This window comes from Dorea sp. AM10-31 (assembly GCF_003435815.1).
Lineage (GTDB): Bacteria > Bacillota > Clostridia > Lachnospirales > Lachnospiraceae > Dorea_D > Dorea_D hominis.
This window is the reverse complement of sequence record NZ_QTUV01000005.1, coordinates 2,501-60,171: the sequence shown is the minus strand read 5'-3', so window position 1 is coordinate 60,171 and position 57,671 is coordinate 2,501. Positions and strand designations below refer to the sequence as shown.

The following is a 57,671-nucleotide window of genomic DNA, read 5'->3' as shown; positions in this document are numbered from 1 at the left end:
CATTAATGCAGCTGATATCACAGGAAACCAGCACTGTCGTGCACAATTCTACTTACCTGGAACAGGATGGGTAGAAGCGGATCCTGCTGATGTATTAAAACAGGCTCTGACTGACGGAAAGAGTAATACAGACGCAGACTGGAACTCTTATGTCGAACCAGTAAAAGACAAATACTGGGGAGGAAATAACGAGAAATGGGTAATGCTTTCTATAGAAAGAGATATCACATTATCTCCGGCACAGAGTGCAAAAGCTGTCACCGGTGGAATCCTGAATGCTGATGGAACACTTAATAACTTCGGATATCCTTATGGAGAATTTGATGGTGAGTATGTATCTTGCTACAACGCAAAAGATTTCAGATATACTTACACATTTGCAGAAGATCACAACCGCGACTGCTGCTAATTATTATAAGCGATAAAAAAATAGCCTCACTGTGAATTTGAAGTTCACAGCGGGGCTTATTTAGTGCAAGATTTCTTCAATAGTAGCAGATTTAATTCTATAAGTTCATTATATGTTATTTCGACAGTCAATCATAAATCCGGAAGCATTTGCATCTTCATCAGGATTTTGTATAGAGGCAATATAATCCTGCATAAGGGAAATAAAAAGATTTGTTAATCCGGAGCTCTCATCCGGATTCTTGACAGCCAGTCCGATAGTCCGGTAACGTGGACAAGCAAATCTCTTGATAACAACGTTGGAATGGACAAAATCCATAATCAGTTTTGGAAGCACAGAGATACCAAGTCCACATTCGACAAGGGGGATTAATACAACATCTTCATTTACCCAGTGTGCAACTGTATAATGCAGTCCTTCCAGGATATGTCCGGCATCGTAATCTCCGGAGCCTTCATTCATCAATATCATTGTCTCGTTATTTAAAGCTTCCACAGGGATTCGTTCATATGCACAGAGCGGATGCTCCGGTGGCAGAATCACATAATATTCATCTTGTACCAATGGAATAAAATGGAAATTGCCTTTGTGGTATTCCGTTAGAAACGCAACATCTACTTTTTCTTTTTCTAGCCAGTATTCAATTTCTTTATAATTACCGTGATGCTGTATGACTTTTACGCCCGGATATTTATCTTTCATTTCCCGCAGAATATGAGGCATCCATTTCATAGAGACACTGGAAAATGCGCCGACATCTAAGATACCTTCTTCCAATCCACGGAGCATGGATGCTTTCTGTAAAAAAGAATTTTCATATTTGACAATTTTTTGGGCTTCTTCCAGTAAAGCAGCCCCTTCTTTTGTTAAATGAATACCGGCTTTGCTTCTGACAAGAAGCTTCATACCGACTTCTTCTTCCAGATTTTTAATGATATAACTGATTGCAGCATGTGTATAATTCAGCTCTTCAGCAGCCTTTGACAAATTCCTTGTTTCGGCAACTTTGACAAAGACCTGATATTTGTCCAGTACCATAAAATACCCCCTTATCAAGCATTTAATCTGCAAAACGATCGTTAAATTTTTTGCAACATCTTTAAAATTTTTAAAAATATGTTTCTTTTGTACAAATTTCCGCTTTATATAAAAAAATTTTACAATACTCTAAAAAAATTGCAGATTTTCATTAGCGATTTCTATAAATATAATGCAGTTATAGGATATCTGTATAAATTATCATACGTGAGCACCTATTGATTGTCAAGTAATTAACGGAGTGTGCAATGATAAATTTATACACAACTGCGCAGTTATTTTTCTAAATATTACATTGAAGCAAGGAGGATGGATATGTCAATTACATTAGAGTATGCAAAGGAGCATTTTGATGATCCGGCAGTACTTTGCTGTCGGGCTGAAGCGGGGACCGTATTAAGTGAACATAATTTGGAAGACCCTGCTATTTTTGATGATCTTGTTGATTCGGGATTACTGAATCTGAATGGAGCACTTACAATCGGACAGGTATTAGGAGCTACATTGCAGGAAACCTGTGATTCTTTGACACCTGTGAGCGAAAATATCATTGATAAAGTGCAGGAGACAACTGCAAATACAACGGAAACAGTAGCAGAAGCTGTCGCAGAGGTCCCGGATACAGAACAGGTGATGTCTGTGAAAAGGAACGTAAACTCTGTCGGCGGAACTTTGAAACTGCATATCGGAGAAGGAAAAGAAATTGATATCGAATTGCCGCTTAGCGCTGTAACTTCTCCTATATCTGAAAATACAGCAATGGAATGCGAACAGGCGATTGCTGTTACAGAAAAACAAAACGACTCAGAAGAGGAAAAAGATTATATAAGACGTTCATTAAAAAAATACGCCTTCCCGGTAACAGATGTAAAAATCGGCGAGGAAACAAGTTTTGAAAAAGGTGTATTAACGGTACGTGAAAGTCTGGTTCCGGAAGCTCTGGAGAGTAATGCTCTCGTTGTAGATGTACATATGGATGTGATCCGTCCGGAAAATCAGAAAGTATATGTAAATACAATGATGGATGTACAACCGATTGCTGTGAAAAAAGAAGGAGAACTTGGAACGGGTTCCACATTTGAAATGACGGGAGTGTATATGCTGCTGACCGGAACAGATGAAGATGGTCTTCAAACTGCTGAAGCAAATTTAAGCAATGGTATTTTTGAAGATAATGTATTCTGGGGACGTCCGGGAGCACCGGATAAAGATGCATTTATTATTCATGTAGATGTAACGATTAAAAGCGGAACAGGAATGGAACGTCCGGGACCACTTGCCAGTCATCAGGCAATGGATGTAATCACACAGGAAATCCGTGAAGTCCTGAAAACCAAAGAATATGAAGATGCGGCAGAGGAAAGAACTTATAACGAAATGGAACGTCCGGGGAAAGCAAAAGTAGTGCTTGTAAAAGAAATTATGGGACAGGGTGCGATGCATGATAACCTGATTCTTCCGGATGAACCAGTCGGCTTTCTTGGTGGCCGTCCGAATGTAGACCTTGGAAACGTACCGGTATTTTTAAGAGTGAATGAAGTCCGTGACGGTGGAATCCACGCATTAACCTGTATTACACCAGATACAAAAGAGTGTTCCTTACTTTACTGGAGAGAACCTATTGTTGAGCGCCTGGCAAATGATGAAGAGATTGATTTCCTCGGAGTTGTTTTTGTTGGAAGTCCACAGGCAAACACAGAAAAATTCTATGTATCAAAACGTCTGGGTGCATTGATTGATGTCATCCGACCGGACGGATGTATTGTGACAACAGAAGGATTTGGAAATAACCATATCGATTTCGCTTCTCATATTGAACAGATCGGTTCTCTTGGTGTACCGGTTGTCGGTGTATCTTATTGTGGTGTACAGGGCGCGCTTGTCGTTGGAAATAAATACATGGATGCAATGATCGATCTTTGTGTATCAGAGGATGGAAATGTTGAGGATATTCTGGCAAAGAATTCCCTGACTCCGGAAGCTGCATTCCGCGCAGTTGCAATGTTGAAGAACAAGATTGCCGGCGTGAAGGTTAATGCAGCACCGAAACATTACAACTATAATCTGATTGAGCAAAATGAGGAGTTTGCAAGGGAGGTTTATAAGTGCTGATTCACGGTATTAAAGTAAATAATGCAGCAGTACCTTATACAGGTACAATCAAAGAGATTAAAGACGGACAGTTTGTAGTACAGATTACATCGCGTATGGGAATTTTAAAACTTCCAAGTCGCTCGTTAATCTGTGAACACGAACCAAAAGTCGGAGATAAAGTTAAATTTTTAATGAGTTTTGTAGAATTAGCAGATGACACTTACGAAAAGGAGGTCACAGATCAATTATGAAGATAACAACAGTTCCAAATATGACTTCGGAAATATACACTCCAATTACACCTCCGCCGGTATGGACACCAATGACAAAAGCGTTGAAAGATTGCAAAGTTGGTATTGCCAGCGCTTGTGGAGTACATTTAAAAACACAGACACCATACAAACTTGCCGGGGACAGAACATGGCGAAAAGTTCCGTCTGATGTGCAGCCGGATGAATTGATGATTACACATGGCGGTTATGACCACACGGATGTAAACCGTGATATCAACAGTATGTGGCCATATCAGAGATTACAGGAACTTGTAAAAGAAGGCTATATCAAAGATTTTTGTGAATATAATGCCGGATTTATGGGTGGCGGCGGAGATATCGAAACCTTTAAAAATGAAATCGGTCCACAGGTTGCTGAACTGTTTAAAAAACAGGGGGCAGATCTTGTAATCATGACTGCCGGATGAGGAACCTGCCACCGCTCTGCAGTACTGGTGCAGAGAGCGATTGAAGAAGCAGGTATTCCGACTTGTATTATTGCGGCACTTCCTCCTGTTTGTAAACAGCAGGGAACTCCGCGTGCAGTTGCCCCTATCGTACCGATGGGCGCGAATGCAGGAGAGCCGCATAATGTGGAAATGCAAACTGCAATTGTAAAGGCAGCATTGGAGCAGATAGAAGAGGCAGACATGCCTGGTATTATCAAAAAATTGTCTTATACATACCATGCGAAGATCTAGCCGGAAAGGAGAACTATATGATTCTTAGATTTATTCAGATTTTTATAGGTGCATTTGCAGCTATTCAGGGACTTATACTGACCAAATTCTTTGTAACAGACCGTGAAAAAAATCTAACTGGAAAAGATTATGGAATCTTCTGGATATCCGGATTTGTAATAAATATATTTGACTATCTTGGTATTGGAAGTTTGGCACCAACTATGTCTTTATACAAGCTGACTAAAACGGTTCCGGATGAATTGATACCGGGAACACTCGTGACCGGATGTGCCGTCCCGGTTGCTGTAGAGGCATTGGTTTCTCTTTCCATTATAGATGTAGAATTACCGACACTGTTTGGAATGTATGGGGCCGGTATTCTCGGGGCATTTGTTGGTGGAAGTGTGGCAAGTAAATTGCCGACAAAAATATTACGCATTACTATGGGTTGTGGACTAGCCATATCAGCGATTTTGATGATGATGAGTAAATTTGGTATGATTCCGGTTGGCGGTGAAAACATTGGATTGCATGGCGTGAAGTTAGCGATTGCATGTGTTGGATCATTTATCCTTGGAAGTCTCTTAACTGTGGGTATCGGAAACTATGCACCGACGATGTGTCTTGTCTATCTGCTTGGAATGAATCCTGCCGTTTCGTTTCCGATTATGATGGGACTGGGATTCCTCGGCGTAGGTAGTGGATCTTTCCCGTATTTTAAATCCGGAAGATATCACAAACATGCTGCATTTGCGTTTGCGCTGGCAGGCATTCCAGGTGTTCTCGTGGCAGCATTTATAGTAAAATCCATGCCGCTTGAGTTATTACAGTGGCTGGTGATTGCAGTAGCAATTTATACAAGCGTTACGATGTTTATTTCAGCAGCAAAAGTTCCGGATGGACGGAAAGAGGAAGTGGTTTCATGAAATGTGAATTTAATATAAAAGAAGACATTTTCAAACATCAGATTACAGCAATTGATTCCCATACAAGTGGTGAATTCCTGCGGTTGATTGTTTCCGGTATACCGAAACTGACAGGTGCGACAATGATTGAACGGAGAAATGAATTTCGTGACAAATATGACTATATCCGGACAGCGCTGATGCTTGAGCCACGCGGACACAAAGATATGTTTGGTGCAGTTCTTACAGAGCCAGTGACGGAAGAAGCAGATTTTGGAATCTTTTATATTGAATCAGCAGGATATATCGATATGTGCGGACATGGAACCATTGCCGCTGTTACAGATCTGGTAGAAGCCGGTATGGTTCCAATGCAGGAACCTTTTACGACGATCACATTTGACACCCCTGCCGGAACTGTTCAGGCTAAGGCTCGAATTGAGAACGGACATGTGGCTGAAGTAAGTCTTGTAAACGTACCCTCCTTTGTTTACAGGGAAAATTTAGGCCTTGAACTGGATGGCAGAAAAATAAAATACGACATTGCATTCGGAGGCAGTTTCTTTACAATGGTTGATATTTCTCAGTTTGACACGACAATTAAACCGGAACATATATCTAAAATTGCGGACTGGGGAATTCGTATTCTGGAACTTGTAAATGAACAGGTTGAAATCCGGCATCCACTTTTAAATATCAGTGGTACAAATGTTTGCGAATTTTACTCAGAAACAGAGACACCGGAAGCTGACATGCGTAATGTCGTGATATTTGGTGAACATCAGGCTGATCGTTCTCCTTGCGGAACGGGAACAAGTGCGAAACTGGCACTGCTTGCCAGACATCATCGGATTAAAAGTGGCGAGATATTGAAAAATGAAAGTTTTATAGGAGGTCTGTTTAAAGGACAGATCATCGGGAAAACAAACGTTGGCGAATATCCTGCTGTAATACCGGAAATTACAGGAAGTGCCTATATGACAGGCATTTCAACCTATCTGATTGACAAAAGAGACCCTCTGAAATATGGATTTTTGGTAAAGTAATATAGCAGGATAAAATAAAAGGCTACAATTTCGTTTGACGGAAGAGTAGCCTTTTTAAATATGATAAATAAGAGTGCATTCGGAGACAGTGCTTAAGAAGGTTCATTTGAACCAAGCATTACTTTGACACCGGATTTTTCTAATTTTTTCTTACATTCATAGCTTAATGCATTATCTGATATGAGACAGGTGATCTCGTTGATATTCAGAACCTTTTCGATAAAAGGCATGACTGAAAACTTAGTTGAATCAGCTAAAATGTAACATTCTTTCGCACATTTTACGAGTGCTTGTTCTGTTCTGGGATCAATGTCTAGAGAAGTAACGCCTATATCGGGATTTACAGAATCACAACCTGCATAAACTTTTTCAACTTTTACAGTATCTAAAAAGGATTCAGCTGTCGGACCAAAACATGCTCCGTTTCGTTCTCGGATCTGTCCACCGCAGACATAGATTTTAATGTTAGGATGAAACAGTAATAAATTCGCAACCGGGATAGAGTCTGTAACAACTGTTAAATTTTTGCGATTTGTAATTTTAGAAGCTAAAAGAAGGGCAGTTGAACCACTGCTAATAGCTATAAAATCGCCATCATGAACTGTTTCGGCAGCAAGAGTAGCAATTTGAAGTTTCTTATCGAGATTAACGATTCCATCAAAAATATTTGTTTGATGATTGAAATTGTGAGGGTAATCTGCTTTTATTGCACCACCATGTGTACGTAAAAGAAGCCCCTTCTCGTGCATACTTTGAAATTGAAGACGAATTGTTGAGGCAGAAAGACCTGTAAGCTTGGCTGTTTCAGCAACAGTAATTCGTCCTTTTCTTTGTAATAAATCTAAAATGATTTGCTCGCGTTCTTCATAAAATGAATTGTGTTTATTGGTAGACATATATTCCCTCTTCATAACGGTTGAATAGTAACTCTGTTGATTATACCATTTAAAAAAATGGAAAACAAGTATTTATAAGCGAAACAATAATTAAGAAACATAAAAATAATTGTTTTAAGCGAAAAAATAAACAAAAACGATTAAAAACAATAGTGCAATGTGATGAAATAATGATTAACGATTAAAAACGATTGAAAACAATTGGCAACAATGATAATATACAATCATACTTAAGAGAAATAATGTAGTAGAAAGGATGAGGATGTATGGCGAAAAAAAACAGTAGGTTTTCAGAAGAATATCTTTCTGAAGCAGAAAAGCGTATTGAAGAGATGGAAAAGCAAGACTATGAATTTCCGGAACCATTCAGTAAAACCAATTGGATATTAGCAATTGCAACAATTTTAATAAGCGGTGCTTTTTTAATTGGTGGTTATTGGATGTAAGAAACGTAAATACTTCATGAGTATTATGAGGAGGTACAACATGGCAAAAAATCAAAATAATTCAGATGAACAGTATACTAAAGAAGCGACGTTTGGAACGCTGCCTGTTCGTAAATCAGAAAGACAGTACGGAATGTTGGATGCATTTCTTGTGCTTAGTGGATACGGAGTCGCTACATGGTGTTATACACAGGGAACTTTTCAGGCAGCCTATTGCGACTTTAAACAATTATTAACAACAACATTTGCTGCAAATATATTTATCCTGGCCTTGTATTTATTACCGGTGTTATTTGCAACAAAATATGGTGTGGATATGTGGCAGTGGCTGAAATCTACGTTTGGAACAAAAGGTGCAGGAATTGTAGCACTTGTTCTTACAGCGGTAAACTTTCCGTGGTTTGGGCAATGTGCAGAAATTTTTGCCAATACAATTGACAATTTGTTTAAAATGGCTGGGCACACACCACCTGCATTTTTACATAAACCAATGGGATTGCTTTGTATCCTTCTTGGTACAGTTGTAGCCATCGCAGGACCGTTAGTTATTAAATGGGCAAACAGGATCATTGTTCCATTACTTTTACTGGTTGGAGTTGCAGTTTGTGTAGTTGCATTTAATTCTGTGCCACTCAGTGAGATTTTTGCATATAAACCAGATTTGAGTTCCCTTGGAAAGAACAGTAATTCAGCTTATGCAATTGCATGTGAAGCAGGTCTTGCTTTTGGTATGTCCTGGTGTGCAAGTACAGCAGTTACTCCTCGATTATGCAAAAAAGAAAAGGACGGATATTGGGCAACTGTAGGTGCTTACGGAGTAGTAGCTCCATTTTTTGTAATGGCAGGTGGCGTTCTGGGTATTGCAACATTTGTTAAAACCGGTGTTATGGGAAATGATATTACGGAGATGTTGGTCACATTAAGCAGTCCGGGAATGGCACTTACAACATTAGCATTAGTCATTTTTGCTAACATTGCTACACAGGGTACAGGATCTTATATGTGGGCAGTTGTTCTGAAATCAACATTTCCAAAAGTAAAGTTTAATACAATTGCAATTGTACTTGGAATTTATGCAGGCGTTATGGTTATCTGGGGTCAGCTCCTTGATTATATCGGTGCGATGATCACAATTGCTGCGTTCTTCTATGGACCTGTTATGGGAATTATGTTTGTAGATTACTTCTTTGTCAGAAAGAAAAAAGTTTCTCTGCGTGCGGTTTATGAGTTAGAGGGACATGAGTGTTATGAATATACGAAAGGATTTAATATCGTTGCTTTTGGCTGTGCAATCATTGGAATCATTGCAGATTTGCTTATTTTTGATCCAATTGCATATGTTCCGAAAAATTCAATCTTTAACTATGCAACATGTACGTTCTTCGGATTTTTATTTACAGCAATTTTGTTCTTCGTTGTAAATCAAATCCCGGCTATTAGAAAATATATGGTAAAGGATCGTGAAGACATAACAGTATAGAATGTGATTTAATAAATAAAGAAAGAGGATGTATAATATGAAACCAGAACTTATAATTATGTTGACACATAATGATGTAACAGTGGAAAATGCGATAGAGGTTTTTGAATCGTGTAAAGATCTTCCTGCACAGAGATGGGGCTTTAAAGATGTCGGATTGAATAAAGAAGAAATGATTCAACTTAACAAAGCTATGAAAGCCGCTGGAAAAACTACATATTTAGAAGTAGTGACTTACACAGAAGAAGGCTGCATAGAGGGTGCGAAGTTAGCAGGAGAATGTGGGTTTGACTTTTTAACAGGAACTGTTTATTATCCGGGTGTGAAAAGTGTATTAGAACAATATGGATTAAAGTATTTCCCGTTCCCTGGAAAGGTAGGAGGCAGTCCGGTAACGCTCACAGGAACAATTGAAGAAATTGTTGCAGATTCTGAAAGACTGATCGCAGAAGGTGCAGATGGGGTTGATCTTACTGCATATCGCTATGCGGATGGCGATCCGCTGGAACTGGCTCGTGCGGTTGGAGAAAAGATTGGCATGGATAAATTAACAATTGCAGGCAGTGTTGGTAATAAAGAACGAATGGATGCAATGAAAGAATTGAATTGTCATGCATATACAATGGGAAGTGCATTGTTTAACTCAAATTTTGTGAAAGGTGGTACTTTTAGAGAAAATCTGGAGTATGTCCTTGACTATTGTAATAAATAAAAGGGTAAACAGATACTCGGAAAGGTTGAAGATGATGAGATATATTCTTGGAATTGATATAGGGACAACTGCAATCAAGGCAACAGTAGTGGGAGAAGACGGTGCTGTGCATGGCGAGGCAACATGTGAATATGAATTAACAACGTTGCCAACCGGAGAAGTTGAAGCAGAATTAAAGTTATACGAGGATGCGTTTGAGCATGCAATAAAAGAAGCGGTTCGGAGCTCAGAAGCAGATAAGAAAGATATAAAATGTGTCGGTTTTTCTTCAACAGCTGAGACTTGTGTCTTTTTGGATAAGGATTATAAGCCGCTTTGTAAGGTGATTGCCTGGATGGATATGAGAGGAACAAAAGAAGCTGAATATTTGACAAAACAGTTTTCTCAAAAAGAGATTATCAGTAAGGTTGGCTTTGATAGTATTTATGCAATTCATCCTGTTAGTAAGATACTCGCAGTAAAAAACAAATCACCGGAAGTGTTTGAAAAGACACGAATGTTTGCGCAAATTAAAGATTATTTTGTATATGTGCTTTCAGGCAAATTTATCACAGAACATTCGGTAGCAAGTGATCATGGATTTTTTGATATAACAAACAGGTGCTACTGGAAAGAAATGCTGGAATTGGTTGGAATAGATGAACAATATCTTCCGGAAATGACAGAACCGGGAAAAGAGATTGGAAAAATCACTCCGGAAGCAGCAGAAAAATATGGACTGGATACTGAGACAATGATTAACATTGGAGCATTTGATCAGGCGTGTGGCGCAATTGGAGCCGGAAATATAAAGGCTGGAATTGCTTCAGAAAGTACAGGATCGGCACTTGTAACAGTTGCTACGATTGATCAGCTGAGTCCGGATTCGGAAGGAACAGTTCCGACACTTTGTAGTGGAATTCCGGGGAAATATATATATCAGCCGTATTGCACAGGTTCGATAATTATGAAGTGGTATCGGGATACATTTTGTGAAATGGAAAAAAATATAGAGCTTGAGACAGGAGTAAATGCATATACACAAATGGATGCATTAGTAGATGAAACGAATCCGGGAGCAGATGGATTAATTATGTTGCCATATTTTCAAGGATCCGGAATACCAGAGCTGAATGAAAAGGCGAGTGGTGTGTATTATGGAATAAATGCAGGACATACACGCGGACATTTTATAAGGGCGATAATGGAAGGACTGGCAATTGCTCTGAAAAGAATGCTTGAATGCGAAAAAGAACTGGGTGCAACGATGACAGAGATTCGTTCGCTTGGCGGTGGAGCTAAATCGGAAGCGTGGTGTCAGATTAAGGCGGATATTCTTGAAATTCCGGTTAAAGTAATTAAAAACAGCGGAAGTACACCGGGAATGGGCTGTGCAATTCTGGCTGGAGTTGCCAACGGAATCTGGTCTTCTGTAGAGGAAGCAGCAGACAAATTTGTAGAAATAAAGAAAACGTATTATCCAAATCCGGAAAATAGAAAAGTGTATGAAGATGTATATAAGAAGTATATAGAAATAACAAAAGCGTTGAATCCTACATTTTCTTAGTGCCAATATGAAACAACAGTCAGGTATGCAATAAAAATCGCATACCTGACTGTTGTTTCATATTAGTTATTATATATGTAAAGTTTCGGATAATACAAGTGTCTTGTCACCTGTAAGACAGTATGGTATAATAATATGACTTTAAATAAATGAGGTGACGGAACAATGTCAGTAATTGAAGAGATAAAGAAATTAAAAAAAGAAAAGAACGCAGTGATCCTGGCTCACTATTATGTGCCGGCGGAAGTGCAGCAGATAGCAGATTATATCGGGGATTCCTTTTATCTGAGCAGAGTAGCGGTAGATCTGGACGCACAGCTGATCGTATTCTGCGGTGTTGGATTCATGGGAGAGAGTGCGAAGATCTTAAGCCCTCATAAGACCGTATTAATGCCGGCAGCAGATGCAGACTGCCCGATGGCACATATGGCAGATGTGGAGACAATCCAGAAGGTGCGTGCGGAATATGATGACCTGGCGATTGTCTGTTATATCAACTCTACAGCAGAGCTTAAGAAATATTCCGATGTCTGTGTTACATCTTCCAATGCAGTGAAGATTGTAAAAGCACTTCCACAGAAGAACATTTTCTTTATCCCGGATCGAAATCTGGCACACCACGTTGCAGAGCAGGTGCCGGAAAAACATTTTATATATAATGAAGGCTTCTGTCCGACACATGAGCGGATGGAAGAGGATGAAATTCTTGAACAGAAAGCTTTGCATCCGGAAGCAGAAGTGCTGGCACATCCGGAATGTAACCAGTGGGTATTGAAGCATGCGGATTACATAGGCAGTACAAAAGGAATTATCCAGTATGCGACAGCAAGTGAGAAGGAGGAATTTATCATCTGCACAGAAGAAGGTGTCGGATATGAGCTTAAGCGTCAGAATCCGGAGAAACAATTTTATTATCCAAAGAGTGTTCCGGTATGTCCGAATATGAAGAAGGTTACATTGGACAAGGTTCTGCATGTCCTTCAGACCGGAGAGAATGAAGTACACGTTGATGCAGAACTTCGCGAGAAGACGAAGCTTCCGCTGGAGCGTATGTTACAGCTTGCAAAATAAAAAATTGCTCTTGCTATATAATTAGGAGGGATAAGAGTGAAAGAGAGAAAAGTGGATGTGGTTATCGTCGGAACCGGAGTATCCGGTCTGTTCCATGCGTTGAATCTCCCGGAAGATAAGCGGATTCTGATGTTGACAAAGGCAGATTTAGAAAGTAGTGATTCATTTCTGGCACAGGGAGGAATCTGTGTAATGAGAGATGAGACAGACTATGATAGTTATTTTGAAGATACAATGAAAGCCGGACATTATGAAAACCGGAAAGAATCCGTAGACATTATGATCCGCAGTTCCAGAGAGATCATTGATGATCTGGTATCTTACGGAGTAGATTTTGAGAAGAAGAACGGCGAGTTCTGTTATACAAGAGAAGGTGCACATTCCAAACCGCGTATTCTCTTCCATGAAGATATTACCGGAAAAGAGATTACGAGCAAACTGCTTGCTCAGGTTAAGAAGAGAGTGAATGTTGAGATTCTGGAATATACAACAATGACAGATATTATAGAAGAAGCTGGTAAATGCTGTGGCATTTATGCGGCAGAGCAGGATGGAGATCAGTTAAAGATCGAAGCGGATTATACGATTTTTGCAAGCGGTGGTATCGGTGGTCTGTATGAACATTCTACGAATTTCCCGCATTTAACAGGAGATGCACTGGAAGTTGCGAAGAAACATGATATCCGTCTGGAGCATCTGGACTATGTGCAGATCCATCCGACAACATTATATTCCGAGAAGCCGGGCAGACGTTTCCTGATCTCCGAATCTGTACGTGGAGAGGGCGCTGTATTATATAATAAAGATAAAGAACGTTTTGTAAATGAATTGCTGCCGAGGGACGTTGTGACAAAGGCAATCCGGGAGCAGATGGCAAAGGATGGCACAAAATATGTATGGCTTTCTATGGAACACATTCCGGAAGAGACAATTTTAAAGCATTTTCCCAATATTTATGAGCATTGTCTGGAAGAAGGCTATGATGTGACAAAAGAATGTATTCCGGTAGTTCCGGCGCAGCATTATTTTATGGGCGGTATCTGGGTAGACCGGAACAGTCATACATCGATGGCGCATTTATTTGCAGTAGGAGAGACAAGTTGCAACGGTGTACATGGAGCGAACCGTCTTGCAAGCAATTCACTGCTGGAAAGTCTGGTATTTGCGAAGCGTGCGGCAAATTGCATTACGGAAGAATATGCACGGATGGAAAAAGAGACAGCGTAGGAGGAACAAAGATGAATAAGATTTCAATGACACTTCAGGCAGATCATCTGATACTGGAGGCGTTAAAAGAAGATATATCAAGCGAAGATGTCAGCACGAATGCGGTGATGCCGGAGGCGGTAGACGGAGAAGTGGAACTGATCTGCAAGCAGGATGGCGTGATCGCAGGACTGGATGTTTTCAAACGGGTATTTGAACTGCTGGATGCAGATACAGAAGTGACTTTTTCCTGCAAAGACGGAGATGAAGTGAAAAAAGGACAGCTGATGGGAAAAGTAAGAGGAGATATCCGCGTACTGTTATCCGGAGAGCGTGTGGCGCTTAATTATTTACAGAGAATGAGTGGAATCGCAACGTATACACATACGGTGGCGGGTTATCTGAAAGGAAGTAAGATCAAGCTTCTGGATACAAGAAAAACAACGCCGAATATGCGTATTTTTGAGAAATATGCAGTCCGCACAGGCGGTGGATATAATCACCGGTATAATCTGTCCGATGGTGTGCTTTTGAAAGATAACCATATCGGAGCAGCCGGAAGTGTGACAAAAGCGATACAGATGGCAAAAGCATATGCGCCGTTTGTACGCAAGATCGAGATAGAAGTTGAGACGCTTGACATGGTTAAAGAAGCGGTGGCAGCAGGGGCAGATATTATCATGCTGGACAATATGACACCGGAGCAGATGAAAGAAGCAGTTGCATATATTGACGGCAGAGCCGAGACAGAATGTTCCGGCAATGTAACACTGGAAAATATCCAGAGAATGACAGATGTCGGAGTGGATTATATTTCCAGCGGTGCACTGACACATTCCGCACCGATCCTGGACATTTCACTTAAGAATCTACACAGGATTTAATAGGTATGAGACTTTAAAAACGGGTCGCAATATGTTATAATACCAAGAGCATATTGCGGCTATTTTTGTCGCTGTACAGGAAAAGGAGTTAAATTAGCATGGAATTGATTTCAATCAGAGATTTATACAAGAACAAAGAAAACTATCTGGATAAGACAATCACGATTGGTGGATGGGTTCGCAGCATCCGTGATTCAAAGACATTTGGATTTATTGTAGTGAATGACGGAACATTTTTTGAACCACTGCAGATCGTATATCATGATAAAATGGAGAATTTCGCAGAGATCTCCAAACTGAATGTCGGTGCGGCAATTATCGTAACCGGTACACTGGTAGCAACACCACAGGCAAAACAGCCATTTGAGATTCAGGCAGATACGATCGAAGTTGAAGGTGCATCAGCACCGGATTATCCGCTTCAGAAGAAGCGCCACAGCTTTGAGTATCTCAGAACTATTTCGCATCTGAGACCGAGAACGAATACATTTCAGGCTGTATTCCGTGTGCGTTCACTGATAGCTTACGCAATTCACAAGTTCTTTCAGGAGAGAGGATTTGTATATGTGCATACACCACTGATCACAGGAAGTGACTGTGAAGGAGCAGGAGAGATGTTCCGTGTGACAACACTTGATATGGAGAATGTACCGAAGACAGAAGACGGGCAGGTAGATTATTCACAGGATTTCTTCGGCAAGGAGACAAGTCTTACTGTAAGCGGACAGCTCAACGGTGAGACATACGCACAGGCATTCCGCAATATTTACACATTCGGACCGACTTTCCGTGCAGAGAACTCCAATACAACAAGACATGCAGCAGAGTTCTGGATGATCGAGCCAGAGATGGCATTTGCAGATCTGGATGATAACATGATTCTTGCAGAGTCTATGTTAAAATATGTCATCAATTATGTACTGGAGAATGCCCCGGAAGAGATGAAGTTCTTCAATTCATTTGTTGACAAAGGACTTTTAGAGAGACTGCAGAATGTCGTATCTTCTGATTTCGCAAGAGTGACTTATACAGAAGCAATTGAGATCCTGGAGAAACACAATGATAAGTTTGAATATAAAGTATCCTGGGGCGCAGATCTTCAGACAGAGCATGAGCGTTATCTGACAGAAGAGATCTACAAACGTCCGGTATTCGTAACCGATTATCCGAAGGAAATCAAAGCATTCTACATGAAGATGAATGATGATAATAAGACGGTAGCCGCTGTAGACTGTCTGGTTCCGGGAATCGGTGAGATCATCGGAGGAAGCCAGAGAGAGGATGATTACGACAAGCTGCTTGCACGTATGAACGAGATGGGACTTAAGGAAGAAGACTACAAGTTTTATCTGGATCTTAGAAAATATGGCTCTACCAGACATGCAGGATTCGGTCTGGGGTTTGAGAGATGCGTGATGTATCTGACAGGTATGGGAAATATCCGTGACGTGATTCCATTCCCAAGAACAGTCAATAACTGCGAACTGTAAGATTTAATTACTAATTGGGGACGGGGCTTTTTGAGAAATGCCCCGTCCCCTGGTTTTCAGGAGGGATTGTATGAATATATTAGTAGTGGATGATGAGAAAGAGATTGCAGATGTAATTGAACTGTATTTACAGAATGATCAGTATCAGGTTTTGAAGTTTTATACAGGGCAGGAGGCACTGGACTGCATTAACAGCACGAAGATTGATCTTGCAATTCTGGATATTATGCTACCGGATGTGGATGGTTTCCAGATTTTAAAACAGATACGGGAGAAATACACATTTCCGGTAATTATGTTGACTGCAAAGACGGAATATATGGATAAGATCACAGGGCTTACACTGGGGGCAGATGATTATATTCCGAAGCCGTTCAATCCGCTGGAGCTTGTTGCAAGAGTCAAGGCACAGCTCAGACGTTATACGCAGTACAATGAAGGCAGTAAAGACACCGGAGATATCATTGATTTTGCCGGACTTTTATTAAACCGAAAGTCTCATGAATGTGTTTACAATGAAGTTCCGCTGACATTGACACCGATTGAGTTTGATATTCTCTGGCTGCTCTGTGAGAACAAAGGCAAAGTCATAAGCTCAGAAGAATTATTCGAGAAAGTATGGCACGAGACTTACTATAAGAACAGCAATAACACGGTGATGGTGCATATTCGTCATTTGCGGGAGAAGATGAACATACCGACCGGCAAATCTGATTTCATAAAGACCGTATGGGGAGTGGGATATAAAGTTGAAGAATAATTATCGGAAACTCAAATTCAGTATATTATTGCAGACGGTATTGGTAACGGCACTGACCGTGCTGGTAGGTGGATTTATTCTGCGCTATATTATCGATGGACCGTATAATGACAAATTCAGCAAGTTTTTCATTAAATATCTGAAAGACCTGAATATTGATGAATCGACAGCGATTCATTTATACTGGAAATTGATCGGAGACAATAAAACCTTTTTCATGGTTGTCGGTTTCCTGCTTTTATTTGCGCTCTTTTTCTATATTGCGCTCTCAAAGATGACAAAATATCTGGATCAGGTGGGAGACGGAATCGAAAATATTGTATCAGACTCCAACGAACCGGTGCATCTGATCACGGAGCTCAAGCCAATTGAGATCCGTCTCAATGAGATCAAGGCAACGATTAAGAGACAGGAACTGGAATCGGAAGAAGGCGAGAAACGGAAAAATGATCTGGTGCTTTTCCTTGCACATGATCTGAAGACACCGCTGACGTCCATCGTAGCTTATCTTACGATGCTGGACAGCCATCCGGACATGTCAGATGAAGAACGGGAAAAGTACATTCACATCGCATTAGAGAAATCTCTGCGGCTTGGCGATCTGATCAATGAATTTTTTGATATTACCCGCTATAATCTGCAGGACATAGAGTTGGAACCGGTTGAGATTAATTTATCTCTGATGCTGGAGCAGATTGCGGACGAACTGTACGGCGTACTGCAGGACAAGAACCTGTGTTGTGAAGTGGAAGTGGAAGAAAATCTGGAAGTGACCGGAGATCCGGATAAGCTTGCCAGAGTTTTTGATAATATTTTAAGAAATGCAATTGCATACTGCTATGCCGGAACGAAGATCCAGATCTGTGCACAGAAAAAAGAAGATGACGTAGAGATTGTATTCAGCAATGAAGGGGATAAGATTCCGGGAACAATGTTGCAGACAATTTTTGAGAAATTTTACCGTGTGGACGGTTCGAGATCCAGCGGTACCGGTGGAGCCGGACTGGGACTTGCGATCGCGAAGGAAATCGTAGAACTGCACGGTGGGCATGTACGTGCGAAGAGCAACGATCAGAAGACAGAATTTATTGTAACACTGCCTTCAAAGAAGGAGCAGGAGGAAGGAGAAGAAGATGAAGTTTCTGCACCTCGCGGACATACATTTAGGGGCAAGTCCAGACCTGCCAAACGGACTCGCAGAGAAAAGAAAAAAGGAGATCTGGAATAGCTTCCGCAATGTGATCGAGACATGTGAACGGGAGAAGATAGATCTTTTACTGATTGCGGGAGATCTGTTTCACAGACAACCGCTGCTTCGTGAATTAAAAGAGGTCAGTTACCTGTTTGGAAAATTGACAAAAACACAGGTGGTTCTGGTCGCAGGAAACCACGATTACATAAAAAAAGATTCTTATTACCGTACATTTCACTGGCAGAAACATGTGCATATGATATCGGCAGATGAGCCGCAGTGTATCGAACTTTCGGAGATCAGTACATCTGTCTGTGGGTTTAGTTACCATTCGCGGGAGATAAGAGAACGTCTGGATATCAGCCAGTTGAAAAAGGGAAGACAAAAATACGAAATTTTGCTGCTGCATGGAGGAGATGAGACACATGTTCCATTTAACAGAGAGGATCTGCGGCGCGTAGATTATGATTATGTGGCACTCGGACATGTTCATAAGCCACAGACTGTGATAGATGGGAAAGCGGCATACAGTGGTGCGCTGGAACCAATCGATAAGAATGATACCGGAAAGCATGGTTTTATCAGAGGTGAAATAACAGATGAAGGCTGCAGGATACGTTTTGTACCGGCAAGTGTCAGACGTTACATCCATGAGAAAATCACAGTGACACCGCAGTTTACCGATCAGGAGCTGCAGGAACGAATAGAAGCATGTATCCGCGAACAGGGAGAACAGCATTTTTATAAATTTATACTGACCGGCTTCAGGGATCCTGATATTATGTTTGAGACGGTTCGGAGATTTTCTCACGGTGACAGCTTATACGGTCATCCGGTGTTTGGAAATGAACATGGATGGAATATACTGGAAATCGCTGATCGGACAACGCCGGCATATGATTTTGGGCAGCTTATGAAACAGCATAAAGAAGATATCCTGGGGGCATTTATCGAAGAATTATCAGAATATCCACAGGAAAGCATACAGTATCGTGCGCTTTGTGAGGGAGTACAGGCGCTGATGGATACAAGAAGGGGTTAGTTATGCGTATACGAGAGATCTGGATGAAGAATTTCGGGCGTTTTGCAGATCGCAGAATTACTGTAAATGACGGCATACAACTGTTTTATGGAGAAAATGAAGCAGGTAAATCAACGATTCACACATTCCTGAAAGGGATGTTATTTGGGATGGAGCGAAAACGTGGACGTGCTTCAGCAACTGATGAAAGCCATCTGTATGAACCGTGGGAAAATCCTAATTACTATGCAGGTGTGTTGCGATTTGAAGCGGGAGGCAAGACATTCTGCCTACAGAGATCATTTGAAAAAACAGGGAGAAAGGCAGAATTGTTCTGTGAGGAAGACGGAGAAGAATTTTCGGTAGAAAATGGAGATCTGGAAATGCTACTCGATGGGCTGACTGCTTCAGGATACGAGAATACAATATCCTGTGGGCAATTGAAAGTAACACCGGATGCTTCACTTGGAACAGAACTTCGCAATTATGCAACCAATGCTTGTGCGCAGGATAAGGGAGATATCGATCTGGGGGCGGCATTTGCCCGCTTGAAGGAACGAAAAAAGGACATAGAACGCCGGATAAAAATAAGACTGGAAGAACGACAGAAAAAGCAGGAAATTACGGAGCAGGAAGCATCCTATGTATGGACAGATATCCATAAGTACATCGAAGAGAAGAACCGCATCAGTGAAGAACTGGCACTCCGGGAGATGGGAAAACAGAAAAATAAAAAAGACAGTCTGGCTTATACAGAAGAAGTTTCCAAATGGCGGATTCATCCGATGGAGCTGATCGTATTTGTTCTTTTGATTATTTCCCCATTATTTATTGTGTCAAAACCGTGGAATTATCTGATGGCGATCATCATTTTCCTGTGCTGCCTAATTTATATCTGGAATCGGATGAAAGTAAGTAAACGTAAGGAAAAAACAGAGTCGGAGATTCTACTTGAAAAGATCCGACCGGAAGAAGAAAAAGCATCCAGAGAGAAACTGCTCTGGGAACAGAACCGCATAGAAGCAGAATTGAAAGAGAAACAGACACAATATGAGAATCTGAAAGAACAGCTGGAAGAACTAGATTTGACAGATGATGTTATTGAGAGATTACAGCAGACGAGAGAAGCGGTTACGATGGCGTATGAACAACTGGAAGCTTTGTCGGGAAGACTGCGCGAGCAGACGGACAAGTTGTTAAATGGCAGAGTATCTGAGATTGTCTGTGCATTTACAGGTGGAAAATACGAGCGGCTTTTTGTAGACGAAGACACGCGAATTTATCTCATTACAGAGGACAGGAAAATCCGGATAGAACAGGTGAGCCGTGGAACAGCGGAACAGATCTATCTTGCACTTCGTATTGCAGCCGCAGAATTTCTCTATGAAGAAGAATTTCCACTGATTCTGGATGATACATTTGGATTTTATGATGAGAAACGTCTGGCAAATACATTACAGTGGCTTGCAGAAAATAAAAAACAGGTGTTGATCTTTACGTGTCAGAAACGGGAAGAAGAACTGCTTAAGAAAATGCATATTCCGTATAATAAGGAAAATGTATGATGCCATAAAAAAGAGCTTCCAAGCAGATATAAACAAATCGAAGAAGTATGTTATCTCGGGGTTAGAGAAGGATACTTAAAAACTGCGTGGAAGCTCTTTTTGGCTATATGATTCTAAATGTGAGAAGAGACGATTTAAATCTCTTCTCCTCTTTTATATTTCTCGACAACGTGCTGGATTCTTTCGTTCGGGGAAAGAATGCTGCTGACAGAACCGTCATGGTTCAGTGTGTCGATCAAGAGTGCGATATATTTACTCATATCACAGTTGATATAGTAAGGGCGCTCAAGAAGTTCAGGTGTCTGATAGATCAGATTTGTTGTCAGGATACCATCAATAGTACCTTCTTCGTATGCCTGGTCGAATTTGTCCAGTCCGTTTGTGAACAGTCCGAATGTTGCAGCGGCAAAGATACGTTTTGCTTTGCGGCGTTTTAACTGTCTGGCAACATCTAAGATACTGTCACCGGAAGAAATCATATCATCTAAGATGATTACATCTTTTCCTTCAACAGAAGAACCAAGGAACTCATGTGCAACGATCGGGTTGCGTCCATCTACGACTTTTGTATAATCACGTCTCTTGTAGAACATACCCATATCCAGATTCAATACGTTGGCAAGGTAAACAGCACGACCGGTAGCACCTTCATCCGGGCTGATCGCCATCATATGTTCGCTGTCGATCTGGAGATCTTTATATTTGCGTAAAAGTCCTTTTACAAATTGATAGGTAGGACGAACGGTTTCAAATCCACTGAGCGGGATTGCATTCTGTACACGCGGATCATGTGCATCAAAAGTAATGATGTTGTCTACACCCATGCGTACTAACTCCTGCAGAGCAAGTGCACAGTCCAGAGACTCGCGTCCGCTTCTCTTGTGCTGGCGGCTCTCATAAAGGAATGGCATGATCACGTTGATACGACGACCTTTTCCGCCAACGGCTGCGATGACACGTTTCAGATTCTGGAAATGATCATCCGGAGACATATGGTTTGTATGTCCACTCAGGGAATAAGTCAGGTTATAATTGCATACATCAACCATTAGATACAGGTCTTTACCGCGGACAGATTCACCAATAATACCTTTGGCTTCTCCGGAACCAAAACGCGGAACCTTTGCATCAATCAGGTAATTGTCTCTTTCATAACCCTTGAATACTACATCATTTTTAAATTCGTGGCTGTCTTCACGACGCCAGTTTACGATGTAGTCATTAACTCTTTTTCCCATCTCCTGACATCCGTCAAGGGCAATGATTCCAAGAGCTCCAACAGGTATATTATCCAGAACACGTTCGTTACGACGTAACATCTTTTGTACCTCCTAGGTTTAATAATTTTTTTTGGATGCGAATATCATCTCCGGTCAGACGAAGCATTGTATAACTGCTACTGAGCCGGGAGAAAATTCTTTCTGAATAGATGTTTTTGATATCATCTAATGCCAGATTCGTAGAAATAATCGTAGATTTCCGGCGTAAAATACGTTCGTTCAGACACGCAAACAACTGGGAAGATGTAAAACCATTTGCCATCTCTGTGCCGAGATCGTCAATGATCAGAAGATCACAGTTGTAAATGTAATTGGTGTCCGGGGATTCCTCATCGTAAGAATCTGAATCCTTTTTGCCAAACGTATTCTCAGCAAGTATATCAAAAAAATGCTTGGAAGAAAAGTAGATGACAGAATAAGCAGCATCTATCAGCTCTTTGGCAATACAGTTTGACAGAAATGTCTTGCCGACACCGGTGTCTCCATATAATAGTATGTTCCGAAAATCCGTGGAAAATGTATCTACAAATTCATGACATGCATGTAGAGCAGTCTTCATAGAATCCAGAGAGGATCGTCCTGTTACCGGATCTATGTGGTTGCGTGAGTAATAATCCAGAGAAAGTGTAGAAAAATTCTCGGATTTTAAAATCTCCTGCAAGTTTGACTGTGTATATAATAAATCCACAATTGCTTTTTTGAAGCAGTGGCATTTATTCGTTCCGATATAGCCCGTGTCTTTGCAGTCCGGGCAGAGATAATGCGGCTCCAGATAATGTGCCGGATATCCATGTGATTTGAGTAATTCTTTCTTGCGGGCAGATAAGGTATGTATCTCTTGTTTTAAATCTGCCAGAGCAGAAGTCTCGCCATTTAACAGAAGTCTCGCCTGCCGGATACTGGCAGAAGAGATGGCGTTATCTATTTCTGCAAACTCAGGGATCGCCTGTGTGACGCGTTCATAGCGCTCTTGTACCTGATGGACGGCGTCCAGCTGGCGCTGCTCATAGATGCGCATCAGTTCATTGTACTGTGAATTTGAAAGTGCCATAAAGAAAATCTCCCTTGTCTGCTTATTGCTGTATCAGTCTGCGCTCCAGATCGTTCATGTCATAAGAGCGGTTTTCAAAATTGTTAAACTTATTCCTTCCGGAAGGTTTGGAAGGCTGCGTTGTCTGCTGTCTGGCTTTGTCTGCTTTCGCACGTGTAAATGCGGCATCCAGAACAGAGACGTCTTCTAAAGTGTGGACGTTTTTCTTATACCAGTTCTTCAGAATAGAATCTGTATATTCAAAATTCGGCTGATGGATCATATTCATGGTTCGGTCACATGCTTCCAGAATGATTTCCAGAGAAAAAGCATATTCTTCGTGCCACTTGCGGATATATGCGATCTCAGATGCTGCAGGAGCACGTCCTTTGATTCCGTAAGCATTCAGAATAGAATAGCAGTTCTTGTTATAAAGAACAGAATTGGTCTTTGCCTGTTCTGCAGTGCGGATATCCTGACTGTGCCAGGATAAAGCAACTTTCTGGATGTAATGGATACTCTTATGTCCGTTTTCAACACAATATTCGATTAGATACTCGATCAAATCAGCTGACATCTGTAATGTCTCATAAAAATATGTAATCGCATTAATATCTGTAGCAGATAAAGTCTTGCCAAGATACTGTTCAGCTACAAAAAGTAATTCTTTAAATTCCTTGCGGTTATCATGCTTTCTGGTGTTCACAGACTTGTCCGTGTCCGAAACCGGAGCAACAGTCAGCGAAGCTTCTAATGGAGAAACTTCAGCTTGTAAAGAACGGTCCGGAGCTTCTTCTTTGTATTCGAGAAGTCCCTGACCTTCCCAGTATTTGAAAGCGCGTAAAATATCTTTCTCCGTACACTCTAAAAGATCAGCCAGTCTGGACGGAGCCGGCAAAGAGGCAGACTCGTCCAGGTGGCGAAGAAGCATAAGATAAACTTTTACATATTCTCCATTTGCTTTTGGCATATACCGGTCAATGAATTCGTTCTCCAGAACCGTAACTGTTTTTTTTGCCTGATTTGTTAAAGTCAGTGTTTTCATACCCGCCTGATGAGCCTCCTAATGTCTTTCAAATGTTGCAGGATCATTATAACATCAGTTGACCGGGCAAAAAAGAAATTTTTAAGCCAAAAATCAGGTTTTTTGTGGATAAAATCCTGTGGAAAATGTGGATAACTCTTACTTAACGAGCGTTTCCCCAATGTTTACAACGTCTCCGGCTCCCATAGTTATCAACACATCACCCTTTTGACAATGTTCGCGACAGAAGTTTTCGATCTCTTCAAAAGAAGGAAAATAATATACATCTGCACCTTTTTCAGCGATTGCGTCTGCAAGGTCTTTGGAAGAGATGCCGAGTGTGTCTGTCTCTCTTGCGGCATAAATATCTGCAAGGATCACATGATCCGTATGAGATAATGCTTCAGCAAATTCCGGGAAGAGAGCCTTGGTACGTGTATAAGTGTGAGGCTGGAAAATACACCAGATCTCACGGTGTGGATAATGTTTTGCAGCAGTCAGGGAAGCAGTGATCTCTGTCGGATGATGTGCATAATCATCAATGACAGTGACGCCGTCAAATTCACCTTTGTATTCAAATCTGCGGTTTGTACCGTGGAAATCTTTCAGTCCCTGTCCGGCCGTCTTCGGATCGATTTTCAGAATATCAGCCACAGCAAGTGCTGCCAGTGCGTTAGATACGTTGTGATCTCCGTTGACAGAGAGTGCGATTCTTGTTACAAACTCTCCATTTTTCACGAAATCGAAAGAAGCCTCTCCGATCTGGTCGTGAAGAATATTTGTTGCACTGTAGTCATAAGAACTGTCCGGACCATAAGTTACAACACGGCATGCAAGCCCGTCTGTGATCTCGTGAAGCTCCGGAATCTCACCATTAATAACAAGTGTGCCGTCTGCCGGCAATAGCTCAGCAAACTTGCGGAAAGAGTGACGGATATCCGCAAGGTCTTTGAAGAAATCCAGATGATCCTCATCAATGTTCAAAATAACTCCAATCTTCGGGAAGAAATGCAGGAAACTGTTCGTGTATTCGCATGCTTCTGTAAGGAAGATTTCGGAATTACCGACGCGGATATTACCACCGATGGCTTTTAAAATACCGCCGACAGAAATCGTTGGATCCATCTCGGCACTTAAAAGAATGTGGGAAAGCATGGAAGTTGTTGTTGTCTTGCCATGGGTTCCGGATACAGCGATCGGAGTATCATAATTAGTCATTAACTGTCCGAGGAGTTCGGCACGGCTCAGCATAGGAAGTCCTTTCTGGACTGCTGCCTGATATTCCTCGTTGTCTTCATGAATTGCTGCCGTGTAAACAACAACATCAATTCCTTCTATTATATTAGAAGCTTTCTGTCCGTAAAAAATAGTGACGCCGGCTTTCTCAAGCTGTTCTGTAAGCGGAGAACGTTTGTTATCTGATCCGGAGATTGTGAAATGTTCTTCCAAAAGAACTTCTGCCAGACCACTCATGCTGATTCCGCCAATTCCAATGAAGTGTACGTGTACCGGTTGTTCAAAATTGATTTTATACATAAGCTACCATCCTTAGTTTTAATGCTCCGGCGGGTTGCCGGAAAGTGTTCATAATTTACTTACTTCTATCATATTATTATAAACATATCTGGCAAAAAAACCAACCTAAAATTTCTTGGTATATTTTCATAAAAAGGTCACGAAACGTTTACTAAAATTGTGAAAAATGTTCACGAAAGGATAAATATATGCTATAATAAGATAATAAACGACTGTGAAGGGGTGATGACATGAGAAAGAAGGAAATGATAGCAATGCTTCTGGCAGGCGGACAAGGCAGCAGACTTGGAGTCCTAACTGCTAAAGTTGCAAAACCTGCAGTAGCTTTCGGAGGAAAGTACCGGATTATTGATTTTCCTCTGAGTAACTGCATTAATTCTGGAATTGACACCGTGGGAGTACTGACACAGTATCAACCGCTTCGATTGAATGCTCATATCGGAATCGGAATTCCGTGGGATCTGGACAGAAATTATGGTGGAGTAACGATTTTACCACCATATGAGAAGAGCACGAGCAGTGAATGGTATACCGGAACTGCGAATGCAATTTATCAGAATATTGATTACATAGAGACTTTTCATCCGGATTATGTACTGATCTTATCCGGAGATCATATCTATAAGATGGACTATGAAGTTATGCTGGATTATCACAAAGCGAATAATGCGGATGTGACGATCGCAGCGATGCCGGTGCCGATGGAAGAGGCAAGCCGATTTGGAATCGTGATCACAGATGATGATGGAAGGATCACAGAATTTCAGGAAAAACCAGAGAAGCCGAAGAGTAATCTCGCATCTATGGGAATTTACATATTCAGTTGGCCGGTGCTCAAAGAAGCATTGCATACGATGAGAGATGAGTCTGGATGTGATTTTGGTAAACATATTATTCCATATTGTCACAGAAAAGGTGAACGCTTATTTGCTTACGAGTACAATGGTTACTGGAAAGACGTAGGAACGCTTGGTTCTTACTGGGAAGCGAATATGGAACTGATCGATATCATTCCAGAGTTCAATCTTTATGAAGAGTTCTGGAAGATTTATACAAACAGTGGCATCCTGCCGCCGCAGTATATTTCCGAACAGGCAGTGATCGACAGATGCATTATCGGTAATGGATCAGAAATTTACGGTGAAGTTCACAATAGTGTTATCGGATCTGGTGTTGTGATAGGAGAAGGAACCGTTGTGAGAGATTCTATCATTATGAAGGATGCAGTAATCGGCAAAAACTGTGTTGTGGACAAGGCGATTATCGCAGAGAACTGTAAAATCGGTGATGAAGTTGTAATGGGAATCGGAAGAGATGTACCGAACCGCCTGAAACCGTCCGTATATTCTTTTGGACTGGTAACGATTGGAGAGAATTCGGTAATCCCGGAAAAAGTACAGATTGGAAAAAATACTGCGATCAGTGGTAAGACAACGGCAGAGGATTACCCGGATGGCGTACTGGACAGCGGAGAGACTTTGATAAAGGCAGGTGAACGGGTATGAGAGCAGTAGGAATTATTCTAGCGGGTGGCAACAGTTATAAGATGAAAGAACTTACACAGAAACGTGCAGTAGCAGCAATGCCGATCGCAGGAAGTTACCGGGCGATTGATTTTGCACTCAGTAATATGTCCAACTCACATATTCAGAAAGTGGCAGTTTTAACACAATATAATGCCCGTTCGTTGAATGAACATCTGAATTCCTCCAAGTGGTGGGATTTCGGAAGAAAACAGGGCGGACTTTATGTATTTACCCCGACAATCACAGCAGATAACGGATACTGGTACAGAGGAACCGCAGATGCGATTTACCAGAATCTTGATTTTTTGAAGAGATGCCACGAACCTTACGTTATCATTACATCCGGCGATGCGGTGTATAAGATGGACTATAACAAGGTTCTGGAATATCATATAGCAAAACGCGCAGACATTACGATCGTGTGTAAAGAACTTGCTCCAGGAGAGGATGCGAGCCGGTTTGGAACATTGAAGATGAATGATACGATGCGCGTGGAAGAATTTGAAGAGAAGCCGATGGTGGCTAAGTCCAACACTATTTCCACCGGGATTTATGTGATCAGGAGAAGACATCTGATCGATATGATCGAGCACTGTGCGGAAGAGGACAGACATGATTTTGTGACCGATATTCTCATCAGATACAAGAATCTGAAGAAAATATATGGTTATAAAATAAAAGACTACTGGAACAGTATTTCGACCGTGGATGCATATTATCGGACGAATATGGATTTCCTGAAACCGGAGGTAAGAAACTACTTCTTCAAGGAACAGCCAGATGTATATTCAAAGGTAAGCGACCTGCCGCCTGCAAAGTATAATCCGGGTGCGGTTGTAAAGAACAGTCTGATTGCAAGTGGAAGTATTATCAATGGTACCGTCGAAAATTCTATATTATTTAAGAAGACATTCGTCGGAAATAATTGTGTAATTAAAAATTCTATCATTCTGAATGATGTTTATCTTGGGGACAATACTTATATTGAAAACTGTATTGTAGAAAGTCGTAACACCATCAGAGCGAACACAAGGCATGTAGGGGAAGATGGTGTGAAAGTGGTCATCGAAAAGAACGAGAGGTATGTGCTGTAGAAAGATTACAGTACAACGGCTGAAAGAAAGGGGCTAGAACAAATGCAGATTACAGATGTACGAGTGAGAAAGGTAGCAAAGGAGGGCAAATTAAAGGCGGTTGTCTCGATCACAATGGATGAAGAATTTGTCATTCATGATATCAAAGTGATTGAAGGCGAGAAGGGACTTTTCATTGATATGCCAAGCAAGAAGTCATTGGACGGAGAGTACCGTGATATTGCGCATCCGATCAATTCCGGAACGAGAGAGCGTATCCAGAATATTATTCTTAGCAAGTATGAAGAAGCAATGAGTAAAGAAGTTATGGAAGCGTAGCCGCTATCATATAAACTGATTAAGAAATGAAATGTTTAAGGACGGAAGAAATGCATCTCTTCCGTCCTTAAAATTTTTCTTGTAAAAGAGAAAGAATCATCGCACTTTAGCGCGACTGCCCGTTTTGTTGCAGATGTCATAGTATTTAGAAGTATGCTCATATCGGGTTGGTCATCAAAATCAGGCTAGTAAAGAAAAATGCATTTTTTTATGTGTGACAGGATGTGTAAATTCAAGTTTATATGCACACAGACATAATGTCTGCCATCCTTTTTTTGCACGGCAGCCTGGATTGTATTTTGTGTCGCCGACGATCGGGCATCCGATAGCAGCGAGCTGGCAGCGGATCTGGTGAAAGCGTCCGGTGTCCAGATGGATTTTGAGAAGTGTCTTCGTGGACTGCCCGTTGTCCACAGAGGTGCTGCTTGAAAAAATATCCTGGATGTCTGAAGCATGCTCATCCCCGGTGTTTACGGGATTTTTACTGAAAAAAATATCTTCGGAATTTGTGTTGATAGTATCTGGAGTGGAACGGGAAGTATCTGTGAAAAAATCTCGTAACTCATTATGGATTTCGTAGAAGAGGCGAGCTTTTTTTGCGCCTTTCTTTTTTGCATCACAGACAGACGCAGTGTTAGTCTGCGGATTTTTATACAAATAATTTTCCAGTGTTCCAGAAGTGTCAGACGGAATTCCGTTTGTCAGGGCAAGATAATATTTTCCAAAATCACCATTCTGAAGCTGGCGGTTTAAATCTTTTGCGGCAGCAGGTGTTTTGGCAAAGACAAGAATACCGCGGACTGGCTGGTCCAGTCTGTGTATTACTGCGAGATATGGCTCGCTTTTATCAGAAGATGTTTCATAAATGTGGCGTTTGATCAGATTTACCATATCAGGCGAACTAATACGGCGGCTCTGCGTTGCTGTGCCGTGCGGTTTTTCACATACGATAATATCGGAATCCTCGAATAAAATATTTAAAGTAGAATTATTTTTTCTGTAATTTTTTTGAATATGATTCTGCATGAATGATTTCCTCCTGTCAGAAATCTGGATTTCTTTTTTATTTAAGCACAGAGCTATGGAATATGCAAATAAATTATAGCGGGCTTGCAGGGAAATACGAATGCAGGAGGCTAACTTGAAAAAGTAAATTCCAGTGCGGAACTAAATTCCACTCATACTTTAAAAGTTGTGACTTTTATTGAATTTCTACATTGTAATTTGTTGTGCATATGCAAAATATAGAGTAGAGCCTTGATAGAATGATTTATTTTGTGTTAAGTGTTTTACATATGTGAATTTAGAGCTTGCAAGGTTAAATTCTACTTATGCAGGAGTAAGATCCATCATGGAGATTAAGAGTGGAGTTTAAATTTTCAATTTAGGAGCGAAAAATAATCATGTTTGTTGCTTGACAAAAGAAAAACCATAGATTAAAATTATGAACAATTCCATAAATAATATGGCGATGAAGAGAATTAGTACATGGTAGCGGGCAGCAGAGAGGACATCGTAATGGTGAAAGATGTCTGGCAGGCGCACTGTGGAACCGGTCTTGGAGCCACTGTATGAAAATACAGCGTTTCCGTCAGCGTTAATGATGAATGAAGAGAACTGCAAAAGGGTTGCAGTTAACTAGGGTGGTACCGCCGAGCTTTTCGGTCCCTTTTTAGGGAGCTGAAAGGTCCGGCGTTTTTTATTATGTTATGGCGACGAGGAAAATGTACCATGCTTGCATGATCACATTTGACGACCGCTAATCAGCGGATAAAACTTGAAAAGCGTGTTTTATGCTATCGCTATCATTATTGTCCTGACCACCGGAGAAAATTGTCAGTGGCAGGTTCTGTAGATGTTTTATTAGGATGATGTTGAAATCGAAACCTTTCACCATGTTTTTCGCTTATAGGCTTACAACGTAGTGAGTACCAGGTGATTTTATTTATGAGCAGATTCGCAAACGATCTATGTTCCACATCAGGGCTTGCTAAATGAGTGTTATAGTCGTTCCGTAATGCGGCTGGTGCAAGACATGTGTCAAAGCATATTATATTTTTTTCTGGCACTGTAAAAATGTTGGATTTATATTTGTGGCTTTATAAAAGGAGCTCCCAGAATAAAGTAGAAAAGGAGAAAGAAAGATGGCAAAAGAAAAATTAGTAAAAAATATCACATCTCGTGACGAAGATTTCGCACAGTGGTACACAGACGTTGTACGTGAAGCAAATCTTTGTGATTATTCCAGCGTAAAAGGATGCATGAACTACTTACCGAATGGTTATGCGATCTGGGAACTGATCCAGTCAGATCTGGACAGACGTTTTAAAGAAACAGGTGTAGAGAATGTATACCTGCCGGTTCTGATTCCGGAAGAACTTCTTGAGAAAGAAGCAGATCACGTAGAAGGATTTGCACCGGAAGTTGCATGGGTAACACATGGTGGAATGGAGAGATTACAGGAAAGATTATGTATTCGTCCGACATCTGAGACATTATTCTGTGACCTGTGGGCAAAAACAGTAAAATCATACAGAGATCTTCCGAAGGTATGGAACCAGTGGAACTCCGTACTGCGCTGGGAGAAGACAACAAGACCGTTCTTACGTTCCAGAGAATTCTTGTGGCAGGAAGGCCATACACTTCATGCAACATATGAAGAAGCTGAAGAAAGAACAATTCAGATGTGGGAAGTTTATAAGGATTGCTATAAAGAGACAATGGCTATTCCATTTGTAGCAGGAAGAAAGGCAGAACACGAGAAATTCGCAGGAGCAGAAGACACATATACGATTGAAGCATTGATGCATGACGGAAAAGCACTTCAGTCTGCGACAAGTCATTTCTTCGGAAGTGGATTCCCGGATGCATTTGATATTAAATATGTAGATAAAAATAACGAATTACACAGTGCTTATGAGACATCATGGGGATGGTCTACAAGAAGTATCGGAGCACTTATTATGGTTCACGGTGATGACGACGGACTTGTATTACCACCGCATGTTGCACCGGTAGAATGTAGAGTTATTCCGATCGCACAGCACAAAGAAGGCGTTCTGGACAGATCATATGCACTGTTTGATGAGCTGAAAAAAGCAGGATACAGAGTGAAGATTGATGATTCCGACAAGAGCCCGGGATGGAAATTCTCTGAGCAGGAGATCCTCGGAATCCCGACACGTATCGAGATTGGACCAAAAGATATCGAGAAGAATCAGGTTGTGGTTGTACGTCGTGACAATCGTGAGAAGATCGTTGTATCTCTGGATGAGATTGCTGTAAAACTGCGTGAAATCCTTGAACAGGAACAGCAGGATATGTACAACCGCGCAGAAGAGTTCCTGAACAGCCACATCGACACAGCAACAACAATGGACGAAATGGTAGAGAAGTTCAAAGCAAATCGTGGATTTGTTAAAGCCTGCTGGTGCGGAGATCCAGAATGTGAAGGCGAAGTAAAATATCTGACAGGCGGAGCAGCAACCAGATGTCTGATTGAAGATGAAGAATTTATTTCCGATAAATGTATCTATTGTGGAAAACCTGCAAAACAGATGGCATATTGGGGAAAATCTTATTAAAATATAATTGGGGACGGGGATTTTCTAGAAAATCCCCGTCCCCAATTGAAAAAGACCTGTCCCTTTTTAGGAAAGGAGACAGGAATGCCTCGTAAACCAAGGAAGAAAAGTATATCAAATATTTATCATGTAACTAATCGAGGAGTCAATCATTTATCTATATTTGCACAAAACCGAGAAAAAGGACGAATGTTAAATTTGATTCGGGAGAATTGTGACAAATATCATGTGGGCATATATTCTTATTGCATCATGCCCAATCATTTTCACCTTTTAATAAAAGCAAGTTTATCAGATTTATCAGCATTTATGGCTGTTATATCATCAAAATATGCATCATATTATAATTATAAACATAAAAGATCAGGAGTTGTTTTTCAAAATCGTTTTCAAAGCCAGTGCATAGAAGATGCCAATTATTTTTGGAACTGTTTGCGCTATATTCATTTGAATCCCGTAAAGGCAAAATTATGTAAAGATCCAAGATCATATAAATATGGAAGCATGAATGAATTATGTAAAATAAGAAAAAAAGAGATTTTGGATGAAAATGTATATAAAAAAATCAAGGAATTTTTTGGAACAGCAGAGCAGTTCTGGGCGTTTCATAATTTGCCGGATAGTAGTAACAAGCTATTATTTATTGATATAAAGGAAGAAGAATTTGATCAAATGAAAGAGATTGCTGTAGAGATATTAAAAAGTATGTCACAGCAATATAAAGAATCTATGAAGGAAATATTAGAATACTCAGCAATGAGAAACGAATTTGATCGAAAAATAAAAACGGCTCTTAATATTTCACAATGTATGGTGGAAAACATAAGAAAACAAGTGTTAGAAGAAATATATTAGATAATTAGGGACAGGTCTTTTTGAATTGGGGACGGGGATTTTCTGGAAAAACCCCGTCCCCAATTCAAAAATGTGGTATGATAAAATGGAATGTGGATAAGTGGAGGTAAAAATGTGGAATATTTAGAATTACAATTACCAGAGAATGTGCAGAAGATTATCACTACATTGCAGATGTATGGTTATGAAGCGTATGCAGTTGGTGGGTGTGTAAGAGATTCACTTTTAAATAGAACGCCGGGTGACTGGGACATCACAACATCTGCGATGCCCGGAGAGACAAAATCTTTATTTGATAAAACATTTGACACAGGGATTGAACACGGTACAGTGACGGTTGTATTTGGCAGAGAGGGATATGAAGTTACAACGTACCGGATTGACGGGGAATATACCGACAGCAGACATCCGAGGGAAGTAACGTTTACAAGAAGCCTGAAAGAGGATTTGCTGCGCAGAGATTTTACAATCAATGCAATGGCATACAATGATAAAGACGGACTGATTGATATTTTCGGAGGAAAAGAGGATCTGCAAAGGAAATGTATCCGGTGCGTGGGAAATGCCAAAGAACGTTTCAGCGAAGATGCACTCAGAATCTTGCGAGGTGTGCGTTTTGCTGCACAGCTGGGATTTGATATTTCAGAAGATACAAAAGAAGGTATGCGTGAGCTGGCACCAACACTTAGAAATATCAGTGCGGAACGGATACAGGTGGAGCTTGTGAAGATGCTCACTTCCGATCGACCGGAGTTACTTAAAATGGCATGGGAATTGAAAATTACACAGATATTTCTGCCAGAATTTGATCGTATGATGGAAACGATACAGGAGACACCGCACCATATGTATAACGTGGGTGAACATACACTGCATGCGATGAAAAATGTACGTGCAGATAAGATACTGCGTTTGACTATGCTTTTACACGACACAGGAAAACCAGCTCTAAAAACGATGGATGCAAATGGAGTTGCACATTTTAAAAAACATGCGGCAGAGAGTGAGAAAATTGCCGGACGTGTATTAAAGCGCCTGAAATTCGACAATGATACATTGCGTAAAGTCACAAAACTTGTAAAATATCACGATTACCGCATGGAAGCAACGGAAAAAAATGTGCGGCGCGCGATGAATATTATAGGTGAAGAATTATTTCCATATTATATGGAAGTAAGGCGTGCGGATGTACTTGCGCAGAGCCTCTACAAAAGAGAAGAAAAAATACAGAATCTGGACGAAATAGAAGAGTTATACCGGAAAATTGTCGCACTTGGGCAGTGTGTATCTTTGAAAACACTGGCAGTAAACGGAAGTGATTTGATTGCAGCAGGAATGAAGCCGGGTAAAAAAATTGGAGAAAAATTAGAAGAATTGCTGGAACTTGTAATTGACGATCCGGATATGAATACAAAAGAAAAGTTATTCCAATATTTGGGATAACTAAGTGTATAAATGTGTGAATAAGTAAGTGGATAAAGTAACCAAAAGGGGACGGGGATTTTCTAGAAAATCCCCGTCCCCTTTTGGTATATTCACGCCTGCTTTTACATACATTTAGAAAGAATATGATATGTAAAGTGCAGGGGATAGATATGCAGGAGTTAGAACAAAATGTGTTAGAACAATATAATATGGAGATAAGCAGCACCCGCAAGATCAGGGGTGCTGTTTTATGCGATACAAATCGGGGATGGTTTCTGCTTAAAGAAGTGTCGCTGACCGCAAACCGGATTCCTGCACTCTGTGAATTATATGAATATCTGAGAACTGAAGGATACACTCATTTGGATCATATAGAAATGAACAGGGAAGGCGGGCATATTACAGAAATGGAAAATGGGGAGAAATATATATTGAAGCGCTGGTGTGATGGAAAAGAATGCGAAATACGCCGATCAGAAGAACTGGTGGAGGCGTCGGCAGAGCTTGCAAAGCTTCATCTCCTTCTTCAGCATCCCATGGAAAATAAATGCGGACAGGCGGAACATCTGGTGAAAATATATGAAAAGCATGACAGAGAACTGAAAAAAGTGCGCCGTTTTATCAGAAAGGTGCCTTTGAAAGGAGAGTTTGAATGTGCATTCCTGAAAGCTTTCGACAGTATGTATGAATGGGCGCAGGCGGCAACGGAAAGGCTTGGCAATTCAGACTATGAGAAACTTAGAAATGACTGCTTTCTCACGGGCAAGATGATTCATGGGGAATACAATTATCATAATATACTGATGTGCCGGGATATGCGCAGCAGCAAGGTCGCTGCGATCACTAATTTCGAAAAGTTTCATCAGGATGTGCAGGTGGAAGATCTGTATTATTTTCTCAGAAAAACAATGGAGAAAAATGGATGGAAAGAACGTTTCGCAGATGCAGTGTTAAATGCGTATTCAGCGATCCGTCCAATTAGTCCGGATGAAATGGATTATCTGCGCATCCGGCTTATGTATCCGGAAAAATTCTGGAAAGTTGCAAGTGTGTACTATCATTCAAATAAGGCGTGGATGTCTGTAAAAAATGTCGAGAAATTGCAGACGGCAGTGATGCAGATGAAACAGAAAAAGAAGTTTTTAAAAGCTGTTTTTAATGAACCAGTACAGGGGCTTTAAAAGAGACTTTCAGAAAACTGTAAAAAAGTGTGAAAATGCCGGAAAATGGGCATTTTCTGGATGAAATTCCTTGACAAACAATAAGAAAACAGGTATAACAGTAACTAAAGGCGGTTGGCGCGGGGACGTGAAAACCGATGACAGAATAGAATAAATAAGGGATTCTATAGTTAAACAAGAGGAGGAAAATTATCCATGAACAAAACAGAATTAGTAGCAGCAATCGCTGACGCAGCAGAATTATCTAAAAAAGATTCCGAGAAAGCTTTAAAAGCATTTGTTGATGTTGTTACAGAAGAGCTGAAAAAAGAGCATAAAATCCAGTTAGTTGGTTTTGGTACATTTGAAGTAAGCAAGAGAGCTGCAAGAGAGGGTAGAAATCCTCAGACAGGTAAGACAATGAAGATTGAGGCTTGCAAAGCTCCAAAATTCAAAGCTGGTAAGGCTTTAAAAGATGCTGTTAATGCATAATCAGTAATAGTAGTGGATTATAACGGAGTGTCTTGCGCTGTGGCGTCAGGCACTCCTTTTGTTATGGCGATGAGGAAATGCAGTCTGCCTATAAAACAACACCTTTCAGACTATCTACAGGTTGGGTGAAAGCACTTTAACATTATGAAGAAAACCTTCAATAATGTAATGAAATATTCGTCAATTGTATTATTAATTAAAAGAGATTGTACAAGAAGAACAATAATAATTTATCACATACAAAATGAAATTACAGATATCATATTTTTTTCAGCTAAATATAGAAAAAAGTGGTGTGCAGAAATCTTAAACAAAATAGATAAGTTGCAGGCAGCAGAGTGTGAAGGTATATAGAAAATTTATTTCCTGAGAAAAATTTCGAGGAGAAGAAAAACATGAGATTAGACAAATTTTTAAAAGTATCCCGCCTGATCAAGCGCAGAACCGTGGCGAATGAAGCATGTGATGCGGGACGTGTGCTTGTCAACGGGAATGTTGCGAAAGCATCCGTGAAAGTTAAAGTCGGAGATATTATCGAGATCCAGTTCGGTACGAAGACAGTTAAAGTCGAAGTCCTGGCAATTCAGGAGACAACGAAGAAAGAAGAAGCAAAAGAATTGTTTAAATATTTATAAAATGTCATATTTTATCCTGATCTTTCATAAAATTATTTTAGTCGGAGGAGACGCTTGCTTCTATGAATAAATGGCGGGCAATAAATATGGCCTGGAGGAAATGCCAATTTCGGTTAAGATAAATGCTCCGCAGGAATGTGCAGCAATTTTCTTAGGTGAATGTTAGCAGTGTTTATCAGAAGCGTATGCAACTCCTGCGTGTCCGGCTCGATTAAGAAAGGTTGGGATACAGATGGAAGAAAGAACAACGGTATCGAAAAATCATAAACTGGTTGTAAATAACCGGAAGACAAGTCTGGTGACAGGTGTGCTGGATGTGTTGTCTTTTGATCTGAATGAAGTGTTTCTGGAGACGGAACAGGGAATGCTTATGGTCAAGGGGAGCGATCTGCATGTGAACCGGCTGAATCTGGAAAAAGGCGAGGTGGATCTGTCCGGGACGATAGACAGCATCGCTTATTCGGATGTACAGTCGGCGGTCAGCAGAGGCGAGAATATTTTTGCAAAATTGTTCCGGTAACGCATGCCACAGATTCGGGAAGAAGTCGTGATTTTTCTTGCTGCACTGCTTACTGGGATGATCGTGCGGTTGGTTTATATCGGACTGAATGTGTTCCGTCAAATTGTCAGACATAATCTTCGCATTATGGAGAGTGAAGACCTAATTTTCTGGATTGGATCTGCATTTTATATCTTTGTGCAGAATTACCACACAAATAATGGTAGTATGAGATGGTATTGCATACTAGGTGTGGTAGGAGGCGCGATTCTTATATCAATCCTGTATACTCATCTAAAAAAAGTGCAAAAAAAAATCTACACACGCAAGAAAAATAAATGCCCTTAAAAACTTGCGAAATGTCCGAAAAACATTTATCATATATAAGTAATTAAGGGAAAAGCCTGGGTGGGACCGGGCAAAAGGGTGAGTATATAATTATGAATGCAAAGAGACAAAAGAGACGCGTGAGCTTTGGGCAGAGAAGGCGTGTCAGAACACACAAGAGAAGCATGATTGCAATTGGAACTGTGCTGGTGCTGATGATCATTACACTGACCGTAAGTGGAATGTCACTTAAGGCAAAGGAACAGCAGAGTATTGCAAGAGAAACAAAGTTAGAAGAACAGATCAAACAGGAGAAAGCACGGACTGCACAGATCGAAGATATGGAGAAGTATGCAGATACTGATGCATATGTAGAAGAGATTGCACGTGAGAAGTTACATCTCGTACATAAGAATGAGATCATATTTAAAGCAAAATAAAAGATACAGATGATAAGCTTTGGGAGAATTCCCAAAGCTTTTTCAGTTATGGCGACGAGGCAAATGCGCCATGCTTGCATGGTAGCATTTACCGACCGCTAATCAGCGAATAAAACTTGCAGCGCGTGTTTTATCGCTGATTTATTGCTGGCATTACAATTATAAAAGGGGAGATAAGGGTGGAAGAATTAAAAGAAAAAGGAGCATTTTCCAATCCGTATGTGATGCAGATGGACAAATTTGCAGATTCGCTGGTTCATTTATCCAGAACATTCTTTACACTGGAAGGGTATAAGGGAACATTTTCAAGAGAGGAACTGGAAACAATGTTTTCCAGAGTGACGGAGCAGGTATGCGAAAATTGTGAGAACCGGGAAGAATGTCTGGGCGAGAAAAAGATCCAGACATATCAGCGTATGTACGACATCCTGTGTGCAGTGGAGAAATACGGTGCGGAAATCAATATTGAATTAAAAAGAAAACTTCAGAAACAGTGCGTGATGGCACCTCGTTTTCTGCGGGAGACATTGGAAGCATTTGAAAATGCAAAACAGCAGCTCATATGGAACAATCGGATGGTGCAGAACCGGGAAGGCTATGCAGGACAGCTGCAGAGCTTTGCGAAAATGATCCAGTATACGACAAGAGAACTGGAGGCAAGTATTTTTGAGGATCGGCATCTGGAAAAGAAATTAAAAAATTACTTGAAAAAACAGAACATTAAAATGATGTCGGCAGTATTCTATATTACCCCGCAGGGAAAATATGAAGTACATTTAAGTGTAAAAGCGCCGAAGGGGCAGTGTATTGCGACAAAAGAGCTTGCACACGAAGTGGGGAAATGTCTGGGACACCCGATGATTCCGGGGCAGAATGAGCGCCCGATTCTCGGAAATGAATATGCGTCCATCGCCTGTGTGGAAGGGGCAAAATACCAGACGATACAGGGAGTTGCCAGAATCGGCAAAGAAGGCGAGAGTATTTCAGGAGATACATTTTTGATGACAGATCTTCCGGGTGGTAAGAAAGGTATTGCCCTGTCAGATGGCATGGGTTCCGGGGAAGAAGCATTCCGGGACAGTACAATGGTTGTGGAAATGTTGGAAGAACTTCTGGAGGCAGGATTCCCGGTCAATACAGCAATCCAGATGATGAACACGGCGCTTGTAATCGGAAGAGAAGAGGTGCGTTTTTCCACGGTGGATGTCAGTTTGTTTGATCTGTATGATGGAACATGCGAAATTGTAAAAGCAGGCGCGTCAACGACATTTATCAAGAGAAAGAACAAAGTGGAAATGATTCGCTCTACATCCCTGCCAATCGGAGTCCTTGCGGATATTGAAACAGATCAGGAAAAACTGGAACTGGAATCCGGCGATATGGTGATTATGGTGACGGATGGAGTACTGGATATGCTGACGGTAGGCGAGCAGGACACAATTATGTGTACGCTGATCGAACAGTCTTCGCTTGTAAATCCAAAAGAATTTGCCAATTATCTTCTTGGACAGGCGCTGGAATGGGGACAGTCACTTCCGGGGGACGATATGACGATCATTGTGACAGGCATCTGGAAACTGTAAGAGGGAAAAAACGGTGCAGCCCTTGTAAAACTTGCAATTTTCAGCAAAATTATATATATTAAAAATGATATCATAAAACAATTTTTAGATATCATGGATGGAGAATTTGCTCCGAATTTAAAATAGCAGGAAAACAAAGGATATAAGAAAATGTATCAGAAAGTAAAAGCATATGTGAAGAAATGGCATATGCTTCAAAAAGAAGACAGTGTTATTGCAGGTATATCGGGAGGCGCCGATTCGGTATGCCTTCTTTTCATGCTGCTAAAGCTGCAAAAGGAACTGGGATTTGCCCTAATGGCAGTGCACGTAAATCATGGCATCCGCGGTGCAGAAGCAGAACGCGATGAAGCTTATGTGAAGCGGCTGTGCAGACAATGGAATGTCCGGCTGAAAGTGTACCGGGAAAATGTGCCGGCATATGCGAAGGAACATGGTATGACCGAAGAAGAGGCTGGAAGAGATATACGGCGTACTTGTTTCTGTAAAGTATTAAAAGAGTGGGGTGGAACGAAGATCGCCCTGGCGCATCATGAAAATGACAATGTGGAGACACTGCTCTGGAATCTGTGCAGGGGTACCGGTATCCGGGGTTTGGGAGGGATCGCGCCGGTAAATGATGTGTGGATAAGACCACTGCTCTGCGTAAAAAGGCGGGAGATTGAATCATATCTGAAAAAGCGGGGAATATCTTATTGTACAGACACGACAAATGCAGACCGCAGGTACATGAGAAACCGTATCCGGATGGACGTTATCCCGTATTTGGAAGACTGCGTGAATACGGAGAGTGTTTCGCACATGGGAAAGACGATGGAGCGGATGTATGAACTGGAGCAATATATATTAGAAGAAGTCGGGAAGTATAAAGAGAGCTGTACAGGCTGGAAGAATGGTAGACGGATCATTCGCCAGACAGAATATACAAAGATCCCGAAGGCACTCCGGGATAATGTCTTACATGAGATTTTATGTGAGACAGCAGGCAGACGCAAAGACATTGAAGAAGTGCATATACAGATGCTGCGGGATTTATTTACAAAACAGGTCGGCAAAAGGATCGATCTGCCTTACGGGGTGACAGCAATCCGCACATATGAAGGTGTCCGGTTTGAAAAAAATATACCTGAAGCGTCTTATGCCGGAGACGAAAATGAATTATTTTCCATTCGTGTATTTGACAGAGAGCCTGGAAATGTAACATTTCCAGAAAAAATATACACGAAATGGTTTGACTATGATATAATTAAAAATACTGTAAAAATAAGACATCGAATAGCTGGCGACTCCATTGTGATCAACAGATACGGAGGCAGGAAAAAGCTGAAACAGTACTTCACAGACCAGAAGGTTCCGCAGGAAGACAGAGATAAGATCTGGATCGCAGCGGACGGAGATGAAGTGCTGTGGATCGTCGGTTACAGGCAGAGCCAGAAATACCAGATTACAGAGAAGACAACGAAGATATTAGAAATACAATATTACGGAGGAGAAGAAAATGGCAGAGACAATTAAAGTTATGATTTCTGAAGAAGATGTAGAGAAGAGAATCCAGGAACTGGGAAAACAGATCAGTGAAGCATATGCAGGAAAACAGGTGCATCTGATCTGCGTGCTGAAGGGCGGAGTGTTCTTCATGTGTGAACTTGCAAAGAGAATTACGGTTCCGGTTTCCATGGATTTTATGAGCGTAAGTAGTTACGGAGACGGAACATCCTCAAGTGGTGTTGTTAAGATCGCAAAAGACCTGGATGAGCCTCTGGAAGGAAAAGACGTTCTGGTTGTAGAAGATATCATTGATTCCGGACGTACCTTATATTATCTGCTTGAGATCTTAAAGAAGAGAAATCCAAACAGCATGAAGCTGTGTACGCTTCTGGATAAACCGGACAGACGTGTGCGCGATGTAAAAGTAGATTATGTCGGTTTTGAGATCCCGGATGAATTTGTGGTTGGATACGGTCTGGATTATGCACAGAAATACAGAAATCTTCCATATGTTGGTGTAGTAGAAGGCGTAGAATAAAAAAGGAGGATGAGCCGGTGACAGATAATAAAAAGAACAGAGGACTGAGTGGAATTACTCTGTTCCTGTTTGTACTTATTGTACTTGGCGCACTTTGGTTTACAAATACACTGGATAGCAAGGAGAGTCAGTTGAGCCGACAGAAATTTGAAAAACTGATTACCAGTGAAAAAGTAGACAGTGTGACGATAACACAGAATAAAAACGTTCCGACCGGAAGCGTGGAAGTGCAGTTAAAGAACAAGAAAAACGGAGAAAATGAGAAGAACTACTTATATGTATCTGATGTAAATGAGATCCAGAAATATCTGGACAAAGCAAAGATTGATTATGAGATGTCGGATGTTCCGAGAGATAACTGGTTTGCAACAACGATTTTCCCGGTATTGCTTACGATGGCTGGATTTTTCCTGATTTTTATGATGATGAACCGTCAGGGTGGCGGTGCAAATTCCAAAGCGATGAGTTTTGGAAAAAGCCGTGCAAGACTCAGCACAGAGCAGGATAAGAAAATTACGTTTGCACAGGTGGCAGGATTACAGGAGGAAAAAGAAGATCTGGAAGAGATTGTTGATTTCTTAAAATCCCCGAAGAAATATATCCAGGTTGGCGCAAGAATCCCGAAAGGTGTACTTCTTGTGGGACCTCCGGGAACCGGTAAGACTCTGCTTGCCAAGGCAGTCGCCGGAGAAGCAAAAGTACCATTTTTCACAATTTCCGGTTCAGATTTTGTGGAAATGTTTGTCGGCGTAGGAGCATCCCGTGTGCGTGATCTTTTTGAAGAAGCTAAGAAGAACGCACCGTGTATTATTTTCATTGATGAGATTGATGCCGTGGCAAGAAGCCGTGGAACCGGTATGGGCGGCGGACATGACGAGAGAGAACAGACATTGAACCAGTTACTGGTAGAGATGGATGGATTTGGCGTAAATGAAGGAATTATCGTAATGGCTGCGACAAACCGTGTAGATATTCTGGACCGTGCGATCTTACGTCCGGGACGATTTGACCGTAAAGTTATGGTTGGAAGACCGGATGTAAAGGGACGTGAGGAGATCCTGAAAGTCCATGCCAAAGGCAAACCGCTCAGTGAAGAGATTGATCTGAAACAGATTGCGCAGACAACAGCGGGATTTACAGGAGCAGACCTGGAGAATCTTCTGAACGAAGCGGCAATCCTTGCGGCGAAAGACGAGAGAATTTACCTGAAACAGGATGACATTAAGAGAGCATTTGTCAAAGTCGGAATTGGTGCGGAGAAGAAGAGCCATATCATTTCCGAAAAAGAGAAGAAGATTACAGCTTATCATGAGGCGGGACATGCGATCCTGTTCCATGTACTGCCGGATGTCGGACCGGTTTACAGCGTGTCTATCATCCCGACCGGAGGAGCCGGCGGTTATACAATGCCGCTTCCGGAACGTGATGAGATGTATAATACAAAGGGCAAGATGCTGCAGGATATTACGGTATCGCTTGGCGGACGTGTAGCAGAAGAAGAGGTGTTTGACGACATTACAACCGGAGCTTCGCAGGATATCAAACAGGCAACGGGTCTGGCAAAATCCATGGTTGTAAAGTTTGGTATGTCTGATGAGATCGGACTGGTAAGTTATGATAATGAAAACGATGAAGTATTTATCGGACGCGACCTGGCACACACATCCAGAGGTTATGGCGAGAGTGTTGCAACTGTGATTGATAAGGAAGTAAAGCGTATCATTGATGAATGCTATGCCAGAGCAAAACAGATCATTGAGGAGCATGAGGATGTACTTCATGCATGTGCAGAGCTTCTTCTGGAAAAGGAGAAAATCTCAAGGGAAGAGTTTGAAGCATTATTTCACGATGAACCAGTGGAAGCGTAGCAATCGGAACCGGCAGAAGGAAAGGACGACAGAACATGAATAAGCAGGCTTTATTTTGTGACGGAACAGCGAGGTATGTGTGCCCGTTGGAACCGGAAGTGGGGGAAACAGTTACACTTAAGTTCCGGGCGGCAAAAGAAGATAATATACAGATAAGGCTGGCGATCAATAACGAATTATATACGATGGAAAGTGAACGCACCTATGGTGCGTTCACTTATTACCGGGCAGAATGGAAACTGAAAGATGGGATGACTTCCTATTATTTTGAGATTCAGGATGGTGAGGAAGTCTGGTATTACAATCGAAGCGGGCTCACGGATGGGCGGATTCCATATTATGATTTTCGTCTGGCTCCGGGATTTTCCACGCCGGATTGGGCAAAAGGCGCAGTTATTTATCAGATTTATACGGATCGTTTTTATAACGGCGATCCGGAAAATGATGTGGAGACAAGAGAGTATTTCTATATTGGCGATTACAGCAGCAAAGTAACGGACTGGAACAAATATCCGGCGGCGATGGGAGTCCGGGAATTTTACGGTGGTGATCTGCAGGGAGTGATTGACAAACTGGACTATTTACAGGATCTGGGAGTGGAAGTACTGTATTTCAACCCACTTTTTGTCTCTCCTTCGAATCATAAATACGACATCCAGGATTATGATTATATTGATCCGCATTTTGGAAAAATCGTTGAAGATGGCGGCGAACTGCTTTCGCCCGGCGAGAAATCGAATAAAAAAGCAACGAAATATCAGAAACGTACGACTTCCTTTGCAAATCTGGAAGCAAGCAACGAATTATTTATAAAACTGGTAGAAGAGCTGCATCGCCGCGGTATGAAGATTATTCTGGACGGTGTCTTCAATCACTGTGGATCATTTAATAAATGGATGGATCGGGAGTGCATTTACGAGAGGCAGAAAGGCTATGCTCCGGGAGCATATATTTCCAGAGAAAGTCCGTATCATGATTATTTCCGGTTCTTCTCAGATGAGGAAAAAGACTGGCCATATAATGGAAAATACGATGGCTGGTGGGGGCATGATACTTTGCCAAAATTAAATTATGAGGAATCGGTGAAACTTGAGAATTATATTTTAAATACAGGACGCAAATGGGTGTCGCCGCCGTACAATGTGGATGGCTGGAGACTGGATGTAGCAGCGGATCTCGGACGAAGCAACGAGTACAATCATCAATTCTGGAAGAAATTCCGTGAAGTGGTAAAAAATGCGAATCCAGATGCGATTATTCTGGCAGAGCATTACGGAGATCCGAGAGAATGGCTAGGAGGCGATGAATGGGATACCGTTATGAATTATGATGCATTTATGGAGCCAATCACCTGGTTCCTGACCGGAATGGAAAAGCACAGTGATGAGATGCGTGAAGAGCTCCGCGGAAATGCAGATAACTTTACTAGAGCGATGACGTATCATATGGCAAATATGATGGTGCCATCCCTTCTGACATCCATGAATGAATTGTCCAATCACGATCATTCGAGATTTTTAACGCGTACGAATCATATGGTTGGCCGTGTTGCCGAACTGGGACCGGAAGCGGCGAATGAATTTGTTAATCCGGCTGTAATGCGCGAAGCGGTTGCCTTCCAGATGACGTGGATCGGGGCGCCAACGGTATACTATGGCGACGAGGTTGGTGTCTGTGGATTTACAGATCCGGATAATCGACGAACCTATCCGTGGGGACATGAAGATCAGCAGATGCTGGGATTCCATAAAGAAATGATCCGCATACACAAGGAGCATGAAGCGCTGCGGACAGGAGCTGTAGTTATGCTACACTGTGAGAAAAATATACTGGCTTACGGCAGATTTACAGAAGAAGAGCAGATTATTGTGATTCTGAATAACCGGAGCGAACTTGCAGAAGTAACGGTTCCGGTATGGCAGGCGGAAGTGCCGATGAAGACAAATATGAGACGGCTGATGTATTCTTACAAGGATGGATATACAACGGAATATGAGAAATATCTTATCAGGGACGGCGAACTGGTGGTGAATATGGGAGCGTATTCGGCGTTAGTTGTCGAAACGATAGACGAAATGGGGACGGGGATTTTCTAGAAAATCCCCGTCCCCATTTCAAGTAGTTATCCACAGGCTGATTTCAGCGTTTTCCCGATGAAAATGTGGATTACTTTGTCAATACTTCAGCCCCATCTTCTGTGATGAGCACCATATATTCAATTTGGGCAGATAGACCGTCGTCAATGGTAAAAACTGTCCAGCCATTATCTTCGTCTACGAAGAAATCCGGGCTACCTTCGTTGATCATCGGCTCGATTGTAAACATCATACCTGGGACGAGAACCATCTCGCTTCCCTTTGGTGCGACATAGCATACGAAAGGATCTTCGTGGAATTCCAGACCGATTCCGTGTCCACCGATTTCTTCTACGACAGAGTAACCATTCTTCTGTGCATGACGGTTGATCGCAAAAGCGATATCGCCCAAATGTCCCCATGGTTTTGCTTCTTTTAATCCGAGTTCTACACATTCTTTTGTGACACGGACGATCTTTTCTGCTTCCGGGGACACATTTCCAATCGTAAACATACGGGATGCATCAGAAAAATAACCATCTAATATAGTAGAAACATCTACATTGATAATATCGCCTTCTTCCAGAATCTCATTTTCATCCGGGATACCATGGCAGATGACATTGTTGATAGAAGTGCATACACTCTTCGGGAACCCTTCGTAATTTAACGGAGCCGGAATGCCGCCATGTTCGGTTGTAAAATCATAAACCAGCTTATCGATCTCAGCAGTGCTCATGCCTGCATGGATGTGCGCGGCAACGTGGTCTAACACGGCTGTATTAAGATCTGCACTTTTTCGGATCGCAGCAATCTGCTCCGGTGTTTTTAAAAGAGAACGATCCGGTACAATCTGTCCCTTTGCTGCGAGGGACCATAATTTCACATCTAATTTATCCACATTAAATACCTGCTTTCTGTAAAATATTTAGAACTGTATTTTATTATAGCACCTTTTTGGTAATTTGGTATCCTCCATTGCGTAGATGATAAAAATCATGTATAATTTTAAAATGATTGGTTATTTTGCAAATATATACTTTACAAAAGTGTAATTGTGAAAGGATGATGAATATGTTTAGATTAGGTATGCTTACCAGTGGCGGAGATTGTCAGGCGTTAAATGCAGCAATGCGCGGCGTTGTAAAGACACTCTGCGAGAAACGTGATGATGTAGAGATTTATGGATTTCAAGATGGATATAAAGGTTTGATCTATTCAAATTTTAAGATGCTGACAGCAAAGGACTTTTCCGGAATCCTGACAATGGGTGGAACGATCCTGGGAACATCCCGCCAGCCATTCAAATTAATGCGTGTTCCGGATGAGAATGGGCTAGACAAGGTGGAGGCTATGAAACACACGTATCATAAGCTGAACTTGGACTGTCTTGTGATCTTAGGTGGCAATGGCACACATAAGTCTGCAAATATGCTGAGAGAAGAAGGGCTGAATGTAGTCACACTCCCAAAGACGATCGACAATGATCTCTGGGGAACGGATATGACATTTGGTTTCCAGAGTGCGGTAGACATTGCGACGGATACGATCGACCGGATCCATACGACTGCAACATCCCACAGCCGTGTATTTATCGTGGAAGTTATGGGACACAAGGTCGGCTGGGTGACACTTCATGCGGGTATTGCAGGAGGAGCGGATATTATTCTGCTTCCGGAGATCCCTTATGATATTGATGTGATCGCAGAAGCGATCAATAAGAGAGGAAAAGCCGGAAAACATTTCACGATCATTGCGGTTGCAGAAGGTGCGATTTCCAAAGAAGATGCGAAACTTTCCAAGAAGGACCTGAAAGCAAAAAAAGCAAAAGAAAAGTATCCGTCTGTTGCGTACGAACTGGCAGAGAAAGTGCAGAAGAAGACGGATCAGGAAGTCCGTATTACAGTGCCAGGACATACACAGCGAGGAGGTTCTCCGTGTGCTTATGACCGTGTGCTTGCAACAAGACTCGGTGCGGCGGCAGCAGAGGCAATTCTGGACAGCGATTTCGGCAATATGCTCGGAGTTAAAAATAACAAGATTGTCCGTATCCCACTGGCAGAGGTGGCTGGTAAATTAAAATACGTGGATTCAGAATCTGAGATTGTGCATGAAGCAAAACTTGCCGGTATCAGTTTTGGTGATGAATAGATAAATGACAGATAAACAGGGAGTGTAAATAAATGTCTTATATGGCATTGTATCGTAAATTCCGGCCGGATGAATTTGAAGATGTTAAAGGTCAGGATGCGATTGTTAAGACTTTAAAAAATCAAATAAAAGCAGACCGTATCGGTCATGCATATCTGTTTTGTGGGACAAGAGGAACCGGTAAAACAACGGTTGCCAAAATATTTGCAAAAGCAGTAAACTGCGAACATCCGGTAGACGGAAGTCCATGCGGAGAATGTAGTATGTGCAAGGCAATCAGTGCCGGCAATTCCATGAATGTAATCGAGATTGATGCGGCATCGAACAACGGTGTGGATAATATCCGTGAGATCCGTGAGGAAGTTGCTTACAGACCAACTGAAGGACGCTACAAAGTTTATATTATCGATGAGGTGCATATGCTTTCGATCGGCGCTTTCAATGCACTTTTGAAAACGCTGGAAGAACCGCCGGAGTATGTTATTTTTATTTTAGCGACAACAGAAGCGCATAAGATACCGATTACGATTTTAAGCCGCTGCCAGCGGTATGATTTTAAGCGGATTTCCATAGATACGATTGCCGGACGGCTCCGGGAGCTGATCAATAAGGAAGGCTGGGACGTGGAAGAAAAAGCAGTGCGGTATCTGGCGCGGATGGCAGATGGTTCTATGCGAGATTCCTTAAGTCTCCTGGATCAGTGTGCGGCTTTTTACATTGGAGAGAAGCTGACATATGACCATGTGCTGGAGGTGCTTGGCGCTGTCGATACCGAGGTATTCAGCAAGCTTCTGCGCAGACTGCTGGATATGGATGTGCATGCAGTGATCGAGACAGTGGAAGAACTGACGATGCAGGGCCGCGAGCTGTCGCAGCTTGCAGCTGATTTCACATGGTATTTGAGAAATCTGTTACTTGTGCGCTGTTCAGATGACATGGAAGATGTGCTGGATGTTTCTACGGAGAATCTTGCGCGTCTGAAGGAAGAAGCGCAGATGATCGATAACGATACACTGATCCGTTATATCCGTGTATTTTCTGATCTTACGAATCAGTTAAAATTTGCAACACAGAAGCGAGTGTTGCTGGAAGTTGCGTTGATCAAGTTATGCAAACCGGCGATGGAGACGAGTCAGGATGCACTTTTGGACCGCATCCGCGCCGTGGAAAAACGTCTGGATGAAGGCGTGGTAGTTGCAAATGCACCGGTAGCAGCTTACCGGATGCCGGTATCGGATACTTCTGCAGCACAGGAGAAGAAGCCAGAGCTTCCGAAAGCACTAAATGAAGATGTGAAAGCGGTTGCTGCAGATTTTCGGATGATCGCCAATGATGCATCCCCGATGCTGCGTAACTTTCTTAAGCGGGCAAGGCTCAGCGCAGGTGAAGGCAACCGGCTTATGATTGTACTTCCGGATGAAATGAGTGCAGATATGGTTGGTTCGGATGCACATAAAGCAGAGATAAAAGAGCTTATTTCAGAGAAGATTGGCAAAGATGTCGAGATCGATGTACGGCATGTAGACGAAGGACATAGGTTTGAAGACCAGTTTGTGGATATTGAGAGCCTGATACACATGGATATAACAGTTGAGGACGAATGATACTTAAATATCAGGTTTTAGTTTTTTTATCAACTTGAACTTGTTTATGAGTGGATGAAAGATTTTGAAAATTGCCCAGTATATGTATAAAAGTGGGATTGAGATTCTACGACATATAAATGGTAGGGAAAAGTGTGAGAATGCGGAATACGGAACCGCTCGCAGATATTATAATTAGAATTATATACAACAGATAGACTGATAATTACAAATTTTATTACAAAACAGGAGGATTTTAATCATGGCAAAAAGAGGAGGATTCCCAGGCGGCGGAATGCCGGGAAATATGGCAAATCTGATGAAGCAGGCACAGAAGATGCAGCGTCAGATGGAAGAACAGGCAAAAGAGATGGAAACAAAAGAATTTACAGCAACAGCAGGTGGCGGAGCTGTGGAAGCAACAGTTTCCGGTTCCAAAAAAATTGTGAAACTGAAACTGGATGAAGAAGCAGTAGATCCGGATGACGTGGAGATGCTTGAAGACCTAATCGTTGCGGCTGTCAATGAAGCACTTGAGAAAGTAGATGCAGAGTCTGCTTCTGCAATGTCCAAATTTACAGGCGGAATGGGCGGCGGAATGCCGGGATTATTCTAATACGGGAATGGTGAGCAGAAGATGGATTACTACAGTAACCAGATAAGCAAACTGATCGAAGCCTTATCCTGTCTGCCTGGAATTGGTACGAAGTCGGCGGCAAGGCTTGCATTTCACTTGATCCATATGCCAAAGGAAGATGTACAGAAACTGGCAAATACAATGGTGGAAGCAAGACAGAATGTCAGATATTGCGCAGAATGCTGCACACTGACCGATCAGGAACTCTGCCCAATCTGCAGTAATAGAAACAGGGATCATAAGACGATCATGGTTGTGGAAAATACAAGAGATTTGGCAGCTTATGAAAAGACGGGAAAATACAACGGGGTTTATCATGTCCTGCATGGAGCGATTTCACCAATGCTTGGTATCGGTCCGGAAGATATTAAACTGAAAGAGCTGATCAAACGACTGGAAGGCGATGTGGAAGAAGTGATCATCGCGACCAATTCCAGCCTGGAAGGTGAGACAACAGCGATGTATATCAGCAAATTGATCAAACCGATCGGCGTGAAAGTCAGCCGGATCGCCAGTGGTGTTCCGGTAGGCGGAGATCTGGAATATATTGATGAAGTGACATTGCTCCGAGCGCTGGAAGGCAGAACGGAATTATAAAGTAAAAGGGGACGGGGATTTTCTAGAAAAGCCCCGTCCCCTTTTAAAGAGTGTGGAAGGATGTGTGGAAAACTATGGGAAAACGTAAAGTGACATCTATGGATATCGCAAAAGCTGCCGGAGTGTCGCAGTCGACCGTTTCAATGGTATTAAATAAAAAATATAATGTGTCTTTTTCAAAAGAGACTGTGGAAAAAGTTGAGCGTGTGGCGAAAGAATTGGGATATGTTCCGCAGAAACGTAAACACCGCAAAGAAAGTAAGAAAGAAAAACTTCTGGTTGTATTTTGCTCCAATCTTACAAATCCATACTATGTAATGCTTCTGCAGGGGATTGAATCGCGGGCGAAAGAGCAGGGATTCGGACTGTTTGTCTGCAATACGCAGCGTGATTTGCATATGGAAGAACGATATCTGAAAATGATGTGGGAATTAAAGCCACTTGGCATTATTTATACATGTAATCCGAGTCATTGTTTTATGGAACTGGTAGAAGAATTGTCAAGATCGATTCCGGTTGCAATCATCAATAACCAGAATGAACGGCTGAATGTAGATGCTGTGGAACTGGACAATTCCAAACTGGGACGCATGATGGCAGAACATCTCCTTGAACTGGGACACCGGAAGGTGGCATATGTGGCGCCGCCATTGACGACCAGGCAGAAACAGCGGTCAAAACGTGTGGAAGGATTTCTGAATGGATTTGCGGAAAAAGGTCTGAAAGACCAGGTCATCATCAAAGCGGCGAGAGAAGAAATTGATCTGGATGTGGCACATATTGATTCGGAGTATAAGATTGGTTACGAGTTGACACGTGAGCTCCTGAAAGAATCGCCGGAAGTGACGGCTATTGTTGGCCTGAACGATATGATCGCCTTTGGCATTCTCGATGCACTGCACGAAGCGAAACTTAAAGTGCCGGGAGATATGTCTGTGATGGGATGCGATAATACATTATTTGCCCGGATGCACAAAGTAGATCTTACGACTATTGAACATTTTGTAATATTCAAAGGAAGGGATGCATGCGATATTATCATGAAAAAAATCGCATCTCACAATACGAAATATTCGGACATTGAGCCAATCAGTACCTATCATGTCGAATATGAACCGCAACTGATCGTGCGCGGAACAACATCTTACCCACGGGAAATAAAACGCAGGCGCAGGTAGGTGCTGCATATAGAAATAAAGAGTGGGAACGGATAAATCTTACATACAGAAATAAAGAACAAGAATAAGTGAGCTTTGTGTGTGGGAATAAGGCAGGGAGTTGGATGAAATCTGCATGCAGAATTATGGATAAAAATAAATTACAGATGGAAAATTAATATATTTTCGAAAATTATTATTAATAATATGGCATCGACAAAGCAGCATGGCATGAAAACAACAGAAAATAAAAGAATATCGAAAAAATATCATAACAATTTTACAAGGAATTAAAAAATATTAACTAATATAACGTATTTATTAATAGATAAAATTATTAATAAAAAATGAACTATTGACCAAATGTCGCATGATAGGATATAATTTTATCATGTGAACATAAGGATCTGTGAAGAGATTCACGAATGATTAAAGGAGGAATAAAAAATGAAATTTTTCATTGACACAGCGAACGTTGACGACATCAGAAAGGCTAATGACATGGGAGTTATCTGTGGAGTAACAACAAACCCATCTCTGATCGCTAAAGAAGGAAAAGTATTTGAAGAGGTAATCGCAGAGATCGCATCTATCGTGGATGGACCGATCAGTGGTGAAGTAAAAGCTACAACTGTTGATGCTGAAGGCATGATCAAAGAGGGAAGAGAAATCGCTAAGATTCATCCGAACATGGTAGTTAAGATCCCTATGACAGTAGAAGGATTAAAAGCTTGTAAAGTACTTTCTTCAGAGGGAATTAAGACAAATGTTACATTAATCTTCTCTGCTAACCAGGCACTTCTGGCTGCAAGAGCAGGAGCAACATATGTATCTCCATTCCTTGGACGTCTGGATGACATTTCTGTAAGAGGAACTGACCTGATCACAGAGATCGCTCAGATCTTCGAAGTTGCAGGAATCGACACAGAGATCATTGCAGCAAGTGTACGTCACCCAATGCATGTAACAGACTGCGCATTAGCAGGAGCTGATATTGCAACTGTACCATACAAAGTTATCGAGCAGATGACAAAACATCCATTAACAGACGCAGGAATCGCGAAATTCCAGGCTGACTACAAAGCTGTATTTGGAGAATAGAGAGCATTTTCATATTAGGAGGAACACCATGAACAAATTAGAATTAATGAAGATGGCGAACGAAGTTCGTAAAGGTGCCATCACAGCAGTTCACAGTGCCAAATCCGGACATCCGGGCGGATCACTGTCAGCAGCTGACATTTATACATATCTTTATTTTGAAGAGATGAATGTAGATCCAAAAGATCCTAAGAAAGCAGATCGTGATCGTTTTGTGCTGTCCAAAGGACATACAGCACCAGGTTACTATGCGACACTTGCCAACAAAGGCTTTTTCCCGGTTGAAGATCTGACTACACTTCGTAAAGTGGGATCTTACCTGCAGGGACATCCGGATATGAAACACATTCCGGGAGTTGATATGTCAAGTGGTTCTCTTGGACAGGGGATTTCAGCAGCAGTTGGTATGGCAATTTCTGCAAAATTAAATGATGCATCTTACAGAGTATATACTCTGCTTGGAGATGGTGAGATCCAGGAAGGACAGGTATGGGAAGCTGCTATGTTAGCAGGTCACAGAAAACTGGACAACCTTGTAGTAATTGTAGATAACAATAACCTTCAGATCGACGGAACTGTAGAAGAAGTAAACTCTCCATATCCGATCGACAAGAAGTTTGAAGCATTTAACTTCCATGTAATCAATATCGACGGACATGATTTCGATGCAATCGATGCTGCATTCAAAGAAGCAAGAGAAATAAAAGGACAGCCAACAGCAATCATTGCCAAGACTGTGAAAGGTAAAGGAGTTTCCTTTATGGAGAATCAGGTATCATGGCACGGATCTGCTCCGAACGATGAGCAGTATGCAGTTGCTATGGCAGATTTAGAGAAAGTAGGTGAAGCATTATGTCAGAAGTAAAGAAGATCGCAACAAGAGAAAGCTACGGTAATGCTTTAGTTGAATTAGGTAAAAAACATGACAATGTTGTAGTTTTGGATGCAGACCTTGCAGCAGCTACAAAGACAGGAATCTTCAAGAAAGCATTCCCAGAGCGTCATATTGACTGCGGTATCGCAGAGAGCAATATGATTGGTGTGGCAGCAGGACTTGCTACAACAGGAATGGTTCCATTTGCAAGTTCTTTTGCAATGTTCGCAGCAGGACGTGCATTTGAGCAGGTTCGTAACTCGGTCGGATATCCGAAGTTAAATGTTAAGATCGGAGCAACTCATGCAGGTATTTCTGTAGGAGAAGACGGAGCAACACATCAGTGTAACGAAGACATCGCTCTGATGAGAACAATTCCGGGAATGGTTGTTATCAACCCAGCTGATGATGTTGAAGCAAAAGCAGCAGTAGAAGCAGCTTACGAACATGTAGGACCTGTTTATCTTCGTTTCGGAAGACTTGCTGTTCCGGTAATCAATGACAATCCGGATTACAAATTCGAGCTTGGAAAAGCTGTAACATTAAGAGAAGGAACTGATGTTACAATTATCGCATCAGGACTGACTGTTTCTGAGTCACTTGTAGCAGCAGAGAAGCTTGCAGCAGACGGAATCAGTGCAGAAGTAATCAACATGCACACGATCAAACCGTTAGACGAAGAAGCAGTTATCAAAGCAGCAGCTAAGACGGGCAAGATCGTAACAGCAGAAGAGCACTCTGTTATCGGAGGACTCGGAAGTGCAGTATGCGACGTTGTTGCTGAGAAAGCACCTGCAAAAGTTCTGAAGATTGGTGTAAATGATACATATGGAGAGTCTGGACCGGCTGTAGAACTGATTAAGAAATACGGACTGGATGCAGACAGCATTTACGAAAAAGTAAAAGCATTTGTATAAGAAAAAATATGACCTAAAAGGGGACGGGGATTTTCTAGAAAATCCCCGTCCCCTTTTTACATTTATTCACATCCTGTCGAAAACTTTATCCACTTTATCCCCATCATATGCTAAAATCTGCAAAAATCCCGTGCTACCATATACAAAAATTTCATAAATGAGGTGAGGAGTATATGGAAAGACAATTTCCAAAAAATGTAAGGCAAATCGGGAACGTCAGTGACGAACCAAAAATCTACATGGAGGACTATGTAGATACGTATCTGAATCAATTGCGGATGAAAGCAATTGATTCGCCGATAGCAGCTCTGCTCACAGGGGAGATTGTGGAGCAGGAAGGACAGGCAGTTGTATACATATCAGGAGCGCTGCAGATTGAAGCGGTCGAAGTTACAGGGACAGAGATTCGGATGGATGAAGAGATATGGAAACGGACGCAGGAGGAGCGTGAGACGCATTTCCCCGAACAGGAAGCAGTCGGCTGGTGTATGATCGAGACCGGTCATCCGATGGGACTGAATCAGGGGGTGGGAGAGCTCCATAAGAAATTATTTGAAAAGGAAAATACCGTTTTCATATGGCGTGATGCACTGGAAACGGATGAAATTTTTTATGCGTGCAAATATGGTGAGCTGATGCAGATGGGCGGACATTATATTTATTATGAAAGAAATCCGACGATGCAAAGTTATATGATTCGGACGAGAAAAGAAAATGGCGTGACACCCAGTGAGCTGGTTGAGGATCGAGCTGCAAAGAATTTTCGTAGTACAGTAAGAAACAAAAAGAATTATCGGGAACAGAGGCAGTCATCCAGATTTAGCTATGCGATGAGTGTATCTCTGGTAGTTGTTGTGCTTGCAATCGGAATCTCAACCATGAATAATGTGGACAAGATGCGCTCGGTACAGAAATCCCTGGACATGCTGTCCATGTCGATTGGCAAAACCGAAGAGACAAATGGAACTGTAAAAGAAGCTGAAAATAATAAAGAAGATAAACAAAATCAGAAAAATAAAACGGAAGAAAAAACCGTGGATAATAAAGCGGATAGTAAGGAAACCGAAAATCGAAAAAAAACAGAAAATGAACAGCAGAAGACAGAACAGTCAGCAGCCACAGGAAAACAGGCGCAGGAAGATTATTATACTGTACAGCGCGGCGATACACTGGACAAGATCAGCCTGAAACTGTATGGAACAGCAAATCATGTAGAAGCTATCTGTAAGATGAATGGTCTGACAGACGGAAATCTGATTTATATAGGACAAAAACTTTTGCTTCCATAATATTTTAAATAAGAAAAGCAAAGCCGGAACTGTGAAGTGACAAGTTTTGGCTTTGCGTCTGTTTCTGGGATGTGCTATACTGGTCACAAAATCAAAACAAAGGGGATAAAAACGTGCAAAGTAAAAATAGAAAATTCCGGGTTGTAGATGAGAACCATTCTCCAGATCCGAGAATCCCGAATGTAAAGCGCAAAAGAGTGTGGAAAAAGAGTACACTTCTGTTCGCGGGAGGGCTGCTACTTTTGGTGCTGGTGATTTTCGGGATTATTTATTTTAGAACATACACTTCTGTCCGCGTATCTGAAACTTATGCGCTCAGCGGAGCAGCGAACAGCAGTTATAAAACATTTGCGAAAGGGGTATTAAAATACAGCCGTGACGGTGTAGCCTATGTAAATGAAAAAGGGGAAGAGCAGTGGAACCAGTCCTGCCAGTTAAAGACACCGATCGTAAAAGTCATGGGAGACTGTGCCGCAATTGCGGATGAAGGTGGAAATGATATTTTTATATTTGATAAAAATGGCGAAAAAGGAGAAGTGCACACGACCCTTCCTATTGAAAAGATCGCCGTATCAGGGCAGGGAATCGTAAGCGCAATTGTAAAGAATGAATCCGCTCCGGAGATTGTCTGCTATGATACTGCCGGTAATCTGCTTGTAGAACATCAGGCATCACTTGGCGGAACCGGCTATCCGCTGGATGTTTCCATGTCAGAGGATGGAGAAGTCATGCAGGCAGTTTATATGCAGGTACAGGGAGGAAAACTTATTTCCAAAGTAGCATACTACAATTTTGGAACGGCAGGAGAAAATGTAAAAGATCACGAAGTTGCGAAAAAAGAATATAAGGACAGCGTGTTGGCTGATGGATTTTATATGAAAGGCAATGTATCCGCTGTTGCAGGTGACAACTGTCTGACATTTTTTGAGGGCAAAGAGACACCAAAAGAAGTTACAACCGTAACGATCAATAAACAGATCCAGAGCATCGCCCATAATGAAAAATATGTTGGTATGCTGCTTAAAAACACAGGAAAAGATGGATACGAGCTTCGCTTGTATAACACTTCCGGTAAAAAAGTGCTTTCCAAAGAAATAAAAGAAAATTACCGGAACATCAGAATCTGCGGAAATCAGGTGATTCTTTTCGATGGCAAAAAATGCAGTATTTATTTAAAAAATGGAATACATAAATTTGAAGGCACGATGGATGATAGTATATTGGAAATTGTCCCTGTATTTGGGGTAAATAAATATATTGTGCTGGATGTAAATGGAATGGACAACATACGACTTGTCAGATAAGGAGAGTATATGGACTGGATGGTAATGGCAATAGGAGCAATCTTTCTGATTGGATTTGCAGTTGGTATATATAAAGGTGCGGTGAAAATAGCAGTGTCGCTGGCAGCAACCGTTTTTACGCTTATCGTTGTAGTGATCGCGACTCCGTTTGTAGCAGATAAGATCGCAGAACTGACACCGGCAGACGAGATGATCAAGAGCCAGGTAGTAAAAGCAATGGCAGGAGCGGCAACTTCAGCTGTAACCGGTGATTCTGAAGGGGATAATTCCGGCATGACAGCTGAGAATGTCAGGAAAGTATTGAAGGCGGCAGGGATTACTGAAGAAATGCTGAAACAGCACGGTGTTACAATAGATGATATTGTAAATGGAAAGATTACGAGTGAAGATTTGAAAAAATACGGAATTTCTTCCAGTGTTCTGGATGGACTTAACCAAAAGGACAGTTCTTCTGTGGAAGAAGCGATTAAAAACGCAGATATTCCAAAAGACCTGCAAAATAAAGCGATTGAAATGGCAAAATTGCCGCAAGTATTTAAAACGATGTTAAATGACAATAATAATGATA

54 protein-coding genes and 1 other annotated feature (2 of these 55 running past the window's edge) are annotated in these 57,671 nt (G+C 41.6%); of the genes, 46 read left to right on the top strand and 8 right to left on the bottom strand.

All coding sequences use genetic code 11. The features are described 5' to 3' along the window. Window positions 1-409, top strand: partial view of an Ig-like domain-containing protein gene (locus DW125_RS09040; protein ID WP_117537922.1) — the end only. The gene continues 1,226 nt to the left of window position 1, outside the view; 409 of the gene's 1,635 nt are visible here — the last part of the coding sequence; its start codon lies beyond the left edge, outside the window; it ends in the stop codon at window positions 407-409. 108 nt (window positions 410-517) lie between these two features. Here the strand turns inward: DW125_RS09040 and DW125_RS09035 are convergent, their stop codons facing one another. Further along, entirely contained in the window at window positions 518-1,447 is a 930-nt protein-coding gene (locus tag DW125_RS09035) for a LysR family transcriptional regulator (RefSeq protein ID WP_117537921.1), read from the bottom strand. Between the two features lie 315 nt (window positions 1,448-1,762). Between DW125_RS09035 and prdA the strand changes: the two genes are divergently transcribed. The 5 genes from prdA to DW125_RS09005 are packed head-to-tail and all read left to right on the top strand — an operon-like array spanning window position 1,763 to window position 6,447. Beyond that, a complete protein-coding gene (gene prdA, locus DW125_RS09025; protein WP_117537919.1) occupies window positions 1,763-3,559 on the top strand; it encodes a D-proline reductase (dithiol) proprotein PrdA in 1,797 nt (598 codons plus the stop codon). Beyond that, window positions 3,553-3,792, top strand: a complete 240-nt coding sequence (locus tag DW125_RS09020; RefSeq protein ID WP_117537918.1) for a CBO2463/CBO2479 domain-containing protein — start codon at window positions 3,553-3,555, stop codon at window positions 3,790-3,792. The genes prdA and DW125_RS09020 overlap by 7 nt, the downstream gene beginning before the upstream one ends. After that, window positions 3,789-4,514, top strand: coding sequence for a D-proline reductase (dithiol) protein PrdB (gene prdB, locus DW125_RS09015; RefSeq protein WP_117537917.1), 726 nt, complete (start codon window positions 3,789-3,791; stop codon window positions 4,512-4,514). Before DW125_RS09020 ends, prdB begins: the two co-directional genes overlap by 4 nt. 17 nt (window positions 4,515-4,531) lie before the next feature. Next, complete coding sequence (locus tag DW125_RS09010; RefSeq protein ID WP_117537916.1) at window positions 4,532-5,422, top strand: sulfite exporter TauE/SafE family protein; 891 nt, start codon at window positions 4,532-4,534, stop codon at window positions 5,420-5,422. Beyond that, window positions 5,419-6,447 carry a proline racemase family protein gene (locus DW125_RS09005; RefSeq protein WP_117537915.1) on the top strand — a complete coding sequence of 343 codons (1,029 nt, stop codon included), beginning with the start codon at window positions 5,419-5,421 and terminating at the stop codon, window positions 6,445-6,447. The genes DW125_RS09010 and DW125_RS09005 overlap by 4 nt, the downstream gene beginning before the upstream one ends. A 92-nt stretch (window positions 6,448-6,539) precedes the next feature. On the opposite strand, the gene DW125_RS09000 is transcribed toward DW125_RS09005, so the two are convergent. Further along, window positions 6,540-7,343 (bottom strand): DeoR/GlpR family DNA-binding transcription regulator, encoded by an 804-nt coding sequence (locus tag DW125_RS09000; RefSeq protein ID WP_158549909.1) that lies wholly within the window; start codon window positions 7,341-7,343, stop codon window positions 6,540-6,542. Between the two features lie 266 nt (window positions 7,344-7,609). On the opposite strand from DW125_RS09000, the gene DW125_RS08995 reads away from it, so the two are divergent. From DW125_RS08995 to DW125_RS08940, 12 genes are all read left to right on the top strand, one after another. Beyond that, the gene (locus DW125_RS08995) at window positions 7,610-7,789 is read left to right on the top strand and encodes a hypothetical protein (RefSeq protein ID WP_117537913.1); all 180 of its coding nucleotides are present in this window, start codon (window positions 7,610-7,612) and stop codon (window positions 7,787-7,789) included. Between the two features lie 40 nt (window positions 7,790-7,829). Next, the gene (locus tag DW125_RS08990) at window positions 7,830-9,269 is read left to right on the top strand and encodes a purine-cytosine permease family protein (RefSeq protein WP_158549908.1); all 1,440 of its coding nucleotides are present in this window, start codon (window positions 7,830-7,832) and stop codon (window positions 9,267-9,269) included. A 37-nt stretch (window positions 9,270-9,306) separates the two neighbouring features. Further along, window positions 9,307-9,981 carry a hypothetical protein gene (locus DW125_RS08985; RefSeq protein ID WP_117537911.1) on the top strand — a complete coding sequence of 225 codons (675 nt, stop codon included), beginning with the start codon at window positions 9,307-9,309 and terminating at the stop codon, window positions 9,979-9,981. 31 nt (window positions 9,982-10,012) lie between these two features. Next, on the top strand, window positions 10,013-11,527 hold the full coding sequence (locus tag DW125_RS08980; protein WP_158549907.1) for a xylulokinase: 1,515 nt from the start codon (window positions 10,013-10,015) through the stop codon (window positions 11,525-11,527). A 165-nt stretch (window positions 11,528-11,692) separates the two neighbouring features. Beyond that, entirely contained in the window at window positions 11,693-12,598 is a 906-nt protein-coding gene (gene nadA / locus DW125_RS08975) for a quinolinate synthase NadA (RefSeq protein ID WP_117537909.1), read from the top strand. A 36-nt stretch (window positions 12,599-12,634) separates the two neighbouring features. Beyond that, window positions 12,635-13,825: an L-aspartate oxidase gene (locus DW125_RS08970; protein ID WP_117537908.1), complete on the top strand. Its 1,191-nt coding sequence runs from the start codon at window positions 12,635-12,637 to the stop codon at window positions 13,823-13,825. Window positions 13,826-13,836: 11 nt separating this feature from the next. Continuing rightward, complete coding sequence (nadC, locus tag DW125_RS08965; protein WP_117537907.1) at window positions 13,837-14,688, top strand: carboxylating nicotinate-nucleotide diphosphorylase; 852 nt, start codon at window positions 13,837-13,839, stop codon at window positions 14,686-14,688. A 98-nt stretch (window positions 14,689-14,786) separates the two neighbouring features. Continuing rightward, a complete protein-coding gene (asnS, locus tag DW125_RS08960) occupies window positions 14,787-16,178 on the top strand; it encodes an asparagine--tRNA ligase (RefSeq protein WP_117537906.1) in 1,392 nt (463 codons plus the stop codon). 70 nt (window positions 16,179-16,248) lie between these two features. Further along, window positions 16,249-16,938: a VanR-ABDEGLN family response regulator transcription factor gene (gene vanR / locus DW125_RS08955; RefSeq protein WP_117537905.1), complete on the top strand. Its 690-nt coding sequence runs from the start codon at window positions 16,249-16,251 to the stop codon at window positions 16,936-16,938. Next, window positions 16,928-18,166, top strand: coding sequence for a sensor histidine kinase (locus tag DW125_RS08950; RefSeq protein WP_117537904.1), 1,239 nt, complete (start codon window positions 16,928-16,930; stop codon window positions 18,164-18,166). Before vanR ends, DW125_RS08950 begins: the two co-directional genes overlap by 11 nt. Beyond that, the gene (locus DW125_RS08945) at window positions 18,072-19,172 is read left to right on the top strand and encodes a metallophosphoesterase family protein (RefSeq protein WP_117537903.1); all 1,101 of its coding nucleotides are present in this window, start codon (window positions 18,072-18,074) and stop codon (window positions 19,170-19,172) included. The genes DW125_RS08950 and DW125_RS08945 overlap by 95 nt, the downstream gene beginning before the upstream one ends. A gap of 2 nt (window positions 19,173-19,174) precedes the next feature. After that, window positions 19,175-20,716 carry an ATP-binding protein gene (locus DW125_RS08940; protein ID WP_117537902.1) on the top strand — a complete coding sequence of 514 codons (1,542 nt, stop codon included), beginning with the start codon at window positions 19,175-19,177 and terminating at the stop codon, window positions 20,714-20,716. Window positions 20,717-20,850: 134 nt separating this feature from the next. Here the strand turns inward: DW125_RS08940 and DW125_RS08935 are convergent, their stop codons facing one another. The 4 genes from DW125_RS08935 to murC form a co-directional block, all read right to left on the bottom strand. Next, window positions 20,851-22,035, bottom strand: a complete 1,185-nt coding sequence (locus DW125_RS08935) for a ribose-phosphate pyrophosphokinase (RefSeq protein WP_021860628.1) — start codon at window positions 22,033-22,035, stop codon at window positions 20,851-20,853. Further along, window positions 22,022-23,047, bottom strand: a complete 1,026-nt coding sequence (locus DW125_RS08930; protein ID WP_117537901.1) for an ATP-binding protein — start codon at window positions 23,045-23,047, stop codon at window positions 22,022-22,024. Before DW125_RS08930 ends, DW125_RS08935 begins: the two co-directional genes overlap by 14 nt. A 22-nt stretch (window positions 23,048-23,069) precedes the next feature. After that, window positions 23,070-24,071, bottom strand: a complete 1,002-nt coding sequence (locus DW125_RS08925; protein WP_117537900.1) for a DnaD domain protein — start codon at window positions 24,069-24,071, stop codon at window positions 23,070-23,072. 138 nt (window positions 24,072-24,209) lie between these two features. Next, window positions 24,210-25,586 (bottom strand): UDP-N-acetylmuramate--L-alanine ligase, encoded by a 1,377-nt coding sequence (gene murC, locus DW125_RS08920; RefSeq protein WP_117537899.1) that lies wholly within the window; start codon window positions 25,584-25,586, stop codon window positions 24,210-24,212. Window positions 25,587-25,816: 230 nt separating this feature from the next. On the opposite strand from murC, the gene DW125_RS08915 reads away from it, so the two are divergent. From DW125_RS08915 to spoVG, 3 genes are read left to right on the top strand one after another with little or no spacing between them, the layout of a single operon-like run. After that, complete coding sequence (locus DW125_RS08915) at window positions 25,817-27,091, top strand: glucose-1-phosphate adenylyltransferase (RefSeq protein ID WP_117537898.1); 1,275 nt, start codon at window positions 25,817-25,819, stop codon at window positions 27,089-27,091. Next, window positions 27,088-28,206: a glucose-1-phosphate adenylyltransferase subunit GlgD gene (glgD, locus tag DW125_RS08910; RefSeq protein WP_021860633.1), complete on the top strand. Its 1,119-nt coding sequence runs from the start codon at window positions 27,088-27,090 to the stop codon at window positions 28,204-28,206. The genes DW125_RS08915 and glgD overlap by 4 nt, the downstream gene beginning before the upstream one ends. 42 nt (window positions 28,207-28,248) lie before the next feature. Further along, complete coding sequence (gene spoVG / locus DW125_RS08905) at window positions 28,249-28,524, top strand: septation regulator SpoVG (protein ID WP_117537897.1); 276 nt, start codon at window positions 28,249-28,251, stop codon at window positions 28,522-28,524. A gap of 180 nt (window positions 28,525-28,704) precedes the next feature. Here the strand turns inward: spoVG and DW125_RS08900 are convergent, their stop codons facing one another. Beyond that, the gene (locus DW125_RS08900) at window positions 28,705-29,550 is read right to left on the bottom strand and encodes an RluA family pseudouridine synthase (protein ID WP_117537896.1); all 846 of its coding nucleotides are present in this window, start codon (window positions 29,548-29,550) and stop codon (window positions 28,705-28,707) included. Between the two features lie 436 nt (window positions 29,551-29,986). Continuing rightward, window positions 29,987-30,197, top strand: a binding site (T-box leader). Window positions 30,198-30,668: 471 nt separating this feature from the next. On the opposite strand from DW125_RS08900, the gene proS reads away from it, so the two are divergent. The 14 genes from proS to DW125_RS08830 all read left to right on the top strand — a co-directional run bounded on the left by proS (window position 30,669) and on the right by DW125_RS08830 (window position 45,514). Further along, entirely contained in the window at window positions 30,669-32,108 is a 1,440-nt protein-coding gene (gene proS / locus DW125_RS08895) for a proline--tRNA ligase (RefSeq protein ID WP_117537895.1), read from the top strand. An 84-nt stretch (window positions 32,109-32,192) separates the two neighbouring features. Beyond that, window positions 32,193-32,963: an REP-associated tyrosine transposase gene (locus DW125_RS08890; protein ID WP_021860637.1), complete on the top strand. Its 771-nt coding sequence runs from the start codon at window positions 32,193-32,195 to the stop codon at window positions 32,961-32,963. Window positions 32,964-33,077: 114 nt separating this feature from the next. Further along, window positions 33,078-34,406: a CCA tRNA nucleotidyltransferase gene (locus DW125_RS08885; RefSeq protein ID WP_117537894.1), complete on the top strand. Its 1,329-nt coding sequence runs from the start codon at window positions 33,078-33,080 to the stop codon at window positions 34,404-34,406. 152 nt (window positions 34,407-34,558) lie between these two features. Then, the gene (locus tag DW125_RS08880) at window positions 34,559-35,569 is read left to right on the top strand and encodes a CotS family spore coat protein (RefSeq protein WP_021860639.1); all 1,011 of its coding nucleotides are present in this window, start codon (window positions 34,559-34,561) and stop codon (window positions 35,567-35,569) included. A 195-nt stretch (window positions 35,570-35,764) separates the two neighbouring features. Further along, window positions 35,765-36,040, top strand: coding sequence for an HU family DNA-binding protein (locus DW125_RS08875; protein WP_021860640.1), 276 nt, complete (start codon window positions 35,765-35,767; stop codon window positions 36,038-36,040). Window positions 36,041-36,435: 395 nt separating this feature from the next. Continuing rightward, window positions 36,436-36,675 carry an RNA-binding S4 domain-containing protein gene (locus DW125_RS08870; protein WP_021860641.1) on the top strand — a complete coding sequence of 80 codons (240 nt, stop codon included), beginning with the start codon at window positions 36,436-36,438 and terminating at the stop codon, window positions 36,673-36,675. A gap of 232 nt (window positions 36,676-36,907) precedes the next feature. Further along, window positions 36,908-37,195, top strand: a complete 288-nt coding sequence (gene yabP, locus DW125_RS08865) for a sporulation protein YabP (RefSeq protein ID WP_021860642.1) — start codon at window positions 36,908-36,910, stop codon at window positions 37,193-37,195. Window positions 37,196-37,198: 3 nt separating this feature from the next. Then, the gene (gene yabQ, locus DW125_RS14485) at window positions 37,199-37,522 is read left to right on the top strand and encodes a spore cortex biosynthesis protein YabQ (RefSeq protein ID WP_117537893.1); all 324 of its coding nucleotides are present in this window, start codon (window positions 37,199-37,201) and stop codon (window positions 37,520-37,522) included. Between the two features lie 92 nt (window positions 37,523-37,614). Beyond that, window positions 37,615-37,941, top strand: coding sequence for an FtsB family cell division protein (locus DW125_RS08855; protein WP_021860643.1), 327 nt, complete (start codon window positions 37,615-37,617; stop codon window positions 37,939-37,941). Window positions 37,942-38,120: 179 nt separating this feature from the next. Next, window positions 38,121-39,524, top strand: coding sequence for a SpoIIE family protein phosphatase (locus DW125_RS08850; RefSeq protein ID WP_117537892.1), 1,404 nt, complete (start codon window positions 38,121-38,123; stop codon window positions 39,522-39,524). 150 nt (window positions 39,525-39,674) lie between these two features. Further along, window positions 39,675-41,039, top strand: a complete 1,365-nt coding sequence (gene tilS / locus DW125_RS08845) for a tRNA lysidine(34) synthetase TilS (protein WP_117537891.1) — start codon at window positions 39,675-39,677, stop codon at window positions 41,037-41,039. Continuing rightward, the gene (hpt, locus tag DW125_RS08840; RefSeq protein WP_117537890.1) at window positions 41,023-41,550 is read left to right on the top strand and encodes a hypoxanthine phosphoribosyltransferase; all 528 of its coding nucleotides are present in this window, start codon (window positions 41,023-41,025) and stop codon (window positions 41,548-41,550) included. Before tilS ends, hpt begins: the two co-directional genes overlap by 17 nt. 17 nt (window positions 41,551-41,567) lie before the next feature. Next, the gene (ftsH, locus tag DW125_RS08835; protein WP_117537889.1) at window positions 41,568-43,418 is read left to right on the top strand and encodes an ATP-dependent zinc metalloprotease FtsH; all 1,851 of its coding nucleotides are present in this window, start codon (window positions 41,568-41,570) and stop codon (window positions 43,416-43,418) included. 35 nt (window positions 43,419-43,453) lie between these two features. Next, window positions 43,454-45,514, top strand: coding sequence for a glycoside hydrolase family 13 protein (locus tag DW125_RS08830; RefSeq protein WP_117537888.1), 2,061 nt, complete (start codon window positions 43,454-43,456; stop codon window positions 45,512-45,514). Window positions 45,515-45,584: 70 nt separating this feature from the next. Here the strand turns inward: DW125_RS08830 and map are convergent, their stop codons facing one another. Further along, window positions 45,585-46,394 (bottom strand): type I methionyl aminopeptidase, encoded by an 810-nt coding sequence (gene map / locus DW125_RS08825; RefSeq protein WP_021859870.1) that lies wholly within the window; start codon window positions 46,392-46,394, stop codon window positions 45,585-45,587. 173 nt (window positions 46,395-46,567) lie between these two features. Here map and DW125_RS08820 point away from each other — a divergent pair, with 173 nt between their 5' ends. From DW125_RS08820 to DW125_RS08770, 11 genes are all read left to right on the top strand, one after another. Continuing rightward, window positions 46,568-47,644, top strand: coding sequence for a 6-phosphofructokinase (locus tag DW125_RS08820; RefSeq protein ID WP_117537887.1), 1,077 nt, complete (start codon window positions 46,568-46,570; stop codon window positions 47,642-47,644). Window positions 47,645-47,676: 32 nt separating this feature from the next. Then, window positions 47,677-49,248, top strand: coding sequence for a DNA polymerase III subunit gamma/tau (gene dnaX / locus DW125_RS08815; RefSeq protein ID WP_117537886.1), 1,572 nt, complete (start codon window positions 47,677-47,679; stop codon window positions 49,246-49,248). A gap of 241 nt (window positions 49,249-49,489) precedes the next feature. Beyond that, on the top strand, window positions 49,490-49,843 hold the full coding sequence (locus DW125_RS08810) for a YbaB/EbfC family nucleoid-associated protein (protein ID WP_021859873.1): 354 nt from the start codon (window positions 49,490-49,492) through the stop codon (window positions 49,841-49,843). 21 nt (window positions 49,844-49,864) lie between these two features. Next, window positions 49,865-50,461, top strand: coding sequence for a recombination mediator RecR (recR, locus tag DW125_RS08805; protein WP_117537885.1), 597 nt, complete (start codon window positions 49,865-49,867; stop codon window positions 50,459-50,461). Between the two features lie 74 nt (window positions 50,462-50,535). Then, window positions 50,536-51,639 (top strand): LacI family DNA-binding transcriptional regulator, encoded by a 1,104-nt coding sequence (locus DW125_RS08800; protein ID WP_117537884.1) that lies wholly within the window; start codon window positions 50,536-50,538, stop codon window positions 51,637-51,639. Between the two features lie 426 nt (window positions 51,640-52,065). Continuing rightward, window positions 52,066-52,719 (top strand): fructose-6-phosphate aldolase, encoded by a 654-nt coding sequence (fsa, locus tag DW125_RS08795; RefSeq protein WP_021859930.1) that lies wholly within the window; start codon window positions 52,066-52,068, stop codon window positions 52,717-52,719. 28 nt (window positions 52,720-52,747) lie between these two features. Next, complete coding sequence (locus DW125_RS08790) at window positions 52,748-53,584, top strand: transketolase (RefSeq protein WP_021859929.1); 837 nt, start codon at window positions 52,748-52,750, stop codon at window positions 53,582-53,584. Then, window positions 53,572-54,510 carry a transketolase family protein gene (locus DW125_RS08785; RefSeq protein WP_117537883.1) on the top strand — a complete coding sequence of 313 codons (939 nt, stop codon included), beginning with the start codon at window positions 53,572-53,574 and terminating at the stop codon, window positions 54,508-54,510. Before DW125_RS08790 ends, DW125_RS08785 begins: the two co-directional genes overlap by 13 nt. A 173-nt stretch (window positions 54,511-54,683) precedes the next feature. Next, complete coding sequence (locus tag DW125_RS08780) at window positions 54,684-55,799, top strand: LysM peptidoglycan-binding domain-containing protein (protein WP_117537882.1); 1,116 nt, start codon at window positions 54,684-54,686, stop codon at window positions 55,797-55,799. A 113-nt stretch (window positions 55,800-55,912) separates the two neighbouring features. Then, entirely contained in the window at window positions 55,913-57,103 is a 1,191-nt protein-coding gene (locus DW125_RS08775) for a DUF5711 family protein (protein ID WP_117537881.1), read from the top strand. Between the two features lie 9 nt (window positions 57,104-57,112). Further along, on the top strand, window positions 57,113-57,671 hold the 5' portion of the coding sequence (locus DW125_RS08770) for a CvpA family protein (protein ID WP_117537880.1). Its footprint extends 368 nt past the window's final position; only the first 559 of its 927 coding nucleotides appear in the window; the start codon lies at window positions 57,113-57,115; its stop codon lies beyond the right edge, outside the window.

Excerpts from the sequence above, each read along its gene's own strand:
- hpt (WP_117537890.1), top strand. The coding sequence starts at position 41,023 with ATGGCAGAGACAATTAAAGTTATGATTTCTGAAGAAGATGTAGAGAAG.
- nadC (WP_117537907.1), top strand. The coding sequence starts at position 13,837 with ATGAATAAGATTTCAATGACACTTCAGGCAGATCATCTGATACTGGAG.
- DW125_RS08990 (WP_158549908.1), top strand. The coding sequence starts at position 7,830 with ATGGCAAAAAATCAAAATAATTCAGATGAACAGTATACTAAAGAAGCG.
- tilS (WP_117537891.1), top strand. The coding sequence starts at position 39,675 with ATGTATCAGAAAGTAAAAGCATATGTGAAGAAATGGCATATGCTTCAA.
- DW125_RS08820 (WP_117537887.1), top strand. The coding sequence starts at position 46,568 with ATGTTTAGATTAGGTATGCTTACCAGTGGCGGAGATTGTCAGGCGTTA.
- DW125_RS08915 (WP_117537898.1), top strand. The coding sequence starts at position 25,817 with ATGAGAAAGAAGGAAATGATAGCAATGCTTCTGGCAGGCGGACAAGGC.
- glgD (WP_021860633.1), top strand. The coding sequence starts at position 27,088 with ATGAGAGCAGTAGGAATTATTCTAGCGGGTGGCAACAGTTATAAGATG.
- vanR (WP_117537905.1), top strand. The coding sequence starts at position 16,249 with ATGAATATATTAGTAGTGGATGATGAGAAAGAGATTGCAGATGTAATT.
- DW125_RS08945 (WP_117537903.1), top strand. The coding sequence starts at position 18,072 with ATGAAGTTTCTGCACCTCGCGGACATACATTTAGGGGCAAGTCCAGAC.
- nadA (WP_117537909.1), top strand. The coding sequence starts at position 11,693 with ATGTCAGTAATTGAAGAGATAAAGAAATTAAAAAAAGAAAAGAACGCA.
- DW125_RS08870 (WP_021860641.1), top strand. The coding sequence starts at position 36,436 with ATGAGATTAGACAAATTTTTAAAAGTATCCCGCCTGATCAAGCGCAGA.
- DW125_RS08875 (WP_021860640.1), top strand. The coding sequence starts at position 35,765 with ATGAACAAAACAGAATTAGTAGCAGCAATCGCTGACGCAGCAGAATTA.
- DW125_RS08985 (WP_117537911.1), top strand. The coding sequence starts at position 9,307 with ATGAAACCAGAACTTATAATTATGTTGACACATAATGATGTAACAGTG.
- DW125_RS08930 (WP_117537901.1), bottom strand. The coding sequence starts at position 23,047 with ATGGCACTTTCAAATTCACAGTACAATGAACTGATGCGCATCTATGAG.
- DW125_RS09000 (WP_158549909.1), bottom strand. The coding sequence starts at position 7,343 with ATGTCTACCAATAAACACAATTCATTTTATGAAGAACGCGAGCAAATC.
- fsa (WP_021859930.1), top strand. The coding sequence starts at position 52,066 with ATGAAATTTTTCATTGACACAGCGAACGTTGACGACATCAGAAAGGCT.
- DW125_RS08935 (WP_021860628.1), bottom strand. The coding sequence starts at position 22,035 with ATGTTACGTCGTAACGAACGTGTTCTGGATAATATACCTGTTGGAGCT.
- DW125_RS08855 (WP_021860643.1), top strand. The coding sequence starts at position 37,615 with ATGAATGCAAAGAGACAAAAGAGACGCGTGAGCTTTGGGCAGAGAAGG.
- DW125_RS08785 (WP_117537883.1), top strand. The coding sequence starts at position 53,572 with ATGTCAGAAGTAAAGAAGATCGCAACAAGAGAAAGCTACGGTAATGCT.
- DW125_RS08900 (WP_117537896.1), bottom strand. The coding sequence starts at position 29,550 with ATGCAGAATCATATTCAAAAAAATTACAGAAAAAATAATTCTACTTTA.
- DW125_RS08980 (WP_158549907.1), top strand. The coding sequence starts at position 10,013 with ATGATGAGATATATTCTTGGAATTGATATAGGGACAACTGCAATCAAG.
- DW125_RS08830 (WP_117537888.1), top strand. The coding sequence starts at position 43,454 with ATGAATAAGCAGGCTTTATTTTGTGACGGAACAGCGAGGTATGTGTGC.
- DW125_RS08890 (WP_021860637.1), top strand. The coding sequence starts at position 32,193 with ATGCCTCGTAAACCAAGGAAGAAAAGTATATCAAATATTTATCATGTA.
- DW125_RS09010 (WP_117537916.1), top strand. The coding sequence starts at position 4,532 with ATGATTCTTAGATTTATTCAGATTTTTATAGGTGCATTTGCAGCTATT.
- proS (WP_117537895.1), top strand. The coding sequence starts at position 30,669 with ATGGCAAAAGAAAAATTAGTAAAAAATATCACATCTCGTGACGAAGAT.
- DW125_RS08800 (WP_117537884.1), top strand. The coding sequence starts at position 50,536 with ATGGGAAAACGTAAAGTGACATCTATGGATATCGCAAAAGCTGCCGGA.
- dnaX (WP_117537886.1), top strand. The coding sequence starts at position 47,677 with ATGTCTTATATGGCATTGTATCGTAAATTCCGGCCGGATGAATTTGAA.
- recR (WP_117537885.1), top strand. The coding sequence starts at position 49,865 with ATGGATTACTACAGTAACCAGATAAGCAAACTGATCGAAGCCTTATCC.
- DW125_RS08925 (WP_117537900.1), bottom strand. The coding sequence starts at position 24,071 with ATGAAAACACTGACTTTAACAAATCAGGCAAAAAAAACAGTTACGGTT.
- DW125_RS08880 (WP_021860639.1), top strand. The coding sequence starts at position 34,559 with ATGCAGGAGTTAGAACAAAATGTGTTAGAACAATATAATATGGAGATA.
- DW125_RS08995 (WP_117537913.1), top strand. The coding sequence starts at position 7,610 with ATGGCGAAAAAAAACAGTAGGTTTTCAGAAGAATATCTTTCTGAAGCA.
- asnS (WP_117537906.1), top strand. The coding sequence starts at position 14,787 with ATGGAATTGATTTCAATCAGAGATTTATACAAGAACAAAGAAAACTAT.
- DW125_RS08940 (WP_117537902.1), top strand. The coding sequence starts at position 19,175 with ATGCGTATACGAGAGATCTGGATGAAGAATTTCGGGCGTTTTGCAGAT.
- DW125_RS08790 (WP_021859929.1), top strand. The coding sequence starts at position 52,748 with ATGAACAAATTAGAATTAATGAAGATGGCGAACGAAGTTCGTAAAGGT.
- DW125_RS08810 (WP_021859873.1), top strand. The coding sequence starts at position 49,490 with ATGGCAAAAAGAGGAGGATTCCCAGGCGGCGGAATGCCGGGAAATATG.
- DW125_RS09035 (WP_117537921.1), bottom strand. The coding sequence starts at position 1,447 with ATGGTACTGGACAAATATCAGGTCTTTGTCAAAGTTGCCGAAACAAGG.
- yabP (WP_021860642.1), top strand. The coding sequence starts at position 36,908 with ATGGAAGAAAGAACAACGGTATCGAAAAATCATAAACTGGTTGTAAAT.
- yabQ (WP_117537893.1), top strand. The coding sequence starts at position 37,199 with ATGCCACAGATTCGGGAAGAAGTCGTGATTTTTCTTGCTGCACTGCTT.
- spoVG (WP_117537897.1), top strand. The coding sequence starts at position 28,249 with ATGCAGATTACAGATGTACGAGTGAGAAAGGTAGCAAAGGAGGGCAAA.
- DW125_RS09005 (WP_117537915.1), top strand. The coding sequence starts at position 5,419 with ATGAAATGTGAATTTAATATAAAAGAAGACATTTTCAAACATCAGATT.
- prdA (WP_117537919.1), top strand. The coding sequence starts at position 1,763 with ATGTCAATTACATTAGAGTATGCAAAGGAGCATTTTGATGATCCGGCA.
- murC (WP_117537899.1), bottom strand. The coding sequence starts at position 25,586 with ATGTATAAAATCAATTTTGAACAACCGGTACACGTACACTTCATTGGA.
- DW125_RS08780 (WP_117537882.1), top strand. The coding sequence starts at position 54,684 with ATGGAAAGACAATTTCCAAAAAATGTAAGGCAAATCGGGAACGTCAGT.